This is a genomic window from Hymenobacter sp. BT559, assembly GCF_017571525.1.
GTDB lineage: Bacteria > Bacteroidota > Bacteroidia > Cytophagales > Hymenobacteraceae > Hymenobacter > Hymenobacter ginsengisoli.
The window spans coordinates 1-57053 of record NZ_JAGETY010000017.1 but is presented as its reverse complement, the minus strand read 5'-3'; the positions used below and the strand labels follow the sequence as shown (position 1 = coordinate 57053).

54 protein-coding genes (1 of these 54 running past the window's edge) are annotated in these 57053 nt (G+C 62.6%); 27 read left to right on the top strand and 27 right to left on the bottom strand.

Annotated features, from left to right (window positions below):
- Together J4D99_RS19230 and J4D99_RS19225 are read right to left on the bottom strand one after the other, a co-directional pair.
- Nucleotides 1-571: the start of an efflux RND transporter permease subunit gene (locus J4D99_RS19230; RefSeq protein WP_208133368.1), read on the bottom strand. Its footprint begins 1778 nt before the window's first position; only the first 571 of its 2349 coding nucleotides appear in the window; it begins with the start codon at nt 569-571; its stop codon lies beyond the left edge, outside the window.
- A 353-nt stretch (nt 572-924) separates the two neighbouring features.
- Nucleotides 925-1530 (bottom strand): potassium channel family protein, encoded by a 606-nt coding sequence (locus J4D99_RS19225; RefSeq protein WP_208133367.1) that lies wholly within the window; start codon nt 1528-1530, stop codon nt 925-927.
- 1208 nt (nt 1531-2738) lie between these two features.
- Here J4D99_RS19225 and J4D99_RS19220 point away from each other — a divergent pair.
- The 6 genes from J4D99_RS19220 (at nt 2739) to J4D99_RS19195 (ending at nt 9062) form a co-directional block, all read left to right on the top strand.
- Nucleotides 2739-3971: a zinc dependent phospholipase C family protein gene (locus tag J4D99_RS19220; protein ID WP_208133366.1), complete on the top strand. Its 1233-nt coding sequence runs from the start codon at nt 2739-2741 to the stop codon at nt 3969-3971.
- Nucleotides 3972-4240: 269 nt separating this feature from the next.
- Nucleotides 4241-4960 (top strand): tetratricopeptide repeat protein, encoded by a 720-nt coding sequence (locus J4D99_RS19215; protein WP_208133365.1) that lies wholly within the window; start codon nt 4241-4243, stop codon nt 4958-4960.
- A gap of 10 nt (nt 4961-4970) precedes the next feature.
- Nucleotides 4971-6146, top strand: a complete 1176-nt coding sequence (locus J4D99_RS19210; RefSeq protein ID WP_208133364.1) for a cytochrome-c peroxidase — start codon at nt 4971-4973, stop codon at nt 6144-6146.
- Between the two features lie 198 nt (nt 6147-6344).
- Nucleotides 6345-6638 (top strand): hypothetical protein, encoded by a 294-nt coding sequence (locus tag J4D99_RS19205; RefSeq protein ID WP_208133363.1) that lies wholly within the window; start codon nt 6345-6347, stop codon nt 6636-6638.
- Nucleotides 6639-6674: 36 nt separating this feature from the next.
- Nucleotides 6675-8600, top strand: a complete 1926-nt coding sequence (locus J4D99_RS22265; protein WP_208133362.1) for a T9SS type B sorting domain-containing protein — start codon at nt 6675-6677, stop codon at nt 8598-8600.
- Between the two features lie 66 nt (nt 8601-8666).
- Nucleotides 8667-9062, top strand: coding sequence for a hypothetical protein (locus J4D99_RS19195; RefSeq protein WP_208133361.1), 396 nt, complete (start codon nt 8667-8669; stop codon nt 9060-9062).
- Between the two features lie 156 nt (nt 9063-9218).
- Here J4D99_RS19195 and J4D99_RS19190 read toward each other — a convergent pair whose 3' ends face one another.
- The 15 genes from J4D99_RS19190 to J4D99_RS19125 all read right to left on the bottom strand — a co-directional run bounded on the left by J4D99_RS19190 (nt 9219) and on the right by J4D99_RS19125 (nt 23897).
- Nucleotides 9219-9701, bottom strand: a complete 483-nt coding sequence (locus tag J4D99_RS19190) for a hypothetical protein (protein ID WP_208133360.1) — start codon at nt 9699-9701, stop codon at nt 9219-9221.
- A gap of 1018 nt (nt 9702-10719) precedes the next feature.
- Nucleotides 10720-11919: a FecR family protein gene (locus J4D99_RS19185; protein WP_208133359.1), complete on the bottom strand. Its 1200-nt coding sequence runs from the start codon at nt 11917-11919 to the stop codon at nt 10720-10722.
- A 45-nt stretch (nt 11920-11964) separates the two neighbouring features.
- Nucleotides 11965-12663: an RNA polymerase sigma-70 factor gene (locus J4D99_RS19180; protein WP_208133358.1), complete on the bottom strand. Its 699-nt coding sequence runs from the start codon at nt 12661-12663 to the stop codon at nt 11965-11967.
- Nucleotides 12664-12770: 107 nt separating this feature from the next.
- Nucleotides 12771-13475 (bottom strand): potassium channel family protein, encoded by a 705-nt coding sequence (locus J4D99_RS19175; RefSeq protein ID WP_208133357.1) that lies wholly within the window; start codon nt 13473-13475, stop codon nt 12771-12773.
- Nucleotides 13476-13670: 195 nt separating this feature from the next.
- Nucleotides 13671-15005, bottom strand: coding sequence for a DUF3500 domain-containing protein (locus J4D99_RS19170; RefSeq protein WP_208133356.1), 1335 nt, complete (start codon nt 15003-15005; stop codon nt 13671-13673).
- Nucleotides 15006-15286: 281 nt separating this feature from the next.
- Entirely contained in the window at nt 15287-16627 is a 1341-nt protein-coding gene (locus J4D99_RS19165) for a HupE/UreJ family protein (RefSeq protein ID WP_236018751.1), read from the bottom strand.
- Nucleotides 16628-17172: 545 nt separating this feature from the next.
- Nucleotides 17173-18471 carry a DUF3500 domain-containing protein gene (locus J4D99_RS19160; protein WP_208133355.1) on the bottom strand — a complete coding sequence of 433 codons (1299 nt, stop codon included), beginning with the start codon at nt 18469-18471 and terminating at the stop codon, nt 17173-17175.
- A 101-nt stretch (nt 18472-18572) separates the two neighbouring features.
- The gene (locus tag J4D99_RS19155) at nt 18573-19814 is read right to left on the bottom strand and encodes a dipeptidase (RefSeq protein ID WP_208133354.1); all 1242 of its coding nucleotides are present in this window, start codon (nt 19812-19814) and stop codon (nt 18573-18575) included.
- Between the two features lie 227 nt (nt 19815-20041).
- Nucleotides 20042-20692 carry an NAD(P)-dependent oxidoreductase gene (locus tag J4D99_RS19150; protein WP_208133353.1) on the bottom strand — a complete coding sequence of 217 codons (651 nt, stop codon included), beginning with the start codon at nt 20690-20692 and terminating at the stop codon, nt 20042-20044.
- 101 nt (nt 20693-20793) lie between these two features.
- Nucleotides 20794-21222 carry an Rrf2 family transcriptional regulator gene (locus J4D99_RS19145; protein ID WP_220235762.1) on the bottom strand — a complete coding sequence of 143 codons (429 nt, stop codon included), beginning with the start codon at nt 21220-21222 and terminating at the stop codon, nt 20794-20796.
- 143 nt (nt 21223-21365) lie between these two features.
- On the bottom strand, nt 21366-22037 hold the full coding sequence (locus J4D99_RS21895) for a HupE/UreJ family protein (RefSeq protein WP_236018750.1): 672 nt from the start codon (nt 22035-22037) through the stop codon (nt 21366-21368).
- Nucleotides 22038-22444: 407 nt separating this feature from the next.
- The gene (locus tag J4D99_RS21890; RefSeq protein ID WP_236018749.1) at nt 22445-22693 is read right to left on the bottom strand and encodes a hypothetical protein; all 249 of its coding nucleotides are present in this window, start codon (nt 22691-22693) and stop codon (nt 22445-22447) included.
- 265 nt (nt 22694-22958) lie between these two features.
- Nucleotides 22959-23096, bottom strand: coding sequence for a hypothetical protein (locus J4D99_RS19135; RefSeq protein ID WP_208133351.1), 138 nt, complete (start codon nt 23094-23096; stop codon nt 22959-22961).
- A complete protein-coding gene (locus J4D99_RS19130; protein ID WP_208133350.1) occupies nt 23096-23344 on the bottom strand; it encodes a hypothetical protein in 249 nt (82 codons plus the stop codon). The genes J4D99_RS19135 and J4D99_RS19130 overlap by 1 nt, the downstream gene beginning before the upstream one ends.
- A 28-nt stretch (nt 23345-23372) precedes the next feature.
- The gene (locus J4D99_RS19125; protein WP_236018748.1) at nt 23373-23897 is read right to left on the bottom strand and encodes a hypothetical protein; all 525 of its coding nucleotides are present in this window, start codon (nt 23895-23897) and stop codon (nt 23373-23375) included.
- A 188-nt stretch (nt 23898-24085) separates the two neighbouring features.
- Between J4D99_RS19125 and J4D99_RS19120 the strand changes: the two genes are divergently transcribed.
- The gene (locus J4D99_RS19120) at nt 24086-24409 is read left to right on the top strand and encodes a helix-turn-helix transcriptional regulator (RefSeq protein ID WP_208133349.1); all 324 of its coding nucleotides are present in this window, start codon (nt 24086-24088) and stop codon (nt 24407-24409) included.
- A 4-nt stretch (nt 24410-24413) separates the two neighbouring features.
- A complete protein-coding gene (locus J4D99_RS19115) occupies nt 24414-25691 on the top strand; it encodes a type II toxin-antitoxin system HipA family toxin (protein WP_236018747.1) in 1278 nt (425 codons plus the stop codon).
- A gap of 155 nt (nt 25692-25846) precedes the next feature.
- On the opposite strand, the gene J4D99_RS19110 is transcribed toward J4D99_RS19115, so the two are convergent.
- The 3 genes from J4D99_RS19110 to J4D99_RS19100 form a co-directional block, all read right to left on the bottom strand.
- Nucleotides 25847-26140, bottom strand: coding sequence for a hypothetical protein (locus J4D99_RS19110; protein WP_208133348.1), 294 nt, complete (start codon nt 26138-26140; stop codon nt 25847-25849).
- A 258-nt stretch (nt 26141-26398) separates the two neighbouring features.
- Complete coding sequence (locus tag J4D99_RS19105; protein ID WP_208133347.1) at nt 26399-26689, bottom strand: hypothetical protein; 291 nt, start codon at nt 26687-26689, stop codon at nt 26399-26401.
- A 75-nt stretch (nt 26690-26764) separates the two neighbouring features.
- Nucleotides 26765-27775 (bottom strand): ArdC family protein, encoded by a 1011-nt coding sequence (locus J4D99_RS19100; protein ID WP_208133346.1) that lies wholly within the window; start codon nt 27773-27775, stop codon nt 26765-26767.
- A 352-nt stretch (nt 27776-28127) separates the two neighbouring features.
- On the opposite strand from J4D99_RS19100, the gene J4D99_RS19095 reads away from it, so the two are divergent.
- The 3 genes from J4D99_RS19095 (at nt 28128) to J4D99_RS19085 (ending at nt 30663) form a co-directional block, all read left to right on the top strand.
- Entirely contained in the window at nt 28128-28595 is a 468-nt protein-coding gene (locus J4D99_RS19095; RefSeq protein WP_208133345.1) for a LexA family protein, read from the top strand.
- Nucleotides 28596-28597: 2 nt separating this feature from the next.
- Entirely contained in the window at nt 28598-29896 is a 1299-nt protein-coding gene (locus J4D99_RS19090; protein WP_208133344.1) for a Y-family DNA polymerase, read from the top strand.
- Between the two features lie 80 nt (nt 29897-29976).
- Nucleotides 29977-30663, top strand: coding sequence for a hypothetical protein (locus tag J4D99_RS19085; protein ID WP_208133343.1), 687 nt, complete (start codon nt 29977-29979; stop codon nt 30661-30663).
- Nucleotides 30664-30949: 286 nt separating this feature from the next.
- Here the strand turns inward: J4D99_RS19085 and J4D99_RS19080 are convergent, their stop codons facing one another.
- Entirely contained in the window at nt 30950-33940 is a 2991-nt protein-coding gene (locus J4D99_RS19080) for a toprim domain-containing protein (RefSeq protein ID WP_208133342.1), read from the bottom strand.
- Nucleotides 33941-34020: 80 nt separating this feature from the next.
- Nucleotides 34021-34353, bottom strand: a complete 333-nt coding sequence (locus J4D99_RS19075) for a hypothetical protein (RefSeq protein ID WP_208133341.1) — start codon at nt 34351-34353, stop codon at nt 34021-34023.
- 297 nt (nt 34354-34650) lie between these two features.
- On the opposite strand from J4D99_RS19075, the gene J4D99_RS19070 reads away from it, so the two are divergent.
- The 13 genes from J4D99_RS19070 to J4D99_RS19010 all read left to right on the top strand — a co-directional run bounded on the left by J4D99_RS19070 (nt 34651) and on the right by J4D99_RS19010 (nt 46087).
- Entirely contained in the window at nt 34651-35328 is a 678-nt protein-coding gene (locus J4D99_RS19070) for a hypothetical protein (protein WP_208133340.1), read from the top strand.
- Between the two features lie 64 nt (nt 35329-35392).
- Nucleotides 35393-35815 carry a hypothetical protein gene (locus tag J4D99_RS19065; RefSeq protein ID WP_208133339.1) on the top strand — a complete coding sequence of 141 codons (423 nt, stop codon included), beginning with the start codon at nt 35393-35395 and terminating at the stop codon, nt 35813-35815.
- 14 nt (nt 35816-35829) lie between these two features.
- Entirely contained in the window at nt 35830-36162 is a 333-nt protein-coding gene (locus J4D99_RS19060; RefSeq protein ID WP_208133338.1) for a hypothetical protein, read from the top strand.
- The gene (locus tag J4D99_RS19055) at nt 36146-38758 is read left to right on the top strand and encodes a VirB4 family type IV secretion system protein (protein WP_208133337.1); all 2613 of its coding nucleotides are present in this window, start codon (nt 36146-36148) and stop codon (nt 38756-38758) included. The genes J4D99_RS19060 and J4D99_RS19055 overlap by 17 nt, the downstream gene beginning before the upstream one ends.
- A gap of 14 nt (nt 38759-38772) precedes the next feature.
- Nucleotides 38773-39879, top strand: a complete 1107-nt coding sequence (locus J4D99_RS19050) for a hypothetical protein (RefSeq protein ID WP_208133336.1) — start codon at nt 38773-38775, stop codon at nt 39877-39879.
- A 31-nt stretch (nt 39880-39910) separates the two neighbouring features.
- The gene (locus J4D99_RS19045; protein ID WP_208133335.1) at nt 39911-40546 is read left to right on the top strand and encodes a hypothetical protein; all 636 of its coding nucleotides are present in this window, start codon (nt 39911-39913) and stop codon (nt 40544-40546) included.
- A gap of 83 nt (nt 40547-40629) precedes the next feature.
- On the top strand, nt 40630-41406 hold the full coding sequence (locus tag J4D99_RS19040; RefSeq protein WP_208133334.1) for a conjugal transfer protein TraK: 777 nt from the start codon (nt 40630-40632) through the stop codon (nt 41404-41406).
- A 35-nt stretch (nt 41407-41441) separates the two neighbouring features.
- Nucleotides 41442-42350, top strand: coding sequence for a DUF4138 domain-containing protein (locus tag J4D99_RS19035; protein ID WP_208133333.1), 909 nt, complete (start codon nt 41442-41444; stop codon nt 42348-42350).
- Between the two features lie 31 nt (nt 42351-42381).
- On the top strand, nt 42382-43797 hold the full coding sequence (gene traM, locus J4D99_RS19030) for a conjugative transposon protein TraM (RefSeq protein WP_208133332.1): 1416 nt from the start codon (nt 42382-42384) through the stop codon (nt 43795-43797).
- A gap of 27 nt (nt 43798-43824) precedes the next feature.
- On the top strand, nt 43825-44712 hold the full coding sequence (locus J4D99_RS19025) for a hypothetical protein (protein ID WP_208133331.1): 888 nt from the start codon (nt 43825-43827) through the stop codon (nt 44710-44712).
- A gap of 27 nt (nt 44713-44739) precedes the next feature.
- Nucleotides 44740-45279: a conjugal transfer protein TraO gene (locus J4D99_RS19020; RefSeq protein ID WP_208133330.1), complete on the top strand. Its 540-nt coding sequence runs from the start codon at nt 44740-44742 to the stop codon at nt 45277-45279.
- Between the two features lie 25 nt (nt 45280-45304).
- Complete coding sequence (locus tag J4D99_RS19015; RefSeq protein ID WP_208133329.1) at nt 45305-45691, top strand: hypothetical protein; 387 nt, start codon at nt 45305-45307, stop codon at nt 45689-45691.
- A 27-nt stretch (nt 45692-45718) separates the two neighbouring features.
- Nucleotides 45719-46087, top strand: a complete 369-nt coding sequence (locus J4D99_RS19010) for a hypothetical protein (protein WP_208133328.1) — start codon at nt 45719-45721, stop codon at nt 46085-46087.
- Between the two features lie 58 nt (nt 46088-46145).
- On the opposite strand, the gene J4D99_RS19005 is transcribed toward J4D99_RS19010, so the two are convergent.
- A complete protein-coding gene (locus J4D99_RS19005; RefSeq protein ID WP_208133327.1) occupies nt 46146-46376 on the bottom strand; it encodes a hypothetical protein in 231 nt (76 codons plus the stop codon).
- A 1046-nt stretch (nt 46377-47422) separates the two neighbouring features.
- Between J4D99_RS19005 and J4D99_RS19000 the strand changes: the two genes are divergently transcribed.
- Nucleotides 47423-48178: a type IV toxin-antitoxin system AbiEi family antitoxin domain-containing protein gene (locus J4D99_RS19000; RefSeq protein ID WP_208133326.1), complete on the top strand. Its 756-nt coding sequence runs from the start codon at nt 47423-47425 to the stop codon at nt 48176-48178.
- On the opposite strand, the gene J4D99_RS18995 is transcribed toward J4D99_RS19000, so the two are convergent.
- The 4 genes from J4D99_RS18995 to J4D99_RS18980 form a co-directional block, all read right to left on the bottom strand.
- Complete coding sequence (locus J4D99_RS18995) at nt 48175-49068, bottom strand: nucleotidyl transferase AbiEii/AbiGii toxin family protein (protein WP_208133325.1); 894 nt, start codon at nt 49066-49068, stop codon at nt 48175-48177. The genes J4D99_RS19000 and J4D99_RS18995 overlap by 4 nt on opposite strands.
- Before the next feature lie 97 nt (nt 49069-49165).
- On the bottom strand, nt 49166-51523 hold the full coding sequence (locus J4D99_RS18990; protein ID WP_208133324.1) for an ABC transporter permease: 2358 nt from the start codon (nt 51521-51523) through the stop codon (nt 49166-49168).
- Between the two features lie 21 nt (nt 51524-51544).
- Nucleotides 51545-52228 (bottom strand): ABC transporter ATP-binding protein, encoded by a 684-nt coding sequence (locus J4D99_RS18985; protein WP_208133323.1) that lies wholly within the window; start codon nt 52226-52228, stop codon nt 51545-51547.
- A 153-nt stretch (nt 52229-52381) separates the two neighbouring features.
- Nucleotides 52382-53641, bottom strand: a complete 1260-nt coding sequence (locus J4D99_RS18980) for an efflux RND transporter periplasmic adaptor subunit (protein ID WP_208133322.1) — start codon at nt 53639-53641, stop codon at nt 52382-52384.
- A 302-nt stretch (nt 53642-53943) separates the two neighbouring features.
- Between J4D99_RS18980 and J4D99_RS18975 the strand changes: the two genes are divergently transcribed.
- Nucleotides 53944-55317 carry a sigma-54-dependent transcriptional regulator gene (locus J4D99_RS18975; protein WP_208133321.1) on the top strand — a complete coding sequence of 458 codons (1374 nt, stop codon included), beginning with the start codon at nt 53944-53946 and terminating at the stop codon, nt 55315-55317.
- Entirely contained in the window at nt 55307-56665 is a 1359-nt protein-coding gene (locus J4D99_RS18970; protein ID WP_208133320.1) for a sensor histidine kinase, read from the top strand. Before J4D99_RS18975 ends, J4D99_RS18970 begins: the two co-directional genes overlap by 11 nt.
- Nucleotides 56666-57053 lie beyond the last annotated feature (388 nt).

Below are 57053 nucleotides of genomic sequence, written 5' to 3'. Positions count from 1 at the left end.
GGTCGGCCCGGCCCGTAATCTGCCGGAGCACGGCTTGCAGCCGCGCCGAATTGACGTAGGCCGGGTCGAGGGTCAGGGCCAATAAGGTGGCGCCCGTGCGTGGGTTGAGTACCTGCCCTTGGTAGAGCGGCTCCTGCCGCACCAGGGCCAGCAGGCTGTCGAGGCGGGCTTGCGTAGCTGGCAAGGGTTCAAACAGCGGGCGGGCTGTGAATCGCTCCTGCACCGAATCTTTCTGGATAGCCGGCAGCGTGGGCAGGGCTAGTACCCGCGTGACGCCGGGCACCAGGGTTAGGCCTTGGCTAAAGCGTTGAAGCGCTCGAAAGCCCGCTAGCTGGTACACCCGGGAGTCGGCTAGCCCCACCACGAGCACGTTACCGTCTTGGCCAAACATCTGCTGGAACTGCTGAAAGTAGAGCAGGTCAGGGTCCGTGGGGCTGACTACGTTGGTTAAGTTGTACGTAATCTCAGCCTTGCGGGCGTGCCAACCGAAGATGCCAGTGAGCAGCAGCAGCAAGCTCACCAATAACCGCCGTTGTCGTAGAATGCTAAAGGCGAGGGTTTTGGCCGGCATAAACAGCTTCGTCTGAGAAAACGGCCCCGGGCATAAAGAAGCCCGGGGCCAGGCTCACGGTGGTGGCCGTGAGGCCCGTCGTTTGCCAGTAGTGGCCATGCCACAACTCGCGGTGTTGCGGGTAAGAGTCAGGAAGTAGCCGTTACCCCCATGCGCCCCTCAGAATTTAGGTTATTTTTACCCCAGATGGCAGCCAGGACAACTAATACCTGCGGGCGGCTGGGAAAAGGTGTGGCTAGCAGCACTGGGCTGGGCCGGTGAGCGCAGCCGCAAAAACTGCCATTTAGGGAATTGAATCCAGCGATGGCTAACCTACTAATTTAGGCAGCGAGCTGGGAGTCTCAGGAAGTAGACTAGGGACGGTGTTTTGCTTTGGAGCTGTGCTGGCTGACCAACCGGGCAAGCAAAATGGCGAGGTAGAGCTGTCCCATGACGCCTTCCAGGTTGGCCAGGCTGCGGGCCAGTGGATGCACGGGCAGAATATCTCCGTAGCCGGTGGAAGTGAGAGTAGTGAGGCTGAAATACACCAGCTCGCCGGTTTGCAAGGAAACGTTGGTTCCATCAGTGAATGCGCCGGGGAAGGCCCAGTTAATGGCGTCGAAGGCCCCCACGAACAGCAGGGCCAAGTTCAGGTAAACCACCACGGCTCCCAGCAGTTGATGGCGACTAATCCGCTTGGCCCGGAACACCACCCGGGCTACGGCCACGGTGATGCCCAAGGTAGTCCCCGTGTGCAGCAAAATGCCCAAGCGGGGGTCCGGACCCGCATACAGCATCCACAAGATAGGAACCAGGCAGACCAGAATGAGCACCCGTGCCCGGCTGTGCAAGGGCAGCGCGAAGAAAGAAATGAGCAGCAGCAGTAGCTGCAGACCATCCATCATCGCAAAGTTCAGCATGTGGGCACTGAGTAGGGGGCCCGCCACAAACAGCACCAACACTTGCCCCACAAGTAACATACTTAGGGCAGGCTCGCGAACCTGGTTTTGCCAGCGCTCAAGGTTTCCAGAAAGCTTGGTAGTAGTGGGTGAATTCATAAATTTTCGTATGCGCGCAGGGCCTACCCTAATTAAATGCGGGCGGATTGGTCCGTGAAAGCGGAGGTGGAACAGGGCAACGGACACTAGCGATTAAGAACCAATAATCCAAGAATGTCTGTGCCAGAAAACACTGCGCCAAAGTTGAAAAATAGTCCCCGAGAACCTTGCAGGCCTACGCCATAACTCACGGCCAGGTTAGCGCGGGTGGGCTTGTTGATGTTTAGGTGCAAGCCCACGCCGGCCGCCGGAGCCATCGTGTCGAACCGCTAGCTGCGGGACTCCGAGGCACTTTGGGCATTCACGCAAACGACCCTGCCCAGCAGACCATTGCGGGTGATGCCGTCGCGGTATTCGGCTTCCGTGTAGAGGAAGCCTTGGCCCCGGAAGCGCCCCTGAATGAAGTACCGGCCGGTGTTATTATACGTGTCCTACCCCGTGCCGGGCAAGTTGAGGCAAGGGGCTTGCCCACTAAAAACGCCGCCGTCGTAGGACCACTAGGCCAGCGACGCCGCCACGCTCGACATATCGGCCCCGAGCCGCCGAAAGGTGGTGCTGCTCGCTACCAGCGCCATGCGTCCAGTGGCCAAGGAACAATTGACGGCGGGCAGCAGCCTCTTATACCGATGACCGGGTGCTATAGTAGCTGCAGCTAGTAAAGAAGCTGCGCCGAGCCCAAAGAGCTATCTAAATTCTCTTCGATTCATTTCCGAATTAATCGCCATCGCTAGGGGAAGAAAAAAGGGTGAAATTGTAGAGAACTGCCAATGCGTATCGGATAAAACTCGACATGAGGCCGCCTGCGGGCCGGAATTAAAGGGAAGAAATGCGAAGCGGCCGTTACCTCCACATGCTTCCTTTAAAATTTAGCTTTTTTTAGTGCTAGTTGAATTTTCAGCTTTCCGGCAATTGGCTGCCCTGCTCAGCAGGCTCCGGCTAGTCGTTCAGGCAAACCGGGCCCGCTAGCCTGCTGAATAAAATAAGGCCCCGCGTGGGGGTAAGGGCTGGGTTAGGCATCTGGAAGGTGGCAGAGGCGCTGATTTAATTTTTCAGTATCCGTTCCGACTGCTGCCCCACTGATTTCTCCTGGCGCCGCGGGGTTTGCTCACGTGGGCCCCGGCTAATGGCCTATGCGTATAGTATTGCTTTCGTACTTGCTGCTGTTCGGGCATTCGGCGGCCGCTTTCTCGGCGCTCACCCATCAGGCAGTCGTAGACTCGTGCTGGACCCGAAACCTGGTGCCGGTGCTGGAAAGACACTACGCCGGTGCTACCCCGGCTCAGCTGCGCGAGGCCCGCAGTTACGCCTACGGCGGGGCCCTGCTCCAAGACCTGGGCTACTACCCGGGCAATGGCGCGCTGTTTTCAGACCTGACCCACTACGTGCGTACCGGCGACTTCGTGCGGGCCTTGCTTGAAGAAGCCCGTGACCGCAACGAGCTAGCCTTTGCGCTCGGGGCCCTAGCCCACTACGCGGCCGATGGCGTGGGCCACCCGGTAGGTACCAACGCCGTGACCGACTTAGTATTTCCGGAACTGTACCCCCGGCTTGGTACCCCGATTACCTATGCCCAGGCACCGCATCAACACGCCCAGGTCGAGTTTGCCTTCGACGTGGCGCAGGTACAGGCAGGCTACTATCGGTCAGAAGACTTTCACGAAGCTATCGGGCTGCGGGTGAGCCGGTCGGTGCTGGAACGCGCCTTCCAGCGTACCTACGAGCTGCGGCTGGGCCAGGTACTGCCGCACGTGGGACCCGGGCTGGCTGCTTTTCGGTTTGTCTCGGCCGAGCTGTTGCCGGCGGCCGTGCGCGCCAGCGAGTACGTACCGGCGGGTCAGTTGCGCCAGTTGCCGGCTCCCGAGCGCCAGCGCTACTACGAGCGCATCAATACCGGGCATTTTCGCCGGCGCAGGGGCCCCCGCCCCGACCACCTGAGCCTGGGCATGCACGTGCTCGTATGGCTACGGCCTGCCCTGCCCCGCCTCGGGGTAGCGCCGCTGCTAGCCTTCCGCCCGCTGCCGCCGGCTGCCTTTGCTACTATGCAGGCCAGCTTCGGCGAAGCGCTGGTGCGCTACCAGGCCATGCTGGCCCACCTGGCCACCCCGCTGCCTAACCTGAACCTGGATACTGGCCAGCCGACGCGGGCCGGGGTCTATGCGCTGGCCGACCGTACGTACGCCGGGTGGGTGCAGCGGCTGGCCCGCACGCGGCACCTCGAGCTAGCCACCGCTGTGCAAGAGAATCTCCGGCTTTTTTATACCGCTGGGCCGCCGCCTGGTCAGGACAAGCCAGTAGTGCCTAGCCGGCAAACGCGTCTGGCGTTGGCTCAACTAATCGCGTGGCCATTGGAAAGACCAAACTAAGGTGGCAATGTCGCTCAATTAGTGATTTGATAATGAATAAATTATTATAAAAGTCGGCATCTTTTTTACTGAAAATCGGCTGAGCGTAGGGGTGGAGCCAGTTTCGCGCATCTACCTATTAAATGGGCGAATTGCTAGTCCAGCGGCGGTAACCACTCCCAGTGGAGTAGGAGAGAGTCAGCGCTTGTCAATAGCCTACTAAGCTGCTTTCCTGATGCTCCAAAAATCAAGCTAACTGATACGTCACTTTTTCAAACGTCGGCTTTTGCATGCACCTCGTTCGCGCAAGTTTTGTCGTCAGTCTACTGCTGGGAAACGTGCCCCTGGGGTGTTGGGCCCAGGGCCAGCCGGCGGTATTTGCCACCAGCTACGCCGCCGAGGCCAGGGCAGACTACGCTGAGGCGATTGCCGCGCTGCAAGCCGGGTACACCGGTACCTATGAACAAAATGTCCGGCTTGGCTGGCTGTTTCTCTTAGCGAAAGACTACCCCTCCTCGATAGCCCATTATCAGCGAGCCGTTAGGCAGCGGCCCGCCGCCCTGGAAGCCCGCTTTGGGTTGCTCAAGCCGCTCAGCGCGCTAGGGCAGGTGGAGGAGATGTTTCGAGTATACGCCGCTATTCTTCACCTGGACCCGCAGAATACGCAGGCCAACTACTGGACCGGCGTGCTTTACCTGAACCGCCAGGCCTTTGGCGCGGCGGCCCGCCACTTCGAGCGCGTAGTCAGTCTCTATCCCTTCGACTACGATGCCAACCTGGCGCTGGCGCAGACTTATCTCCACCTGCATAAGCCACTGGTAGCGAAGGCCCTTTTTAACCAGGTGCTGCTCATCCGGCCGGGCGATGCGGCTGCCATCGAAGGTCTGCGCCAGCTGGATGCGCCTCTAAACCCTAGCCGGCCCGCTTTGCCGCTAGCCTATACTACCCCGGCAACGCCAAAGCATTTTTTGCTTGCTAATTCCTTGTTTATCAATTTCTGTACCCGATAATAATTTGCTAATGCCTGCTTCTGCTACTGCCCAACTTACCTCTGTCCTGGCCTCGGCGGCGCTGCTGATTGCGGTGGTGGCCTGCCAGAAGCAAAATACCCTACCCACCCCATCGAGCACCCAGACGGTGCAGGGGCTGGCAGCCCTGCCTTTGACGGCTGCGTCCCCCGCCGACAACCCGACGAATCCCGCCAAGGTAGACCTGGGCCGCGCCCTGTACTGGGACCCCATTCTCTCGGGGGGGCGCGATGTGAGCTGCGCGACCTGCCACCACCCGGCCACCGGCTACGCCGATGGGCTTGACCTGGCCATCGGTGAAAATGGCCAGGGCCTCGGGGCCACGCGCCGCTTTCGAACGCCGAATACAATTCCCTTCGGCCAGCGCAATAGCTCGACCGTGCTCAATTCAGCCTTTAACGGCTTGACTACCAACGGCGCCGTCGACCCCGTCCTAGCCCCCATGTTCTGGGATAGCCGGGCCCAGTCGCTCGAAACCCAGGCGCTCCGGCCGTTGATTACCCTAGAGGAGATGCGCGGCCACCAGTATGCCGAAGGCGCCGCCCCCGACTCGGTAGTGGCGCGGCTGCGCGCTATTCCGGCCTACGCGGCGCTGTTCAAGACGGCCTTTGCCGAGGCTACCCCCCTCACGGCGGCCAACATTGGCAAAGCCCTGGCTTGCTTCGAGCGCACCCTGATAGCGACCGATTCGCCCTTTGACCAGTATATGCGTGGCAACAACTCGGCCCTGACGGCGCAGCAGGTGCAGGGCCTCCAGGCCTTTGTGCAAAGCGGCTGCGCCAAGTGCCACAGTGGCCCCATGCTCAGCGACTACCAGCTGCACGTGATGGGCGTGGCCGACAACAGCAAGAACGCCACCTCGGATGCCGGGGCCAACGGCACCTACGCCTTCCGCACCCCGAGCCTGCGCAACGTGGCCCTCACGGCGCCCTACATGCACAGCGGCACCCTGCGCACGCTAAACGACGTGCTCAATTTTTACGACAATGACCGCAATACGGCCAACCCACACGTGAGCACCGGCCAGCGCGACCCCCAGTTTCCAGGCCGGGTAACGAATGAGCAGGCCATCATTGCTTTTCTCAATTCGCTGACGGCGACTAGCTACGATAAAACCGTGCCGGCCACGGTGCCCAGCGGCCTGGCCGTGGGTGGTAACATTCACTAGGGCTCCTATTAGCAATAGAGCTGATAGAAAGCGTGTTGCCTAAGCAAAGCAGGGGCAGGTAAAATAAAAGCAGCCTTGGCGTAGGGGTAGCCCCGCTTCCCGGTGTCTTCTACCTGAGCCGCTCCTATGAACAGCCGGACTACCGAAGGGGAGATGCTACTGCACTAGGACTGGATTAACTGCTTACGCACGCTTGTTATGCGCATCGCCTACTTCTCCGATTATCAGCTGCCGGTTCAGGCCGGAAGGTGGCGCATCCTGCCGGGGTCAGCCGTTGACCGCCGCGCTGGCCAAGCGCAGGACTGGCAGGATGAACTCACGCGGCACCAGGTTATCTACGAGGAACTGCTGGCTAATTCCGAATGGGCTAGCAACTCGGTGCCGCCCACCCCGGCGCCCCGCCAGCGCGCCCTTTCGGCGCGCGACCTCACGCGTGACCTAGCAGGGTGGAGTCCGCCGCAGCCGGGCGGGTGGCGGGCAGCCAAGCGTTAATCTTTTCCAGAATACCAGCCTTATTTCGTTTAATTCGTGTACAACCTAGCCTCCGTTCTGGTCGCGCGCGTGCAACCATGGGCGCTGCTCAGCCTCTGGCTGGTGCTGCTGGCGGCAAGTCCTGCTAGAGCCACCCATATCGTGGGTGGCGAGCTCGACCTACAGTACAAAACCGGCAGCACCTACACGCTCACGCTCACGCTGTATTTCGACGCCATCAATGGCAACGCGGCGGCGCTCGACCAATCCATCGTGGCTGGCATTTTCGATAAGGCCACCAACCGGGAGTTGCAGAGCGTGACCCTGCCGCTCACCAGCAACACCTTCGTGAGCTACACCAACCCAGCTTGTGCCGTAGGCTCGCTCAGCACGCGCAAGCTGCTGTACGTGAAGGATATCACCCTCGATGCGGCCACCTACGCCAGCGCCAGCGGCTACTACGTGGCCGTGGAGCGCTGCTGCCGCAACCTGGCCATCAGCAACATCGTGAACCCCGGCGGGGCGGCCCAAACCTTCTACCTGGAGTTTCCGGCTGTGGTGCGCAACGGGGCGTCATTTATCGACTCGACGCCGCGCATCTTCCCGGCGCTGGGCGACTATGCCTGCCTGGGCAACCTGTTTTACTATGACTTCGGGGGCCAAGACCCCGACGGCGACTCGCTGGCCTACGACCTGGTGACGCCGCTCAACGGCCACTCCACGGCCGCCAACCCGGCCCCGCTGCCCGCCGCCGCCCCCTATTCTACCGTAACCTGGACCACCGGCCTGGGCACCACCAACCAAATACCCGGCTCGCCGCCCCTGGCCATCGACACGCACACCGGGCGCCTCACGGTGCGGCCCAGCCGGCTGGGCTTGTTCGTGTTTGGGGTGCGCTGCTCAGAGTACCGCAAGGGCGTGAAAATCGGCGAAACGCGGCGCGACTTCCAGCTCTACGTGCTCAACTGCCCCAGCAACAACCCGCCCGTGGTAACGGTGCAGGCCAATGGCCGCGCCTACCGCGCCGGGCGCGACACGGTGCGCATCTTGCCGGGCGGCTCGCGCTGCCTCACCCTACGCTACACCGACCCCGACCCCAACTCGGTGCTCACGCTCACGGCCGCGCCCGTCAATTTTTCCGACCCGGCCACGGCCCCGAGCTTTACCACTACCACCAGCGGTACGGTGCGCGCCAGCGGCCAGCCCGATACGCTCACGGCCACGCTCTGCTTCCCGACCTGCGCCGACTCGAAGGGTAAAGTGTACTACCTCAACGTGCTGGTGGCCGACAATGGCTGCGCCCTGCCCAAGCGCGACACGGTGCGGGTAGCTTTCCTGGCCACGCCGCCCCCGAGCAGCGTGCCGGTGCTCACCACCAGTTTTCCACCCGAAGTGGCCGGCACTACCACCACCGTGCGGGTAGCACTCAATCAGCCCTACACCGCCACGCTGCTCGGCACCGACACCGCGCCCAATCCGCTAGCTCTCACGGCCGCCGGCGAAGGCTTCGACCTGGCCAGCGTGGGCATGAATTTTCAGGCTCAGAACGGTACCGGCCGCGCCACCGCCACCTTTGCCTGGACGCCCACCTGCGGCGCGGCCACGGCCAACCCCGATGGCCTACTGGTGCACTTTGCCCTCACCCAAAGCGGCACCATCTGCACGCCGCACATTATTACGCGCACTATCCGCTTCGTGGTGGCGCGGCCTGCCGACTCGCTGGCTTTCCGCCCGCCCAACATCATCACGCCCAATGGCGACGGCCTGAATGAAGCCTTTACGCTCGACCAGGCACTACCCCCCAATTTCTGCGCTAGTCAGTTTGCGGGCGTCAGCATTTTCTCGCGCTGGGGCCGGCTCATATACCAGTCGCCTACGCGCAGCTTCCGCTGGGATGGTGGTGGCGTCGGCGGCATCTACTACTACCTCGTGACCTTCACCGATGGGCGGCGCTTCAAAGGCTGGGTAGAGGTAATGCCTTGATTAGCAGTTTTCTCATTCACCTTTCTCATTTCTTTTTTCAATTCACCCCTTTTCAACATTTTTTGTATGAAACGTTTCTCTTCCCGCAGCGCGGCCATCGCCACGCTAACCTTTTTCAGCTTGAGCGCTAGTACCCTGCTCACCGGCTGTTTTGAAAAAGACGGCAAAAAAGGCAGCTGCAGCCCCACCGGCGGCACCTGCAGCACCGCCGCCACTGTCGTTGACCTGAGCTCGACTACCGGCTGCGGCCTGGCCCTGCAGCTGGCTGATGGCACCTACGTAGTGCCCACTGGCTCGACCTGGACCAACTTCCACGCCACGACCGGCGAGAAAGTGCTGGTAGGCTACACTATCAAGAAAAATGATGGCGACGCCGACGATGTGAACACCTGCAGCGCTGGGCCGCTGGTTGAGCTAGGCTGCATTAGCGTGAACACCACCACTACGACCGGCGCTAATTAGCCGGCTGGGCCGCAGCTAGCCTATAGGGCTGGCTAAGCAGGTGTATCTACTAAACGAGCGTCCTGGAGTACTCCGGGGCGCTCGTTTAGCTAGCTGCCGCTAGGGTTAGCCACTGGCGCGTGGGTGGGTCCGTCTGACAGATGCTGCCGCGCACGCTCAAAACCGCACCCCTAGCTGCACCCCCGGCCACAGGCGCAGCAACGACTCGTTGTCGGCCTGATTTACCCATAGCCACTGGTCCCGGCCAAAGTCCCAGCGTTGGGTTTGCGGGTCACGGCGGTAGGCTGTAGCCAGGTTAAGGGTGGGGCCCCCTACAAGCTGCCAGCGCCCGCCCTGCTTAAGCTGCCACCCTACCTGGGGTCGGAGCTGGGTAAGATTGCTGGGGATGTTTTCTCTATCACCGCTAACAAACCATTGCACCAGGTCAAGGCTGGGGGTGAAGCGACCACGCAGCCGGCCGGCCGTACCCAGTCCGACCCCCCAGGCGGCCCCACCCGACTGGCGCCCAAAGGGACCCGCCGCTACCCCCAGCACTAAGTAGATACGCGGGATACCCACCTTTAGGGCTGCGTTGAGGGGTAGACTTTCGCTGCCCCACCCCTCGCCGTGCAAGTAGCTGGGATGTAGCAGGCTGGCCAAAGCAAAAGGCCTAGCTGCAGGGTCGGTTCCCCGCGACGGACTACCAACGGGGCTAGGCCCTAGGGCTACCGCTACCGGCACTACTCCGCCCGATGCTGGCACTACCGAAGGCATGCTGCGCAAGAAGGGGAGCAAATCGACCGGCCCCCTGAGTTGGCTAGGTGCAGGTAGCAAGTGGTGAGCAGCGGCTGGTGAGTTGGCCAAGGCCTCCCCTGGCTCAGTACGTTGAATGTTTGTAGTGAGGCGGGTGTGCGCCGTACTGCCGCGTAGTAAAGAAGTCGCTATCGTTCCGGGGTTCGGCTTGGCAGTAGCCTGCTTAGCAAAAGTTGTTGATTTATTTACCAGCACCTCAGCCCTCGGGCGGTCCGCTAAGCCTATTCGAACTGCAAGGGCAGATGGCATTTTATGCCCCCTGGCAAGCGGCTCCCTGACCGATGATTTAGAGCTAGCCCTGGGTGCCGTAGCTGATTTTGCCGCGCCGGAAACTAGTGGCTCCCTTAGCGCCGCCAGCGCTGCCAGGCGACTGGTGGGGTTTCGGCGAGTAGCGGTCGAGTTGGCCGCTACGGCCTTCCTATATTCACTAGTGGCAACGGCGGGCGACTGGCCTGCATGGGTAGGAGGCGATGGGGTAGAGCGGCCATTTACCGAGGTGACGCCCACGGGAGCGGCTACCCGGGCGGGCCACAGCACCAGCTGCCCGTCCAGCAACCCATACGACAGGTGCTCGGCGGCTAGCACTTCCTGCAGCACGACCCCCAACGGGCGGGCTGGCCCCGGTCGCAGAGTGCAGACGTGCGCTACTGGCACTAGCGAACTGCTATAACTTAAGGGTAAGTGGCCTTGCCGCGCTAACTCGGTTAGGACGGCGCCCAGTGAACGGGTACCGGGGGTAGGCCGTACCAAGCGCGTCAGCGCCGGATTAGCGGCTTGGCCCCAGGTCAGGCCGCCAACCAGTAAGCACAACGCTACTACCAGCATTATCCGCAAACATTGACCAGAACGGTTGGGCGTAGCGGGTTTACTCACGGCTAAGGGTAGGGGTGGCCGACGCTGCCGGATTCGGAGAGGCGGAAACGGGACTGGCACAGCCTACGCCTTGCAGCTGGTAGCTGCCGTTGCCAGTCAGGGTAAGGCGGCTGGCCGTAGCGGCGGCCAGCACGGCCAGCACCTGCGCCGGCTGCTGCTGTACGAAGGTGCCGGTGAAACGACAGTGCCCCAGGTCCGGGGTGCTCACCTGCACGCTGGTGCCAAACGTAGCTCGCAACGTGCGCACTACCTGGGTCACGGGCGTATCATCGAAGCGCAGCGTATCATTTTGCCAGGCCCGGAAGTTGGGGTCGGCGCTGGCCCGGCGCTGGAGGCGGGCGGCTTCACGGCCGGGCGCATCGGTAGCGTGCAGCGCGGCGCGGGTGCCAGCCGGCAGCTGCACACTGTCGGGGGCCGAGAGATGGGTGAGCCACACTTGGCCGTGGGTCACGCTTACTTCCACCGAGTCTTCGGCCGCGTAGGCGCGCACGTTGAAGGCCGTGCCCGTTACCCGCACGCGGGCCGTCGTGGTGTTCACGATAAACGGGCGGGCGAGATTTGGCAGCACCTCAAAATAGGCTTCGCCCGTCAGCTGCACGGCCCGCAGGCCCTGGGCCGGCGCCCGCCCTACCCCAGCGTAGCGCAGCCGCGAATGCGCGTTGAGCCATACCGTGCTGCCATCGGGCAGCCGTATCAATTGGCGGTTAGCCGCGCTAACGTAAGTCAGCGTAAGTTCCTGAGGCTTGATTAACCAGCCCCTAGCCAGCGCATAGCTCACCCCTAACAGCAGTACCAGCCCGGCAGCTAGTTGCCAGCGCCGGACTGCCGCACGCCGCGCCAGGGGCCACAGCGGGCGAACGGCGGGCTCGTCGGAACGGGTGGGCGCAAGCGCTGGGGCGGCAACCGGCAGCGGGGTAGCTGAAGTGGTAGTGGGTGCTGCCGCGCCCATGAGTGGGCGGAAGCGCTGCCAGGCGGCCTCCACATCGGCTGGCGAGAACAGCACGGGCCCAGTCGCAACCTCGCCGGCCCGCTCCCAGGCGCGGGTCACGGTGGTCAGAATTTGCAGGTGGCTGGGGTCAGCCTCTACCCAGGCGCGCAGGTCCGCCCGCTCGCTCGCCGTGGCGTCGGCGGCCAGGTGGCGGGCCAGCAGCGCCCAGGGAGCATCGGCCGGGTCAGGGTAGCGTTGCGTCATAAAAGCTTTGGGGCAGCTAAGTTGCCAGGATGAGGATAGGATACGTCAGGGCCCCGCTACCCCCACGCGGACTTGCAAAATAACTGGCGCATTCGTAGTCAGGTGCTGGGTAGGGCCGCCGGAAGCAGCTGGCGGAAGTAATGCGGCCGGCTTTACTACCCCCATATAAAGCAGCAGCCAGTACAGGTTTTTTAACACGCCGGCCAACTCGCGGCGCAGAATGCGCAGGGCCTTGCCCATCTGGTTTTCCACCGTTTTAGGTGAAATCTCGAGGGCTTCCGCTATCTGCTGGTAGCTCATCTCTTCGTAGCGGCTCAGCTCGAATACCACCCGGCACTGCGGCGGCAGGTGGGCCAGGGCTGCCTGCACGGCCTCGGCGGTTTCGGCCGCGTACAGGCCTGCTAGGGCATCGGGGGCCACCGGGGCGGTGGGAGGGGGAGCATCGTCCCAGGCCACCTGGCGCAGACTGCGCTGCTGGTAGCGTACCGCCGCGTTCAGGGCCATCCGGGTGAGATAGGCCCGGTACGACTCAATGGCCGGCAAGTCGGCCAGGCCCTGCCACAGGCGCAGAAAAACGTCTTGCAAGATGTCTTCTACCACGGCCCGGTCGGGCACTACCCGGTACACCACGGTGCCCAGCGGGGCGTAGAAGGTTTTGAAAAGCTGCTCGATAAAAGCCGCCGGGTCAGTCTGGCGTAGCAGCGTCAGGCGGGCATTCAGCGCGGCGTCATCGGAAATAGCCATTAAAACTTACAGGACTGGTACTTAGGACGTGCGGTGGGCAACACCATTTTTCTGACAATTGTCCCCTGGTTAGGTGTTGCGCTGGCGGCGCACTTTCCAAGGGTTGTTTACCACAGGCTGGCGGCACCCCGGTGGTACTTGCCGGCGCGCTCCTGCCGCTGACTCACCAAGCGGGCGAGCAGAATGGCCAGAAACAGCTGCCCGACAACCGCTTCCAGATTAGCCAGGCTGCGGGCCAGCGGATGCACGGGTAGAATATCGCCGTAGCCGGTGGAGGTAAGCGTGGTCAGGCTGAAGTATAAGAGCTCGCCCGGTTTTAGCGCCGTCTTCGTTAGGGTAGTAAAAGCCCCCGGTAGCTCGTTATTCAAGGCAATGAATGCGCCCATGAATAGCTGGGCCAGGTTCAGGTAGACAACCACTGCCCCTAGCAGCTGGTGGCTGGTTACCCGCTGCGCCCGAAACACGGCTTGTCCCACGGCGATGGTAACACCGAGCGTTGCCACCATGCGCAGCGCGAGCCCGATAGTTAGATTCGAGCCGGCAATTAACACCCACAATGTGGGAGCCAGGCAAATGAGCAGGAGGCTACGCACCTTGCTGCGCTGGGGTAGGGCGAAGTAAGAAATTACCAAAAGCAGCACTTGCAGGCCGCCTACTACTGCATAAGTTACTACGTGCACGCTGGATAGCGGACTCACCACAAACAGCAACAGTACTTGCCCGAGTAGTAACACAGTCAGGGAGGGTTCGCGGACCTGGTTTTGCCAGCGCTCCAGCTTTTCGCTAAGGGAAGTAGCAAGGAGGCTTGGCATAGCAGCGACAGGGAGCAGGGCTAGCTCCCAGCAGGAGGAGTGTGTGAAAGTAGCGGGCTGGGTGTCCAACCCACTATATTAAAGAAGTCCCGACCTACTGGCTGGAGCTTCTTTAAATTGTAAACGGTCTTGCTTTTAGAAAGTTGAGCATAACCAAGAGCAAGAGCCAACGCTGAGCGTACCCACTCAACCGGGTTAATCCACCACGAATTGACGGGTTACGGGAGCTTTGCCATCGACTTGGAGACTGAGGACGTAGGTGCCGGGGGATAGCCCGCTGGCAGGCACTTGCACGGCATCGCCCTGGAACGCTTTGCTGGCGATAGTCTGCCCTAAGGCGTTGCGCAGGGTGTAGGTGGCGGCGGTGGCCGGCGTGGCCAGCAGTACCCGCATGGTGTTGCCGGTGGCTGTGGGGTTGGGATACATCGAAAACACTGCCGCAGCGGTAGCCGCCTTGGTACCGAGCACGGTGGTATAGGTGCCGTAGAAATTTCCGCCGTAGTCACGGGCATGGTCGCGCCACACGGTGTGATAGTGAATCTGGCTCTGGTACACAATGCCGCCTTGGCAGGCAAACTCAATCCAGACGTTGGGTCCGTCGATGCGGGCGTAGTCGCCGGTGGTAGTAAACAAGCCCGTGCCGGAATAGGAAATATAGGTATTGGCCAGCTGGTTCTGGTAAACGCTCATCAGGCTAGCCGCCGTGGCATCATCCGAGTCATTGACCCACGGGCGCATTGCTGCCAGTACCAGCGCTTGCTGCGCGGCCGAAAGCTGGCTGCACGGAATACCGACTTTGGTAGTCGGAAACTGGCCATTGCCATTGGGGCCGAGCACCACGTCGTTGAACGTCTGGGTAAGCTTGGCCGTAGCCTGCTGAGCAGTAGTCAGGCTGCTTACCATGGCCAGCATGCCCGCGGCCTCGCTGCTCAGCGGGGAGTACGTGCCAATAGGCAGTACGTTCGTATTAGTTGTGGGAAAAGTCAGCGGCTCAACCCCTTCAAACTTGGGCGTGGCCCCGGTCACAGTGCCGTTGCCATAGGTGATATTGGTGCCCAGGTGGTGACCGCCAAACTGGAGCTGCCACGTGCCAGTAGTAGAGGGCGTGCCCAGGAAAGCCAGGTAGTACAGGCCGCTGCCGTAGGCTGCGCCACCACCGTTGGCGTTCAGATTGTCGTCGGCCGCCCGAATTTGCTGAATCTCGTCGAAACCCTCATTAGGAGTAGTGCCGGTGGCCGCCTGCACCACGGCTAAGGCCGCAGTTTGCTGAGCCGTCGTCAGGTCGCCGAGTTTGAGGCCGATGCGAGCAACAAAGGTGGTAGGCAGATTCGACCATTTGGTGACATTGGTTGAATTGTAAGCCTGGAGCAGCGTGGCTTGCTGGCTCGCGCTGAGCGTAGCAATAAATGCATTGGCCGCCGTCACGACGGCGGCTACGTCTTGGGTTTGGGTGGCCGATTTAATGCCTTTCGAGCCTTTCACCGAAGTGGGCCTCTCCTGCGGGCTAGCCACGAAGGAGGCTTTTACCAACGCATTTTGCCTAAAAGCCATCAGAGCGAGCAGCGCCGTAGCGAATGCTAAGCAAGTAAAACTCTTCATTTTAGAAAAGGCGAACAGTTGAGAAAGAAATAAAGCCTCGATTAATCTGCTGTATTACAAATAAATATGAAAATTAGCAACGCCAATTTTCAGCCGAAGTTGTCATTTCTTTACTGTAAATAGCCCATTCAGGAGAACTAATCGACGGTTCGACTTTTCTGTTAAAATCAAAGGCTCAACAACTACTTTGCCGGGCAGCCAAGGGTCCTTGCTTAACCCATCTTAGCCCTTTGGTTCTGGGCAGCGCTGGTGCGCATACGCCAGTAGCTCACCAGTGCCGTGAGAGCCAGCGCCCCGAGTAGCCAGGGCGCGTAGGGTACTACCCGGCTGATGAGCAGCGTAAAGGGATTAGCCTGGCCCAGCAAGCGCTCGGCTAGCCAGGCTATGGAGGCCACACCAGCCAATACTGCTCCTCCTATCCGCACCACGGGGTAGGCGGCGGTGCGGGCAAGCAGCAGCAGCCAGGGCATGGTGAGGGCAATCACGAAGAGCTGCATCAGCTCGATACCGAGGTTGAAGCCCAGAATACTCAGGGCCATCGGACCGGCCTCCAAGTGTAGATTGGCTAGGGTACTGGCGAAGGCCAGCCCGTGCACCAGCCCAAAGCCGGCGGCCACCCACGCCTCGCGGCCCGGAAACAGCGGGCGCACGGCGTGCACCGCCGACACCAGGATGGACACCGCAATGAGTACCTCTACCGGCTGGCCGGGCAGCCGTACCCAGCCCAGCGCGCCCAGCAGCAGCGTGAGCGAGTGTCCCAGCGTGAAGGCCGTGACGATGAATAATAGGCGCCGCAGGCTGTAGCCTACCCCACCAAACCGGCCCCAGCGCCGGGCCTTGGTGAGCAGCAGGGGCGCGGGCAGCAGCAGTGCCAGCAAAAACAGCAGGTGGTCGATGCCCTCGGCAATGTGCCGAATGCCGAGCTGCACCATTGCCCGAAAACCCGTCCAGACGGTGCCGGCGGCCAGGTTGACGGCCAGTGGCGAAATAATGTTGTTGCGCACGTCTAGCGCAATAACGCCCACCTGGGCCGGCTCGGCATCATCGGCTACCTGGCCAGCGGCCCAGTCCTGCCGTACCGCCACCAGAATTTTGTGCGTCACCACCTGGTGGATAACCGCGTCGTAGCGTAGCACGAATTGCCGCACGTCGGCCCCAGCCGGGGGCAGCAGCCGCATCTGGGCGGTGAGCTCGCGGTAGGGGCCAGTTATCGGGTTTTGGGTTTCCTGCACCCCTAACTCACCTACCGTCACGGCCCAGAAGCGCCCGTCGGGGCTTTGCAGGCGCATATGCTGCGCCAGGTAGCGGCGTAGCTCTGGGCCGAGGCGCGCTACCAGATGAGCCGAGGAGTCGCCCACGGCGTGGCCAAACGCGGGCTGCAGCTCGCTGAGTGGAATCTGCACCGCGGCGTTTATGCGGTGGGCGTGCATCGTGAGCAGCACCACCGAATTAGGCATGGGGTGGGCCACGGCCTGAAAAAAGAGCCCCAGGCTGAGCAGCAGTACCAGCAGGAGCCACCCTAGCCGGCGGGGACAACAAATTGGGGAAGTCATCAAAACAGTTGGAGTCCGTTAATTGCCGCAGTAGTCCTTGATTTTGTCACGCAACAACCGAGTGCGGGAGGGTAGGCGAGAGCACGACACCGTTCTGGCGGGAGTACTCAATCCAGCCAGAGGGCCCGCCGAGGCGCCCGTAGTCGTTGCGATTATTCAAGCTGGGGTTGCCCGAAAATGCCACGTAGGTGTTGTTCAGCGCAGGGCTTTACTTGGGGTGTTGTCACACAAATAGGGCAAACCCTCCGACTCAGGAACCAAGCAGCCTGACAGTTGGTGATAAAACGCGACTGTGCCATAAGAGGAGTGCGGGGTGATAATTCTACCCATCCCTTAAAACTTATCGAAGGCAGGTGGCGAAACCGAACGGTTACGCTATCGCTCATGTAATTTTATTAGGTAATTATTTTTTTATCAAGATTTTAAAACTCAAAGGCATGTGCCTATGCCTTTGAGTCGGAGGGTTTGCCCTATTTGTGTAACAACACCCTACTTGTCACGGGTAGAAATATTGTTGCCTTTACTTGATAAGCAGGCTGACCCGGCTAGCGGACAGTGTAGAAATTGCCCCCGTAGTCGCGCAGGTGGTCACGCCAAATACTGTGGTAGTGAATTTGATTACGGTAGAGGATACCATTCTGACACACGAACTCAATCCATACCCGGGGGCCATCGAGCCGCACGTAGTCGGCATGAGAGGTGAGTTGGCCGGTGCCGGCGTAGGCCACGTAGGTGCTGGCCAGCTGCTTTTTATAGTCGGCCAGCAGGGCGGTGGCCGTCGCATCGTCCGCATCCTGCACCCAGGGGGCCATCGCGGCCACTACCAACTGCTGCTGCTTCGCCGAGAGCGCGCTCACCGGCACCCCCACTTTCTGCTTCGGAAACTGGCCATCCTGGCCTGGCCCGAGCAGCACGTCGTCGAAGCTCTGCGTCAGTTTAGCGTGCGTCTGCTGGGTAGGCGTGAGACTGGCCAGCAGGGCCCGCATGGCGGAGGCCTCGTCCGCCATGGGCTCGCAAACGGTGCCCGTGGGCAAGACCTTGTTGTCGGTGGTCGTAAAGCGCAGCGGCTCGGTCCCCTCAAACTTGGGGGTGGCCCCCGTTACCTGGCCGTTGTGGAAGGTAATGTTGGTGCCCAGGTGGTGGCCGCCGAATTGCAGCATCCAGGTGCCGGTGCTGCTGGGTTGCCCTAGGAACGCGATGAAATAGATGCCGGAGCTATACTCAAAGATGGGCCGACGCCCGCCGGGAAAGCCCCGCCGGCCCGGTCCGCCGCCGGGGGGGCGGCTACCAGGGGGTGGGCCACCCGGCCCCGGCGTCTGGCCACTGGGTGCTGACCCGGGAGGGCCCGCACTCAGCGGGCCGACCGTGGGCGAGCCCGCCGGGCCACCACTTGGAGAACCGCCGGGGGGCGGCCCTTGGGGCAGGACGCTCAGGTTGTCGTCAGCGGCCCGGATTTGCTCGATCTCATTGAATCCGTTCCCGGCTACAGTACCCGTCGCGGCGCGCACGACGGCTAAAGCAGCAGTAACCTGAGCGGGACTGAGGTGACGTAACTGCAAGCCCACGCGCGGGGCGAGGCCCACCGGCAAGTTCGACCACTTGGTGACATTGGAATCGGCGTAGGCTACCAGCGCCACCTGGCGCTGCTCGGCCGAGAGCGTCGCCAAAAAGGCGTTGGCCGCCGCCACGACATCGGCTTTCGTGGCGAGTGAACTACTGCGGTGGGCCAGGACCGGCGCGGCGGCTGGCAGCTTGGAGTGGCCGGGAGCCAGCTTAAAAGCGGCGAAGCCAAACAGGCCCGCCGCCAGCAGTAAGCCGCGGCGCAGGGGGGGGTGATCGGACATGACGATGGAGGGAGAAAAAGTGAAAAAGCATGGTGTAATGGCGACTAGTAGGCGGCACTTCAGAAAGCACTAACGACGTAATTCGCCAGCTAGCACCAGCATTAGCCGTGGCCGGCGGTGGCGGCGTCAAACACGCGACAGAAGTTACCCCCACCAATTTTGCCAATCTCATCTTGGGTAAAACCGGTTTGCAGCAGGGCGTCCACCACGGCATAGTAGAACCCTCCTTGCTGGCCCGTCCAGGCCTCGTTGGTGCGCTCGCCCACCCGGGCGCCCCCTGGCCGACCACTAGGCCCGCCAGGACCACCAGCTCCAGTGGGTGGGGCGGGGGAGCGATTGCCAGCTTGCGTGCCGGGCGGGGGCGCCGCTGGCCCTGGTGGCGGGCCGAAACCGCCCCCTGGTCGATAAGGAGGAGTGAGCTTGGTATCAGTGCCTAGGCACACGTGGTCGATGCCGACGACCTCCACCAGGGCGCGGATGTTCTGGGCGTAGGCTAGGGGGGTGTCGGCCAGGTGAGTCCACACGCCGATGACGCCGCCCGCGCCGGCCACCACCTTGGCTTGCTCCCTGCTGAGGAGCCGGGGCCGCATCATACGGGCCAGGTCCGGGTTCTGTCCCAGCCGGGTATCGAGGCCGGTGTGCGAAACGAGTACGGGCTTCGTCGTCACTTTCAGAGCTGCCGCCACTGTTTCCGCGTTGGCATGGGCCAAATCGACGAGAATGCCCAAGTGATTGCACTCCTTAATTACATTAGCTCCCAGCGCTGTAAGGCCGCCCCACTGCGGTGGGTTGGTGAACACGTCGCCCAGCGGCGGGGTAGCGTCGTGGTCGTGCAGAAGCCCCAGGTGGCGCAGGCCCCGGCCATACGCTTCGCTTAGGCGTTCCAGCTGGCCTTCCAAAAAGTGTCCCCCCTCGACCGACTGAATCACGGTGGGCTGGTGCTGGCGGTGAGCAGCCTGCAGGTCGGCCAGGTTCAGGGCGCGCCGCAGCTTATTGAGCTCGAGCTGCTGGTCTAACGCGGCCAGGCCGCTCAGAAAGCGCTCGTAGGCTTGGCCTTCTTTCGTGAGCGCCTGGTAGTCCACGGCAAACGTCAGGCAGATGGCCGAAAGGCCCGACTTCTTTAGCTCGCCCGCCAGGTCAAGGGTGGGGCCGGGCCCGTCGGCCGAGGCCAGGGGCACGTCCACGTGGTTGTGGGTATCGATACCGATGGTAGCAGCCACGATAGCGGCCACGCGCGGGTCCGGCGCGGCAGCGCGGGTCCAGGTAGGCAACAGCGATGTGCTGGCGCCAGCAGCTAGGGTGCCTAGGAAGCGTCGGCGCGACCAAGCGGAAGCGTAAGGCATCGGAGATGTGGGAAGTAAGTAAAAAGCAAACCAGTTACTGCGTACTAAATTGAGAACCTAGGGGCTGAAGCTAGCTTCCCTCACGCTGCGTCGCGCAACCCACTCGACCAAGCCGGAGAAATTATCGTTATAGACCACTAATTCGGCGCAACAGGAGGTAGTGCCTTGCTAATCAGGCTACTCACCGGGATAGCGCTGCCGACAGTGCCGCTTCAGGTAGAACCCGCCTAGTAAGCGGCGGTGAAGCGCTGGCGCCTAAACTGGTGTTTCTCCACCTCATCGAGCACCGCCACGGCTAGGTCCTCGACTGAGAGGACGCTGCGGCCCTGGGTGCTGAATACGGGGCTGTCGGTGCCGAGACGGTAGTGGCCAGTGCGGCCGGTGTCAATGCCCTGGTGCATTTCGAGGGCGGGGCTGAAGACCGTCCAGTCCAGCTTTTGGTTTTGCTGTACCAGGTTGAAGTAGTCACGGGCGGCCGTCGCACCCGCTTTGTACTCGGCTGGAAAATCGGTACTGTCTACTATTTGGTGACCGTCGATGAAGAGGCTGCCGCCGCCGCCGATAACCAGCAAGCGCGGCACGCCCGCCTGCTCGGTCGCCTGCTCAATGGCCTTCGAGCCCGCGATAAAGGCCGTGTACAGGTCGGGGTGTCCCCACCCGGCATTATAGGCGCTCAGCACCAGGTCGTGACCGGTGAGCTGCTGGGCAAGCTGAGCGGGCTGGTTCACGTCACCCGTGACCACGGTTAGTAGGTCGTTGGTCGTCGTCAGCTTAGCCGGGTCGCGTACGATGGCCGTCACGTGGTGACCGCGAGTCAGGGCTTCGTGGAGCAGCGCGGCCCCAACAAAGCCAGTGGCCCCTAACAAGGCAATTTTCATGGGTTAAGGAAGAAAAGTGCGCCTGACGGCGAGATGATAACCCAAAGGTAACGGGAAGTTTTTTATTGTAACTAATATTGTTACAATATGCCATAAAAAAATCAACCTGCTGGTTCACGCACGCGTTCGACCACTTGGGCCAGGGTGGTGCCGGCCAGCTCCCGTTCCAGCGCCAGCTGGGCGCGATGCAGCGTGCCATCAAGCGCCGCCTGAATGTTACGTCCTACTAGGCACTGCGGGTTAGGATTCTCGTGCATACTGAACAGACGCTCGTCGGTCGTTTCGACAGCCCGGTACACGTCGAGCAGGGTGATGGCGGCCGGGTCGCGGCGCAGGTGGGTGCCGCCGGCCGCCGCTCGCACCTCGACCAGCCCCGCTTGCTTAAGCTGCCCCAGGATTCGCCGAATCACCACCGGATTGGTATTGACGCTGCCCGCCATGCGGTCGGAAGTCAACAGTTCGCCGGGCGGGTTAGTGGCCAGCAAAGTCAGCACGTGCACCCCAACGGAAAATCGACTACTGCTCTGCATATGCTTAATCTCCTTGCCCCAAAGGTAGGCCCCGTGTGGCGGGGTGCTGGTGTTCCTCATCCGTAACACGGCCTTTCGCTTTTACAGTTTCCGCGCTGGTACTGCCTCTCACCTGCCAAATTAGTTAAGTTCTTCGTGCGTTATTAGGCGCCGGGGAGCGGCCTTGGCGGGCGCTGCTGCCAAGTGAGCAGTAGCGCCAGGGCCGCCAGCAGCCCCAGCCCGTAGGGCGCGTAGGTGGCAACTTGTGCGGCGGTCTGCCCCAGCTCGTTGGCTTGGCCACTTATACGCTCCACTACCCAGCCAGTGGCGGCCAGGGCGGCCAAGATGGCTCCCCCCACTCGCACCCGGGGGTAGGCTGGTGTGCGAGCTAGCAGCAGCAACCACGGCAGCGTGAGAAAGATGACGAAGAGTTGCATCAGCTCGATACCCAGGTTGAAGCCCAGCAAGCTCAGGGCCAGCGGGCCGGCCTCCAGGTGCAGGCCCGCGAGGGTGCTGGCAAAGGTCAGCCCGTGCACCAGCCCGAAGCCGCCGGCCACCCACGCCTCGCGGCCCGGAAACAACGGCCGCCACGCGTTCGCGGCCGACACCAGGATGGACACCGCAATCAGGATTTCGACCGGTTGGCTCGGCAGCCGCACCCTGCCCAGCGCACCGAGCAGCAAGGTCAAGGAATGGCCCAGCGTGAACGCGGTGACAATCAGCAGCAAGTGGTGCAGGCCGTAGCGCACCCCGCCGAAGCCTCCCCAGCGCCGCCCGGCCGCCAGCAGCGGGGCCGGCAGCAGTGGGGCCGGCAGCAGCACCAGTAAAAACAACAAGTGGTCGGTGCCTTCGGTAATGTGCCGATACCGAGCTGCACCATCGCCCGAAAACCCGTCCAGACGCTGCCCGTGGCCAGGTTCGCGGGCAGGGGCGGAATGACATTATTGCGAATGTCGAGTGCAATAACGCCCACCTGGGCCGGCTCGGCATCGGCGGCTACCCGTCCGGTAACCCAATCCTGGTGCACGGCCACCAGAATCTTGTGCGTCACGACCTGATGGAGCACGGCATCGTAGCGCAGCAGAAACTGCCGTACGTCGGTTCCGGCCGGGGGTACAAGGTCACTTGCGCCGTCAGCTCCCGGTAAGGACCAGTAAGCGGATTCTGGGTTTCATGCATGCCCAGTATACCCACCGTCACGGCCCAATAGCGTCCGTCGGGCTCTGCAGCTTGATATGCTGCGTCAGGTAGGCGAGGCGCGCAGTTCGGGGCCCAGCCGTGGCACCAGCTGAGTCGCGGAGTCGCCCACGGCCTGACCAAAGGCCGGCTGCAGCTCGCCGAGCGGAACCTGCACGGCTGCCTCGATGCGGTGGGCGTGCACCGTGAGAAGCACCACCGAGCTGGGCATGGGGTGGGCCAGGGCCGGTTGAGCTACCAGCGCGAGCATAAGCAGCGCCAACCAGCGGCCCGGAGGGCAAAACAGCGTAGGCATAGTGGAAAAATCAGCTGGGTGGGCCGGGAGGAGCGGGCAACAATTAGCCTATGGCGTAAATTACTAAATGGGGGCCGTTACGTAGCTACCTTGCCAGATACCCGCCCGCTCGGCCAAGCGTCAGCGGTGACTACCCGTGGTAGCGGTGGTTAGGGAAGCCCGGCGGAACCAGGTTAAGTAGCAAGTCAATAGCAGGTGCGAAGTATAAGGCCCTCTTATGGCAGCAAACCCCAAAACTGCTTACAGTAATTTTATCCCCTCGCTGCTATAAGAAGGCCAAGTACACGGCGGGCATAATCCGGATAACTGTTTCATCGGGCAGAGTATAGGGGACGGCCCGCGCAAAGCCTTCCGGGTACCACGGATTTGGGAAGCCCAGAATGTTGTCCTCATTTAGGGGCATTACGTCCACCACCAGGCCGCCCACCCGCCAGCGGCAGATGATTTCGCCGTCTGGTCGTTGACAAAGCCTAGCGCGCGCAACTCTTCCTCCAGGGCATAGTAGGCTATGCGGGGTACCACTTCAATGAGGCAGTCCACGTCATTCGTAAAGCGGGACTCGGGCGCTTTCGGAACCGTAGTAGTCAGGCCGGCCGTACTACCGCCGACGAAAACCACCCGGCTCACCAGAGTTCCCAGGGCGCGGGCCACGGCTGGCAGGGCCGCCAGATTAACCTGATTAGACCTGCTTCAGGCGGGTAAGCTCGCTTAGCAACTCCCCTGCCAGCCGCCGCTCGCGCGGGCGGCCTACCCGCACCGCATCCGCAAGGGCCAGCAACTCATAGAGCTGGGCATCTTCCCGGGCGGCCTGCGGCACCTTGGGATAGAGCGGGGTAATGGCCGCCCCCCACTCGTCGCCTTCCGCATCGGGCCAGACGTAGGCTTGTTCTCCCCTAATCTGCGCGTGCAAGGGAGGCGCGCTGTGGGCCGTGGGCAGGCCCCGGACCTGGGCCCCCGGCTGGGTAGGAAACACCACCGGCAGGCCATACAGGACAAATTCGGTGAACGTGCGGCGAGCTACCAGGTGCCCGGTGCTATCCAGGAGACGCGCGTACTGGCACCGCTTTATCCCAAAGGATATTTCGGTCGGGCTCAGAAATAAAGAGCGGGCCAAATCCTTACTGAACCAGATAGCATCTTCCAGCAGCATAATCTTAAAAAGGATGACGACATCCTGGGGCCGCATTCCGTTGTGATGGCGCATGAGCAGCTGTTGATTTAGGTTTGCAAATTGCAAATTGAAAATTAATTTATTAAGTTTAATTTTTAACCAAGGCCAACTTTACCTGCTTGGCTCAGCATCTCCAAGCCGGGAGCCACTTGATGGCCAGAAAGTATAATGTGCAATAAATTGACCATAATTCCGTATAATTGCTCTTTATATTGCGCATTATGCCGAAAGACCCCGTCGTCCTACTTCCCCGCCTGCAGCTGCTGCTGACGCAAACCGGCGAGAATATCCGCCTGGCCCGCCTGCGCCGCAAGCTCAGCGCGGCGCGCGTGGCGGAGCGCGCCGCCATCAGCCGCAACACCCTGCACGCCATTGAGCAGGGGAGTGCCACGGTGAGCATGGGCGGGTACCTGCAGGTACTGTTCGTGCTGGGCCTGGAAAAGACCATACTGGAGCTGGCGGCCGACGATACCCTGGGCCGGAAGCTGCAGGACGCCGCGCTGACGGTCAGCGCCCGGGCGCCCAAACAATCGGCTGCCGGGTAGTCCCATGGCCAAGACCGTTGAACGCCGCCAGCTGTACGTGTACGCCGACTGGCAGGGGCTGCCCGCCGGACCACTGCTAATGGGTACCCTCTCGGCCGTGCCGGTGCGGGGCAAGGAAGTGTTTTCCTTCACCTACGAGGCGCAGTGGCTGGCCCTGCCGCAGGCCCAGACGCTGGACCCAGCGCTGCAGCTGTTTACCGGACCTCAATACCTGCCCGAAGACCAGTCCAACTTCGGCCTGTTCCTGGACTCCTCGCCCGACCGCTGGGGGCGGCTGCTCATGCGCCGGCGCGAGGCGGCCCTGGCCCGGCAGGAAGCGCGCCGCGAGCGGCCGCTGCTCGAATCGGATTACCTGCTAGGTGTCTTTGACGGCCACCGCATGGGCGGTTTGCGCTTTAAAACCGACCCGCAGGGCCCCTTCCTCAACGACAACCGGGCCATGGCGGCCCCGCCGTGGACGTCGCTGCGGGAGCTGGAACACGCCAGCCTGCAGCTGGAGCGGGTGGATGCGCCCCAGGACCCGGACTATTTCAAGTGGCTGTTTATGCTGGTCGCGCCCGGCTCCTCGCTGGGCGGGGCGCGGCCTAAGGCCAGCGTGGTGGACGAGCACGGCCAGCTCTGGATTGCCAAGTTTCCCAGCGGCCAGGACGAGCACGACGTGGGCGCCTGGGAAGCGGTGGTGAACGAGTTGGCGCAGGCCGCTGGCCTGCAGGTGGCCGGCGGCCGCGCCCAGCGCTTCAACAGCCGCCACCACACCTACCTCTCCCAGCGCTTTGACCGCACGGCCACCGGCGAGCGGCGGCACTTTGCCTCGGCCATGACCCTGCTGGGCTACCAGGATGGCACCGACCACCAGGACGGCGCTAGCTACCTGGACCTAGTGGGCCTGCTCGTGCAGCAGGGCACCCACGTGGCCGGGGACCTGACGGAGCTCTGGCGGCGCATCGTGTTCAATATCTGCATCTCCAACACCGACGACCACCTGCGCAACCACGGCTTTCTGCTCACGCCCCAGGGCTGGCGCCTCTCGCCCGCGTTTGACCTGAATCCTATCCGCTACGGGCAGGGCCTTAAGCTCAACATCTCCCAAACCGATAATGCCCTGGACCTCAACCTGGCCCGGCAGGTAGCGCCTTACTTTCGCCTGTCGGCCGCGCAGGCCGAGGCCGTGCTCACGCAGGTGGTCGCCGCCGTGCGGCAGTGGCCGGAGGTAGCCAGCCGCTATAAGCTGTCGCGGACCGAGCAGGAAATGCTGGCCGGGGCCTTTGAGGCCGCGCGGTAACCCCTGGCTGGCAAGCCCTGCTTCCAGTCGGGGCCGCGCAAGCAGCCGGAAGTGGCCACTAAAGCCGGACTTCTTCGCTCAAGCGCCGGCCAGGCCCAGCACGAGTAGCGCGGCGCACCTTCGAATGCACCGCCAGTATGAATATGTGACCTGCGTTACGCCGGGGAAGTACTTTCTGAATGGCTAGCCTCGGCCCGCACAACGGCAAACAGCTCCTCCTCCGACACGTGCAGCACCCGCGCCAACTGCTGCAACTCGCCGATGGTGCAGGTGCCCGGGCTGCGCTTGCGCGTGTCGTAGGTGCGGGCCGACACGCCCCAGGCCTCCACGAGGCGCTTGCGGGTGCCGGCGACTTCCAGCAACTCCGCCAGCGTGGCCGGGTGGTGCACCCGGGGCGGGCTGGTCAAGGGCTCGGTGAAGGCAACGGTCGGAGCGGGCGCTTTCGGCATCACAAAAAAGGCAAAAAAGGCACAGAATAAAGGCCCTAATGTAAGTAGGTTCTTCCCTACCCCCGCCAGCCCGCGCAAATCGGCCGTGTGGGTGTGGGCCAGTACCTACCGGCGTAGGCTTCAAGTCAGTGTTTTTCTGCCGCGGTGGCGGGTTGTTGCCTAAGGGCCAAACAGGCCTGCTGAGGCGGGAACAGCTCCAGTGGCGGGCCTGCTTGTGAATGCTGATTCATAGCTGGGGGATAAGAGGGGCAACAGGATTCAGAGCAACAGCAGCGCGAACTGCCCGCCGTGGTCTTCGCGGGTGGCGCGCACGGCTTCGCGGGCAAGGGGTCGCAGCGCCTTCACCAGGGCCTCGAGCACCTGAAAGTCCTCCCGCGTGGCCACGCCCAGCGACAGGCGCCCGGCCACTTCCAGCGTGAGGCCTTCCCTGCTCAACCCGTAGCCGCGCTGCTGCATGTCGGCTTCCACGTCGGTGAGGGCCGCGGCGACGCGGGCGCGGTACTGATTCCAATCGGCATCCCCAAAAACGGGGGCTTCGGCGGCATTCATACTGGGGCGGTGGGGTGAGAAATGGAAAAGGCGGGCAAGCGGGCCGCGGTGGAAACCTGCGGCCCGCTTCCACCATCAGGCCGCGGCCAGCCAGCTGAGCTCCGCGGCGGCATACTGCCGGCCGACCTCATCCAACTCGGGTACCAGTTCCAGCACGGGGGTGGGAGCGGGGACCGGCACCGCCGGCTCGCCTTCCTCGGCTACCCCCAGAATCAGCTTGGCGGCGCGCTGGGCCTTGCTGGCGGCCTGCAATACCAGCTTCTTATCGTTTTTGAGCCGCTCCAGCCACGTCTGGAGGTAGGCCACGGCATTTTCTTCGGTATGCTCAGTGTCAAGGCCGGCCGCGGCGCACAGAAACGAGGCGCCCATCTCCGCCGTCAGCTCTTCGCGGGCGTAGCTGGCCGAAAGCTTGCCTTCGCCCGCGGTCAGGTCCGGGCGGTCGAGCCGGGAGGCGTGGCCGGTGCTGTGGGTCAGCTCGTGAAACAGGGTTGCGTAGTAGCCTTCGCCCGTGGTGAAGGTTTCCCGCTCAGGCATGTTGACCAGGTCCAGCGCCGGGGAATAATAGGCGCGCTGGTGCAGGTGCGCAATGGCGGGGCGTCCTTCCCAGTTGCGTACAATGGCTTCGGCTGCCTCGATGGGCGTGTGCGCGTGGCGCTCTACGGCGGGCAGGTTGAACTGGATGCCTTCAATATCCTCCACCGAAAACACGGTATAATACTTCAGGAAGGGCAGCTTTTCCTCCTTGCCGGTTTGCTCGTTCTCGCGCACCGACACATTGTAGTATACTACTGGGTGGCCCTTGGCGCCCTTGCGCACGTTGCCGCCCAGGGCCAGCGCCTGCTTGAAGGTCAGGAAAAAAGGCAGTGCCCCGCTGAAGTGCAGCAGGAAGGCGTTGATGCCTGAGTAAGCAGCACCAGTCGCATAGTTGCGGGGCAAGCCATATACCGCGCTCCACGGCTTGCGCCACGGAATCACGCCGCCTTCCAGGGCGGTCACAATTCGGTCGGTTACCAGCTGGTACACATCGGGGCGGGGCGTGGAAGCAGCGGCGGCTTGGCGGGTGGCGGGCTTGCGGGTCTTTTTCATAATAAAGCGCTGTTTGTGTGGGCGTTTGCTATACCTGTTAAACGAGAATAACAGTCCCGTAGTTTACTTTTTGCTCTATTTTTTATATCTTTTTGCTCTTTTTATTCAGCCTTCTTTCCCCACTGCCCCTTTGCTGATTGGCTCGACATAAGCACGCCTGTTAACTGGTTAGCATTCGGGCTGAGGAGTTGAAAAGCTCCTTTTAAAGCGCGGGGACTGGCGGGTTAGCGACGGGCATGACCAGCCCCTCAGGCCCGTTGCAGCTTCCTCATTAACTATTAATTTTAGTTTTTTTGCTACTAATTTTAGTAGTAGCACGTATTATTGTGGACCTGCCCACTCTGTACTACCCATGCGTAACGTCGAATTAATCCCCGTCCAGGACTCCCAGACGCCTTTTTTACTCCCGCTCTTCAGCTGCTCGGTATCCGCCGGCTTCCCATCGCCGGCCTCGGATTACACCGATGAACTCTTCGACCTCAACCGCCTGCTGCTGCGGCATCCCGACGCGACCTACCTGGTGCGGGTGAGCGGGGAGAGCATGAAAAATGCCGAGATTCACGAGGGCGACCTGCTGGCCGTGGACAAGCAGATGGAGGCTGACCATAACCACATCGTCGTGGCCGTGGTCGAGGGTGAGTGCACGGTCAAGCGCCTGGTCTGCGAGCACGGCACCTGGTGGCTCAAGCCGGAGAATCCCGCCTACCAGCCCTGGGAAATCCACGACGCCGGCGACGTGAAGATTTGGGGAGTGGTCACCCACGTGCTGCACGAGCTGATTCCCGGCAAACTGGCGACGCTGCTGCGCACCCGCGACTAGCCATGTATGCCTTAGTCGACGCCAACAATTTCTACGTATCCTGCGAGCGGGTTTTTCAGCCTCGACTCGACGGCCGGCCCGTAGTTATTTTGAGCAATAATGACGGGTGTTTGATATCCCGCTCGGCCGAAGCCAAGGCCCTGGGCCTACAGATGGGCGACCCGTACTTTCAGGTCAAGCCCCTACTGGAGCAGCACAACGTGGCCGTATTCTCCAGCAACTACGCGCTGTATGGCGACATGTCGCGCCGGGTGATGTGGTACTTGAGCCAGGTGGCGCCAGCGGTGGAAGTGTACTCCATCGACGAGGCTTTTCTCGACCTGCACGGCCTGGAGCCTTTCGTGGTGGACAGCCTCGACACCTTTGCCCGCAGCGTGCGCGCCAACGTGCTGGCCCGCACCGGCATTCCTACCTGCGTGGGCATTGCGCCCACCAAAACGCTGGCCAAGCTGGCCAATCGGCTGGCCAAGAAAAGTCCTGCTATGGGTGGGGTGTGCTACCTCGACACGGCCGAGCGCCGGCGCTGGGCCCTGGAGCAGGTGGCGGTGGAAGACGTGTGGGGCATCGGCCGGCAGTACGCCCAGAAGCTTTACGCCGCCGGCATCACCACCGCGGCCGGGCTGGCGGGCTGCTCTGCGGCTTTCGCCCGCAAGCACCTGGGCGGGGTAGTGGGCGCCCGCCTGGTGCGGGAGCTGCAGGGCTTCCCCTGCCAGGGCCTGGCCCCGAGCGAAGACGGCACGCTCGCCCGGCGCAGCCTGTGCTGCTCGCGCACCTTCGGGCAGCCCCTGACGGACTTTCCGGATGTGACGGGCGCCGTCAGCGCGTTTGCCTCGCGGGCCGCCGAGAAGCTGCGCCGGCAGGGCGACGCGGCTCATCTGCTCACCGTTTTTCTGAGCAAAAGCCGCTACGGGCTGGAAGCACCACCCTACTCTGTCTCCGCCGTGCTGACGCTGCCGGTGGCCACCAACGACACCATGGAGCTGGTGCGGTTTGCCCGGGCGGCGCTCAAACGCCTCTGGCAGCCAGGCAACCACTACACCAAAGCGGGCGTCATACTCGATGGCTTGGAGCCGGAGGGGCAAACCCAGCTTACGCTGTTTGAAGCCAAGCCGGTTTCCGAAAAGCGGGCCAAGCTCATGGCCGAGCTCGATGCGCTGAATCGCCGCTTTGGCAAGGGCACCGTGAAGCTAGCCTCGCTGGTGCTGCCACCGGGCCAAGTGCGCGCACCCTGGGAAGGTCAGGCACAGTGGCGCACGCCGCAGTACACCACCCGGCTGGAAGATTTGCTCCTGGTAGGGTAGGCGCTGTCTTTTTCTGAACTGCACAGCAGGCACCAACGGCTATTTTAGGTGTGAAAACCAGTCTTTCATCCACCACTGCTATGGGCAAACGCTATCAGGAACGTCCCAAGGACCCGCTACGGGTCCGCGATATGCTCTCGGACCTTACTTCAGCCCGCCCGGGGCTGGCCAGGCTTCGGGGGCAGGGCAAGGAATATGACGCGCTCATCGACGAACTCCAGACCATGAGTTGGCCGTTTCCCGCCAGCAAAGTGCTGCAGGAAAAGCTGGGCCTCACTGCCGGGAAGCTGCGCAAGCTGCCGGATACGCTCTACTGGGACTTCCTGACGGCCATCGAGGAGAATCCCGACGTGCTGCAGTTCACGCAGGTAGTGCACTTGTTTTGCGCGCCCGGCTTCCGCGACTACCGGACTTTTCAGTGCCGGTTGGCCGTTACGCCGCGCGTGGGCGACACCATCTACCTGCCGTTTCTGGCCGGCGTCACCGGTAGCGGACGCTATTACGTGGATAGTATTGAACACGAGTACGAGGAGGAGAAGGTATGCATCACGGTGCATCTCAAATCCGGCATCTACAACCAGCACCTGGCCTACCTGCAGGACCAGGCACTCTTTGAGGGCAAGCTCACCTATGGAATGATGATGGAGTTGCGGGACTATGGCATTAAAGACTACCTGCGCACGCAGTACGGTCCGCCACTTCCCGCGCCACCGGTGTTCACGCCAGCCCCAGCGCCTGCCAGCAAACGCCGGGGGCGCAAATTCTAAAATCTCCCGAACCCTTCTGCCGACCAGGGCCCTGAGCCGCCCAATAAGGGGCTGCCTCCAGGGATAAAAAACGGCCGCCCCAGCAGGTAGCCGCTCCCCAGTCACTTAGGCAACCCTTGGGGTTGCCCGGGTTACCGGACTTCCCGCCATGGAAACCGATTTGTAAGCGCCAGGCAACCTGTGCATTCGGGTCGCAGCCCGGACCCGCGCTAAGCACCTGCCAATACGCTGCGCCCCTAGCCAGAGCAAGTAGGCAAGTGGCGGAATGACCCAATGCCCGGCCACCTTACCGCTCCAGCTGCTGAGCGGGTTGCCTGGCCTCCGGACTATGGCCGGCCGCTTCGTGCCGCTCGGCCCGGTCGCTGCCGTGCTCCGTGACCTGGGTGCCGCGCTGCCCGGCTAGGGCATCGAGGGTCTGGCTGACGCGGGCAATATCGGGCTGGTCGGTGCGGTACGACACCTCCATTTCAGAGTGGCGAATGCCCTGCTCGTCGGTGGTGCTCTGTACGGAGCCGGCTCTGGCCCCGCTGTTGGTGAGAGCGTCCTTTACGGCTTCAGCCTGCCCCCGCGCCCCGGGCGCTGGCGCCATTTCGTCTACTTTGATAAGGACCTGCTTCTCGGCGCCCGGCGCTGCTAAAACGGCTTCGGGGCTACTGCGCTCGGCGGCGAGGGTAGGGCTGAACCCGGCCTGCCCCCGCGCGGTGATTTTCCAGCCCTCGGCCGTCCGTTCGAGCTGCGTCGGAATCACCACGGCCACGTAGGCATCGCCGGCTTTGGGTTGACTGGTCAGGTCGTAGGCCGGCCGCAGTACCTGATGGTAGCCACTCATCAGCTGGGGTTCGGCCCCGGGCGCGGGCAGCAACACAGCCTTGTTTGGATTTTGCGCATCAACCTGAATCTGGTACAGGCTGTAATGGGCCGCCTGGCTGCTGGTGTCGCGGCTGTTAATCGTCCCATCCGACATGGGCACCGTGTTCAGATAGATGGGCGCGGGAGCCGCCAGGTGACGCGGCCGGGGCTGCTCAGTAGCTGGTGAGGCCGGTTGCGCTTCAGGACCGGGCGCAACAGCGGCGGCAGGCTGACGCTCGGGCTGGCCCTCAGCCGCTGGCTTGGCGACGCTAGCCAGGCTGCGGTCGCGGTTGTGCGGCTGAATGGGGGCAGCTTCCGCGGCTACCTGACGCGTGGCGTGGTCGGCTTCGGACTCGGCGACGCGCACGCCGGCAAACTTCTCCAGTCCCGCCTCGGCCCGCGCATTCGTGTTGGTCACCAGGACGTGGATAAGGGCAATGTCGGGCTGGTCGTTGCGGTAGGTCATGTCGAACTCAGCGCGCCGGATACCCTGCTCATCCACGGTGCTGCGGATTTCGCTGGTTTGCAGGGAATACCCGGATTTATCGAGCACCTCTTTCCACGCCTCGGCCCGGCCGGTGGTATTCGGGGCTACCTCGTCAATCTTCCACGTGGCCGTTTTCTTCGCAGCGGCACCAGCCTGCCCGGTGGCATAGCTGGCCCGGTCGCGCAGGTCGGCTAGCTCGGCCTCATCGACCTTGCGGCCGGTGGGAGGGGGGTTGTCATTGATGTACTCTTTCAACAGCACTAACCCGGCATCCCGGGCGTGCACAAACTGCGCGGTGTGCTCGGCCGCCTCCTGCTCCGTCTGGTAGGAGCGGAACGGACGGGCTTCCGAGTCGGCCACGGCCGCACCCACCACGCCCTGGGTGACCTGCCGGTCATCTTCCTGGCGCCGGGCATCGGGGCTGGCCTCATGCTGGGCCTGCGCCTGCTGTCGCTCCTGCTCCCGGAGCTCCCGCTGCTGGCGCTGGGCATCGGCCAGGCGCTGCTGGCGCTCCGACTCGCGCTGCTGCTCCTCGCGCTGGGCCGCGGCCCGGATTTGCTCGGCGCTGAGGCCCTGGCGGGTGTAGTCCAACTCCCGGTTGAAGTCCTTGGCCAGCGGGTAGTCCACGCGCAGAAAGCTTTGCTGCTGGCGCTCTGGCTCGGGGCGCAGCTGCTCGCGCTGGCGGTACAGTTCCTGCGCAATGACTTCGAGCTGGGCGGTATCGGCGCGGGCCACCGTCAGGCGCACGATGGTGGCGCGGTCGGTGCTGCGCTGCACTTCTACCGCTAAGGCGGGGCCGTTTTCCTGGGTGCTGTTCATGCGGGCCACCCGCTCGCTGAGCTGCTGCACCTGCTGCGCCCCCTGCTCGGCAGTATCGTGCTGGAAGCTCACTTTCAAACTCACGTGGTACTTGTCGGACGTGGCGTGCCACTCCACGGGGCGGGTAGCTTCCTTGTAGGCTGCCTGCTCACCGACCGGCACGAAGGGCCGGGCCGGCTGCAGCTCGTTGAGGTAGTTGATGTTGAACTGCCGGCCCCCGGCGTCGAGGTCGTTGGCCAGCACCACTTCCTGGGGCGCCTGCTTATCAATCACCCGCTGAATCAGGGCCACCTGCGCCTCGGTGGGCGTACCGCTGGTGGCAATATAAAGCGTGTTTTTGGCGTCCTGCCCGTGCCTGAGCTGAAAGTGGGACAACGAGTCAATGGCCGACTCACTCACCACCACGCGCTCCACCGGCGTGTCCCTGCCGTCAGTAGGGTGGGACACCCAGATGCCGTTTTTGGGCAGCGGCAGCAGGCTTTTGTAGTGCGCGTTCTTCTGCTCGACACTGGCCAGACCCTGCTCATTGTAGAGGGGAAAAGCCGTGTTCTTATGGTCGTTCTGCTGCGCGGTAAAGATGCGCCCCTGAAACGCCGGGCTGTCGAGCGTGGCGTCGGTGATGCCGCGTCCGTGCAGGTAGCTGCGGTCGGTCAGCTCCTTTTTCACGCCCAGCACCTCGGAAATCAGCCGGGTTTTGCGCGCTTCTTCGGCTTGCTTTACCTGCTCGGGGTCGCCCGCAGGCAGGCTGCTCAGCCGCACCGGGTCGGGTGGGCTGGCGTACTGAGTCGCATACAGGCGGGCGGGGGCCGGCGCGCCGTCGAGGTACTCGCGCAGCTGCTGGCGCACCTGGCCCAGGCTGAGGCCCTGGCCGTCGCCGCCTCTAGTCTTGGCAAAGTCGATGATGGAGCCCGCATCGCGGTCGTCGCCGGTATTCAGGTACACCTGGTGGTCGCCCTTGCGGGTAATGATGACGTGCTCGTCGTCCCGGACCAGGTGGTGCCAGTCGCCGCGGCGGCTTTCCTTCCTGATTTCGTAGCCCTGGCGCTGGGCGTAGTCAACCAAATCAATATCTCGCTTGAAGCGGTCAAGCTCGGTGGGGTCGTTTTCCCGGGGTGCATTCATAAGGTAGGCTGGGGGAGAGGAGCCGGACAGCTCCGTCTCCTGCAGTACCCGACCGGGCCCGCCGGATGGCTATCCGGGTATTAGGTAGTAGGAGGCGTGCCGGCCCGCTGGGCGGCGGCATCCAGGAAAGCCAGCTGCTCGCGAAACTGCGCCAGCTGCCCGGCGCTGCCGAACACGTACTGGTTGGCGCCGCTGCCGATGTCGATGCGCACCATGTCGGTGGGCACGCCCAACGCCCGTAGCACGCGCTGCACCAGCCGGGGCTCGTCACGCTTGAGCTTGCCGTTTTTCAGGTTCACGACGTTGGTGTAGGTCAGGCCATGCTGGGTGCAAAAAGGGGTTAAATCACCTTGGGCGATGGCCTTGAGGCGGTACTGGACGTAGCGCAGGCACTCGCCGTAGGGCGCGGACAAGCTTAAATCAGGAAACCCCAGTGAGGGGGAAACGGGATCGGATGGTACCATGCGAAGTGGCGGACGGCGGAGGGCAGTGAGGATAAAATAGCAGATAACTTCCCCAAAGGACGCATACCGGGCTTACAAGCCGCACCGCCATCGAGGAAAAACGCAAATCTTCCGCCAAGTCCTCACTACCAGTCTACTCTACCGAAGCCGCTGCCTCGCTGGTCTGCACCTCATACGACCAAGATGTATTTAAGTTTTTACTAACTTTTTGCTAACATAATTTTCGACCTTCCCGTATGGGGCGGTATGCGCTTTGGGTTACTCTTCCTGGTTGTGGCCGCCGTGGTGGCGTTGAGTGGGCTGCTGTGGTGGCGCTTTAAAGGAGCGGGCCGCACCGCAACGGCCGAGCCAGCGGCCGTCGCCACCCGCAATCATCACTCCCTACGCGTCTTTCATTACGGCCCGGTTAAAGCGGCTCAGCCGCCAGGGGCCCCCGGCACAGCCATCGGCCGGCTGCTGGATGGGGAAGAAGCAGTGGAAATAGCGCCGACTGCCTCATCCGCCGGGCAGCAAGCCGAACAGACAGCCTGGATTGAAAAGGCCAATGCGGAGCTGCTATCCCCGGCGCAAGCAGCCGCAGCAGCAACTCCCCAGCCAGCTTCCATCCGGCACACGGCCGGGGCAGTAGGCTCCCTGCTCGATGCCCTGGACCAGGTGCCAGCGCCGGCCCCGCTCCCCAACGAGGAGGTGGCTGAGCCCGCCCCCGAAGTGCCAGATGACGCCGACGAGCCCATTGCGGCCGCCCTCTTCCACAACCCGCTCACCGCGCCGGCGCCCACGGCCAACGACCAGGCCAACCGGGCGGCGGAGATAGCCCTGCGCCAGCAGCGGCGCGCCCGCATGGCCGCCGGCTCCGCCGCGCAGCGCGCAGCGCTGAACGGCCTTTTTCCCGGCGCCACCGGCGTGCCCGCCGGTGGCGCCTGATACATCCGATAACTCACCTGCTTTCGGGGAGATAAGCGCCCTTCTTTCATCCAGTTCCTACTTTATGCTATTCCATTTGCTGTCGCACGGCCGGAGCCGCCTGGCCACCGCCACCACTCACCTCCAGACCCTGGCCCTAGCCGGCCGCAGCTACCAACCCTCCCCCGCGGAAATGCGCGCCGCCGCCGTGCTGACGGCGTTGGCCGCCGGCCCCACCCCGGCCCTGGCGGCCGGCAGTGGAGGGGGCGCCGCGGCGGCCGCGCTGAGCACCGTGCAGGAAACGGTCGTGGGCATCGTGCAGGTCATCTTCGCCATCATCCTCATCATCGGCCTGATTCGGGTGGTGATGAAGTTCGTGCAGGGCAGCCCCGATGCGCTGGGCTCCCTGGGCTGGCTCGTGGGCGGGGTCATTCTCTGGTTTGGCTTCCAGCTCTTCAAAGACGATTTGGTGGGCGCGGTCGGCGGGGGCGCCGGGGGCGTGAAATAAGGTCCGCTCCTCCCATGCGCACCTACAAAAGCATAGAGCGACCGGCCCAGGTCCTGGGTATCAACCTGCAGGACCTGGGTTTGCTGGTCGGCCTGTTCATCGGCTCCGTGCTGCTGCTCGGATTCCTGGGCATGGCGGTCAAAATCCCCCGCCTCGTGTACCTGCTCGTCGTGGGCGCGCAGCTCGCGCTGCTGCTCGGCCTGCGTCAGCTCAGCAAAAAGCAGGCGCCGGGCTTCCTGGTGGCCTGGCTGTCCTACACCTTCCTGCAGCCCCGCCGCCTGGCCGTGGGGCCGCTGCCCTCCCTGTCTTTTCCGTCTTCCCCCGCTGCCCATGACCAAAAAGCCTAAAACCGCCGCCTTCAGCGCCGTGATGCCCGTGCACAGCTTCGAGGCCGACAAAGTCATTTTCAAGGATGGCCGCGTGGGCGTGGGCTTCCTGATTGAGCCCGCCGAAATGGAGAGCTGGACCAGCGACGACTACGACGCCTTCCAAACGGCGCTGGTGGGCGTGCTGCGCCCCTTGCCGGTGGGCACCATCGTGCAGAAAACCGATGTCTACTACGACCGGCCCTACCGCGAGGACAAAACCCAGCAGACCTACTTCGAGCACAAGATGAACAAGCACTTTCTGGAGCGGCTGGTGCTGTTTCAGAAGTCCTACCTGTTCCTCTCGTTCGCGCCGGTGGCCGTCAAGTCGCCCAAGACCAACGCCGTGAATGCCCTGGTGACCCGGGCCGGCGAGGCCGTGCTTAAGAACCCGTTTGCCCAGCTCGTGCACACGCTGGAAGTGGCCGAGGCGGCCGCCGTGGAGTTCGTGCAGGGCATAAAGAACCTGGGCGGCGTCGCCTTCGAGCGACTGGACAGCCGCCAGATTCACCAGCTCTACCTGCAGTACTTCAACCTCAATTTCGACGGGCAGCCCACCCGGCAGGAGCGCGAGTTTGGCAATGCCCTGGGCACGCTCAGCGTCGGCGAGCACCAGGTGAATGTGCTCTCAATGGTGGGTCAGGGCAGCGACGCCTACCCGGCCGTGAAGAACAGCTACGGAGTAACGGCGCCCATGCTCTACCCCCTGACCCACATTTTGCAGTGCCCGCACATCCTGACGCAGGCCCTGCTGGTGCAGGATACCCGGGCCGCCGTCAGCGCCCTCGACACGGACCGCAAGCTGAACGCTTCGCTCTCCTTTCTGGCTACTCAGGACAACGAGCTGCGGGCGGCCGAAGTCGAAGCCTTCACCGCCGAAGTGCGGGCTGAGAACAAGCAAATCGTGGGGCTGCACCTCTCGTGCGTTCTCTGGGACACCAACGACACCAGCCGGCGCGAGAACGTGGAAAAGGCCACCGGGGCTTTTCGCTACATGTTCGGCACGGAAAGCGTGGTGGAAAGCTACCTGGCGCTGCCCGTGTTCTTCGGCCTGCTGCCCGGCAACGCCTGGCAGGTGCCCGACCGCTGGCTGACGAGCACCGCCGACCGGGCCGCGTGCTACCTGCACTGGACGGCCACCTACAAAACCGACCCGGTGGGCGAGTACCTCACCGACCGCTTCCGCAACCTGGTGCAGGTAAACCTGTTCAACACCGCCCTGGACAACCAGAACGCCATCGTTGTGGGTCCCTCCGGCTCGGGCAAGAGCTACACCTTCGGCAACCTGATTGTGCAACGCTTCGAGAAGGGCGCCCGCCAGATTATCATGGACGTGGGCGGCACTTACCGCAACGTGCTGCAGTCGCTCAACGGCGAGGACTTCGACCACACCTACTTCGAGTACGACCCCACCCGGCCCATTGCCTTCAACCCCTTCCTGGTGCCCCGGGATGCTTCGGGCAAGTGGCTTTACAACGATGAGAAAACCAATTTCCACCTGGCCCTGCTCACCGCCCTCTGGAAGGGCGGCAAGGACACGGGCCTGGACAAGTCGGAGCGGACCATCCTAAGCCGCTTTTTGATTGAGTACTACGCCGGCCTGAACGAGAGCGACCGGCTGGGCCAGAAGGACGAGGAGTTTCCCGGAATGGAAAGCTTTTATAAGTTCGTCGAGCAGTTTGACCACGAAATGCAGAAGCCGGTAACCCCGGCTGGCGAAGGGCTGGAGGCCGACCCGCTGGACGGCGCGCGGCGCCAGTACCAGAAGAATCTCAAGTACATCGACATGCACCAGTTCTTCCTGGTGCTGGGTCAGTACATCACCGGCGGCCGCTACGAGCGGGTGCTCAACGCGCGGCGTGACGTGGACTTGTCGGAATACCGGCTTATCTGCTTCGACCTGGCCAAGGTGCAGGCTGACCCCGACCTCTACCCGGTGGTGGCCATGCTCATCACCGAGCTGAGCCTGGACCTGTTCCGCAAATTTCCGGACGCGGTCAAGTACATCGCCCTGGACGAGGCCTGGACCATGCTCTCGGGCGTGCTCTCGGAGTTTATCGAGTCGATGTACCGCACCATTCGGAAAACCAACGGCTCGGTGACCATCATTACGCAGGGCATCACCGAGATAACCAGCAGCAAAATCGGGCCGGCCATCATCAACAACTCAGCCACCAAGATTATCCTGCGCCACGTCAACCCCGACTCGCTCGCCCAGCTGCAGGCCCCCCTCGGCCTGACCGGGCACGAGATGGATTTGATTCGCTCGGTACGCTCCACCGAGCAGCTGCGGGAGTTCTTCGTCAAGCAGGGCGCCAAGGGCAAGGTCTTCGCCCTGGAAGCCTCCCCGCAGCTGGATGCCATTCTCACCTCCAGGCCCGTGGAGCGCAACCACCTCAACAACCTGGTCAGGTTCTACCAGCAGACCAACAGGCGGCCGCGCACCGACAAAAACGGCAATTTCCTGCTGGGCCCGGACGGGGCTCCCCTGTACGACGAAGTAAAAGTGCAGCGGCTGGATTACGCCGTGGACCAGTTTGTGGAAGATAAGCAGGCCCGCCGGGTGTCCGTGCAATGAGCCAGTGCCTGCTCATGGTCGCCTACGGGGTGGACCAGCACTTTCTCGACGCCTGCGACGCGGCCCTGGCCGACGTGCTCACCGCCTGCCGCTTTCTGACGCCCAGCCTGATGGGCATTGCTCTGCTCTACACCATCGGGCGCGGCTTTATCAGCGGCAACGGCCTGGCAATGGACTGGGGGCCCATCATCAAGGCGACCTGGATTTTCTTCCTGCTCTTTTTCTACCAGAGCCTGCTCGACACGCTCAGCGCGGGCATCGCCGGCTTCACCGGCGTGCTGGCCTCGCACCCCTCGGCGGCCGCCGCGCTCAACGACTTCCACGGGGCCGCCGTCAACAGCCAGGCCGGCACCGGCGCCGTGAGCGAGGGCGACGTGGTCACGCAGGCCCCGGACATGCTGGCCGACATCAAGGGCTTCTTCGACTCCTTTTCCATTCAGGGCATCCTCACGCGCCTGTTCACCGGGGCCGTGGTGCTGGTCGTACAGCAGATAATGAAGTTTCTCCAGCAGTTCATCCTGGGGTTCCTCTACATCTGCGGGCCCATCTCGCTGACACTCTCCGTCATCCCGGCCTTCGGGCAGCTGGGCCTGAAGTGGCTGCAGAACTTCCTGGCTGTGCAGCTGTGGAGCCTCACGTTCGTGCTGCTCGACACGCTTTACAGCTTCTACGCCAGCAGCATGAGCGGCGCGGCCACCGGGGGCGCGGCCGGCGATGCCGACCTGTTCACCATTACCTCGGCAGCCTTCATCCTCATGTACGTGATGGTGCCCTACCTCACCTCGCTATTCATCGGCTCCTCGGCCGCGCAGGGCTTCGCCGGTTCCATGGTGGGCATGGTGACCGGCGTGGCCTCGGCCGCCGCGGGGGTGCAGGCCGGCATGGCCGGCCGGGGCCACGGGGTTTCCGGGGCCATTGGCCGCGCTATGGGCGGGGGCGGCAGTGGCAGTGGAGGTAGCAGCAGTGGCGGTGGTTTGGCCCCAGGCGGCAGCAGCGCAGGCAGTGGGGGAGGAACTGAACCATCCGGCAGCTCTGCTTCGGCGGGCCTACCCTCCATCACCATGTCGGAAGCCATGAATCCTTCCTACCGGCAGCGCGCCTCGGGCATCTGGACTTACTGATTTCCTCCGACTTCTTCCCACTTCCTTACTTATGAAAAACCTACCCGGTCTCGGCTGCCTGGCCTTCCTGTTGGTCACCGGCTGCAACTCCGCGCCGACTGCCACGAAGGCGAACTCGCCCGGCGCACCGCCAGCATCTGCTGCTTCCGCTGCTTCGCCTTCCCTGGCCGGGGTGGACATTCGCCCAGCCGTGGAACTGCAGCTGCCCACGTCCGCGCACGGGCAAAGCTACCTGCAGCTGGTCTCCGCCAAGGTGCTGAAGGCAGAGTCCCTTTCCGTGCGGCAGCCGGCCAGCTGGACCGCGTTGCGTCAGGCGAAACCAGTGGTGCCGGGCTACCGCCTATCCTACGAGGCCGTGCTCCGCTGGCAACCCATTACGCAAGGCCCCGATGAGCAGAAAATGTCCGTGCTGACGCTTTACACGCCAAACGGGCGAGATACCGTGGCCAGCATCTACTCCGCGGCCAGCAGCTACCTGCCCGATACTAGCGGGTTCACCTCCTCTCAAATCAAGCCCCAGCAGTCCGTTACCGTACACGGGACGCTCTACGCCTACGCGGGCACCAGCCAGCAGCGGCCGGCCCTCATCGTGTACCCTTACAACCACAAGGGCGACGCTTTCACCAACGAGCTGCGGCACCTGGCCCTGCCTTTCCCCCGGCAGTAGGCACTGCCTTTTGGGCGGTAGGGAAAGAATGCTTCACCCTTCCTCCCCAGACCTTACAACCAGCCTATCACCTCCCTATTTCCATGGATTCCGCCCAAGACTTAAGCACTTCCTTCTCGACCATGCGCAACCTGGCCATGGGCAGCCTGGCCGCCCTGCTGCTCATCGCGCTTGGCTCGGGCCTGCTGGTGTACCGCGCCTACGAGAACAGCGGCCGGCGCGTGTACGTCGTTTCGCAAACCGGCTCGGTGGCCGCTCTCTCGGCCGCGGGCGATGCCCATACGCCCTACGAAGCCCGCAACCTGGTCCGCAACTTCATGCAGACCATGTTCGGCCACGACCAGTACACCTACAAGGCCAATCTGGACGCGGCCCTGCCCCTGATTGAGGGGCGCGGGGGCCGGCGCATCTACGAGGGCTTCACACGCGGGCAGGTGCTGCAGAACTACGAGCGCTACGACGCCCGCAACGTGGTCACGGTGGATAGCGTGCTCGTGGACCTGAGCCGCCGCCCCTGGTCGGGCCAGGTCTACATCAAGCAGCGCATCTTCATCGGGGGCCAGCAGAAGGAGCCCCTGCCGCTGGCCGCCAGGTTTAACCTCGAAGAAACGAACCGCTCGGACCAGAACCCCTACGGGCTGCTGATTACCAACTTCGACTATATCCCCTACAGCCCCGCCGTGTCGCGGGAAGAGGCCGAAGCCCTGGCCGCCCAGGAAGTGGACCGCCAGCGCCGCCTGCAGGAAGCGCAGCGCGGCGCAACCGGTGCAGCTCCCGGCCCGGCGCCCCTCACCGCTCCCGCGCAATCAGTCCCGGCAGCGCCCGCGCCAGCGTCCTCACCCACTCCCCGGCCCCGCTAATCTGCCAAGCTAACCTTCTAAACCCCTTGCTCATCATGCGTAACTTCTCCCTGCCGGCCCTGCTGGTTTACTTCCTGACGTTGCTCACTCCCGCGCCCGTATCGGCGCAAACCACGCTGCCGGCCCGCGTGCAGCGCCCGGCCTCGTCGGCCGTGCAGGCAACCAAAAGCCTGCTGGACGTGGCCGTATCCGATAGCTCCACGACTTACCTCGTGTTCGGGGGTCCGGTATCGCTGGTCGACGTGGGCATGGCCAACAATTTCCTGGTCAAAATCGAGGGCAATGCCGTGTTCGTGCGCGCCCGGCGCAAAAACGCACCGCCGACCCCCCTGCTGATTCGCTACGGCTCCAGGTACTGGATGGGCCGGCTCGTGTTCGTCAACCGCCCGGTGCTCCAGCTCTACGACTTTCAGCGGGACGAATCGCTCGGGGTAGCCGGCACCAGCTCCGCTGGCGCAGCGCCGGAAAATGAGCTGGCGCTGGACAAGGAGGAAGCCAAGAAAACCGCGGTCGAAGGCAAGCTCAGTCAGCTGCGCAAAGCCAGGGAAGAGCACCAGGCCGTGGCCGTAGTTGACAACGACCTGGTGCTTTCATTGGCCAACGTGCGCAACGACAAGGATTTCACCTACCTGCGCTTCAAGGTCATCAACAAGACCAACATCGACTACAACGTCGACTTCACCGATTTCCAGCTGGTGGAAAACGCGCAGCATAAGTTTCTGGCGCGCAAGAAAAACGAGGCCCGCCGGCCGCTGGCCCCCTCGGGTGGGGCACCCAACCAGATTATCGCCGGCCGCACCACGGGCTACCTGACCTACGCCATCCCCTTGTACGCGGCCACCGAGCACGGCTACCTGGAAGTCACCCTGCGGGAGCTGAACGGCGCGCGGGTGCTGGTGCTGCCAGTGCCCTCGCGGGTCATCAACCGCGCCACGACCATTTAATGCCAGGCTCCTCTAACCACTTCTCCAGCCTATGGAACCCCTCACCTCACCCACTGCCGCCGACGAGCGGCCCACCCGCCCGGACTCCGAAACGCCACACTCTGCTTCGCCAAAGCGCACCCCGGCGGAACTGCTGCGCACCAACTGGATGGCCTTCGCCGGCGTGCTGGTTTTGCTCATCGTCGGGGGCCTGTTTATGTGGCTGAAATCGGCCCAGCAGGCCGCCCAGCAGGCGCAGGAGCCCGTGGCCGCTGCCTCGGCCAACATCGAGCCGGAAATTCGGTCCGTGGAAACGGCCCCGCCCACCCCGGCGGCCTCGCCCTCGGCCAACCTGGAAGCCCAGCGCCGCGCGGAGCTGGACGCCAACCAGGCCCCGGCCGCGCCCACCGAGGCCGACGTGGCCGACGTGTTTGCCGTGGACACCACCGGCCGGGCCCTGCGCCAGCGCCGCCGGGCCCAGGCCGCGGCCCTCACGGCCGCCCGGCGGGCGGAAGCGGCGCGGCGGGCAGCGGCCGACGTGGACACCATTGAAACCACGCTGCAGGACCCCGCCACCGGCTCCTACCACGCCCAAACCCTGGTGGTGCCCCGCCATCGCCTCGCGTCGGGGAACGCTGGTAATGATGCTACACGGGGCGACCGCCGGCGGAGAGGACGCTCGGGCAAACGCCTACTGCCGGCCCGGGACACCGACGGCACTCCTTTTGAAACAGACCCCGACGTTAACCAGATGCTGGCCAACTCGCCCCCCGCCACCCGCGAGGCCTACGAGCGCATGACGGGCAAGCGGTACCGGGACCCGCAGCGGACGGCGCAGCTGCTGGCCGACCACGCGAATGCCCCGAGCCCGGGGCCCACCCAGGATGGCTTTAACACCGTCAAAGTGGGCAACTCCTCGCGCTTAATGGCCCAGGGAGGCCCGCGGGAGCAGCTCGTGCCCGATGTGTTTTTTAAGGGCGTCATCAACGGCGAGCAGAAGGTGCGCACCGGCTCGGTCGTGCTGCTGCGCCTGCTGGAAGATGCGGTGGTGAGCGGCGTGACCTTCCCCAAAAACCTGGTATTCGCGGGCGTGGCCAGCGTGGGACCCAACAGCGTGCAGTTCACGGTCAGCCGCCTCGGGCCGACCCGGGTGGAGGCCAGCATCTACGACTTCAACTACCTGCCGGGCATTGCCATTGACCCGGAAAAGCGGGTGGCCAGGGATGCGGCGCTGGCCGGCAATGACCTGCAGCTGCAAACCACCCGCGAGCTGAGCACGGCCATTGACCGCTCGGCCTCGGCCGCCAACTCGGTGACCGGCGTGGCCGGCCGGATTGGGGCCAGCCTGCTCGCACGCCCCCGCACCCACACCAAGCTGCGCGACGTGCTGCTGCCCGACGGCTACCCTATCCTGATTACTACTGCGGCAGCCGGCCAAATGGGCGCGGAGTCCTCCCTTGGCAAGTAATTCTCTTTCACGCTACAGGTTAAGACGATGAAAAAGCTTCTGTTGCCCGCCCTACTGGCCCTGGCCCTGGTGCTGGCCCCCGCCGATAAAGCCGCTGCCCAATTTGTGGTGAATGACCCGCTGCACATGGGCGTCCACATCGGCCAGTTTGCCAAGCAGCTCGGCGAGTGGGCCGAAACCGTGCAGAACTACCAGGTCGTGGCCGATGCCCGGCAGATTGCCGGCGTCACCAAGGACATCACCGGCCAGGTCAAAGACCTCACCTCCCAGGGGCTGGAGCTGCAGCGCCAGATTCAGGCCGACCTGCGCAAGGTGCAAAGCATTCAGGATTTGCGGCTTTCTAACCCACAGGAGCTGTTTACCCGGGCGCTGGCCATGTCGGGCCGGGGCCCGGGCAACCAGTACCTGCCCGTGTTTCCCAAGGCTGCCCGCCTGCGCCAGGCCCTGCAGCTCACCAACCCCAGCCAGGACCTGAACACAGTGTACGACGTGTTTTCGCAGTTCGGGACGGGGGCCACGGCCGGCAACACCCGCCTGACGCCGCAGGAGTACCAGGGCAAGCGCGAAGAAGCCGCCGTCTCCACGTTTGCCTTCGAGGAGCTGGCCACCAAGCGCAAGATTGACACGGCTTTCGGCTACTACAAGATTGCCGACGAAATGACCCAGCAGAGCATCGAGCTCAACGCCACGCTGAAGAATCCGGGCCGCTACGCCATGACGGAAGGCGAGCGGATTGCGGCGCTCAACACCACCAATGACAACCTGATTAAGGCCATGCAGCTGCGCCTCGAAGCCGACCGGCTCCTCAGCGAGGCCTCCCTGCCGAGCCCCTCGCACCAGGCCGCGCAGTCCGTGTACGCGGACTTGCTGCTCAAACAATCCCTGCTGCGCATGGACCGTGCCCGCCCTCATTAACACCCGCCCTTATTAACAATCCTCTATATGAAAAAGCTCTTGCTCGTGGCCCTGTTGCTGGATGGGGCCGGCGCGGCGCCGGCGCTGGCCCAGCGCCACGTAAAACACATGGCCGCCTGGGGCGCCCACGTTGGCCGCAGCGAAACCGGTACCTACTACGAAGCCAGCTACACCTCCCTGCTAACCAACCGGCTGGCTTTGCGCGGGAGCGGGCTGCGCGAAACCGGAACCCTGGCGGGTCGGGGCCAATACGAGCGCTACGCTGGCCGGGTGCTGCTGGCCCCGCAGCTGCTGCGCGTGGGCGAGGTGGCCTACGTGCACCTGCTGCTTGGGGGCGGGGCTGGCTACGAACATACCAACCTAAACGGCACCGGAGAGCAGGCCGCCGGCGCTCAGACGCCGCAGCGCTTTACCTACGGCCCGCAAGCGGGCTTGGAAGCGGATTTCTTCCTGGGCAACCGGCTTTCCCTCGTGGCTACCGCCACCAAGGGCTACCTGTTTAACAATCCGCTTATTGAGCAGTGGCTCGGCCACGCCGGCATAGGCCTGCGGTACCATTTTCGCTAATCCCTCTTTCTGACCGATGAAACGAATGCCCCAACTTGCATCTCTGCTGCTGAGCTGCGCCACGCTCACCACCGCCAGTTGCTCTAAAGAAAACGCCGCTCCCTCCGGCCCGAAGGAATACCAGCTGGAAGACCGGGTTACTTCCACCACCGCCCCGGAGTCCGACTACCTCAGCTACGACAACGAGAGCGGCGGCACTACCGCGCTTAACCACGTGCCATTGCCAGCCACCTACCACTTCAAATATCCCAGGAAGCCAGGAGACCAGCTGAGCTTGCTGGCTAGCCTCGACGGGGGCGAGGCCGCGGCCGAAATCACCGCGTCCATCCTGCTCGACGGCCGGGCAGTGAAGAAGGAGACGAGCCGGAGCGCAAATGCGCCGGCGGTCCCGGTGTACGTGATTGGGCAGTAGGAAAGAAATCAGTCGCTTACTTCCCATATGGACATCCCTTCGGCTGCCGCCGGCTTTCCGGACCCGGCCCTCGTCGTTAACTACCCCACGGCCCTGCGCTTCGTCCGCTACCGGCTCAACCGGCTGGCCCACGGGCAGATGAAGCCCTGGGCAGCCGCGCACCGCTTTAACTACGCCCGGCTGGTGGAAATCAAAAAGGACGACCGGCAGCGGCACGTGCCCCTGATGCAGCGCCTTTTCGTTGCGTTCGGCTACTCCGTGGCGGTCATTCGCCTGGTAGCGCCGGGCGGGACGAAAAGCCACTTCTTCTGGTTTGCGACCGCCGAAGCGCACGCGCTGTTCCGCCAGGAGCTGCGCGCTTACGATGAGCTGGTCATGCAGGCCAGTCAATTCTAGGGGTTATTTCTGCTGTTGTTCCAGTAAAAAGGCCGCCCAGCAATCTGGGCGGCCTTTGTTAGTAGGAGTTCTGCTGCGCGGGCTTGGTTAGCTCCCGTTGCAGGCACTCGCGCAGAAGCTGATAGAATTCCGGGCAAATCCGGATGGTGGGCTCCTCAGCAGTGCAGTACAGCAGCGTCGGGTCCACCAGGGCAATGGCCCGGGACCAGTCAGACTCGGAGGCTTTGGTGGAAAGAGATAGGAGGGGGGTGAATTCTTCTTGGATGAGCCGGATCACCAGCGCTTGCACGATAGGGCATAGACTGGAAAACCGGCAATATGGACTCGCGGGCATAGTAGTTAACTTGAGCGGAGTGAATACGAAACGCCGGGGCGCTCCGGGGCCGGGCGGCGGAAGACCCCATAGCCAAATCACTGCCGGCAGGATGCGGGCAGCAGGGCCCTCACGGGCAAGTGAGAAGGCTACGAAAAAAGGTGTTTAGCGCTCAGCGCCTACGTATAAGGCAGGGCGTTGCCGGATGGGCAGGGACCGGCGGGTAACTGCGCTCGGCTTGGGCCGGTCCGTTAAGGACACCGAAGTCAGGAGGCAGTTAGTAAAGCGCAGGTGTTGCGAGGCGAGCATGCTCAGAAGCCAGGTGAGGGCACAAAGCTAAGGATTTGCAGCGAACTTATATAGCTGTTTTAGGCCTGGAAGTAAGGTTTTGGGCTCGCTGGGGCATTATAGCAAGTGTCGGCTTCCACGCCGGGAGTTCGCTGAGGCCAGGCCCCGGGCAACCCGTAACTAACCGGGCAACTATGCCGGCCTATTTGCGGCCTTCGTGCAGCTGCTGCACGGCGCTGGCAATGCACCGCTAGAAGCCTGGCCAGTCCGAGCAGGCACTACCTAACCGTGCGCAATGGCAAATCCGATGCCCCTGCATACCCACGAGCAGGACGTTCGTAACCTGATTACCGTCACCGCGCCGGTGTGGAGCATGCGATAAAGCTTTATGATCAAGTACTTAACCAAGTATTATAGCCCCTATAATCAGTTTAAATGTGACCTTAGCAGGTACTAGTACCTGCTAAGGTACGAAATAAATCCGAACTTGTCGCAATAAAAACTTCTTTTTTATCTTATTTGTGCTTGACTTTATCAAAAATAGCGTGTAACTTTGCCTGAGTGCTTAAGGTACTAGTACCTTAAGCACAGCGAATACTTTCCAAATGGCCAATAAAACGCGCTTTCAAATTGCGAAGAAGGATATTGTCGCCTTTTTCAGCCAGCGGGAACAGCGGGTATATCGGGAAAGGGAATTAGAGCAGCTGTTAGCCCAACAGCGGCAGGGCTGGCGCTTGGCAGCCGGCACTCGGGTGCAGGATTTTCTCGACCTGATGCTGGATTCCACCCCCTTGCGGCCGGTAGTTATCCAGGCAAGTGGTCAGCCCAAAACCTATTACACCTGGGGCGAAGTGACCGCCTTTGAATTGGGCAGTCATTTGGTGCCACGCGCTTACCTCTCGCACTATACCGCGCTTTATCTACATGGGCTAACCGAACAGATTCCCAAGCAGATTTTTGTCAATCAGGAGCAGAGTGCCCGGCAGCCGGCTTCGCTCCCTGCCCTAACCCAGACCGAATTGACAGCGGCCTATGCCCGTCCCGCGAAGCTCACGCTACCCAGCGCGCACTACGGCGACTATGCCTTTGTGCAGTTGCATGGCAAATTCACGGGGCAACTCGGTGTCGTTACACAGGACCACTTTGCGGCGGGCCGGGTAAGCCTGACAGGGCTGGAGCGGACACTGCTGGATGTGACGGTGCGGCCTGAATATGCCGGGGGCATCTACCAGGTGCAGGAGGCCTACCGACTGGCCGCGGGCCGTGTTTCTATTAATCGCCTACTCGGGCTGCTTACCAAGCTCAACTACCGATACCCGTATCACCAAGCGGTGGGACTCTACCTGGAGCGGGCAGGAGCCTACAAAGCCTCGCAGCTGCAACTCGTGCGCAAGTTTCAGCCCGCAACCCTGGACTTCTACCTGGCGCACGAATTAGTCAATCCGGCGTACGATGCCCAGTGGCAGGTGTATTATCCGGCCCATTTTTAAGCAGTAGCCGCCGGTCCGGCCGCCGACGGCTCCAGCAGGTGGCTGAAGTGCGTAACGACATAGTCGAAGTACGCATCAAAGCCCAGCAGATGAGTGCCGGCCGTCACGTTTGCTTCCACTGACTTATAATCGGCGCGGTGCAGGTCGCGGTAAGCGGCGATAGTAGCCAGGTAGGCCTCCGGTACGCGCTTGGCGCCGAATACCTGCCGCAGTGCCTCCAGGGCGGCGTCACTGGTGGAGTCAATGGTAAACTCATGGGTGAGCGTATAGATGTCGTAGAAATCCCGCGCCCGCCCGACTGACTTATGTCCGCCCACAATCTCGCCGTAAGCGGGCATCTGCTGGCAGATGGCTCGTAGCTTCTCAAAGACGACGAGCTGGGGCGGGTACACATAGTACGTGTACCCGTTAAGGGTTTTCTCGACCTTCAGCTCGCAGTATTCGAAGGGGCTGATGTCGACCGTGAACTTGCGGTTCTGCTGCGCGTCAAAGGTGAGCGAGTTACGCCGCAGGCCGGCCAAGTCGTCCGCATGCTGACGAGCCTGTGCTAGCGGAGTCAGCTTGAACTCCAGCAGGTAGCCGCCCCAGAACGATTTAAGGTGCTCGGCGAGCTTGCTGGGTCGCTGCTGCCAGCGCACGTCGAAAGCGTGCAGGCCCTCTTCGGCAAACACCGTCACCAGCGACCGTTCAATAGTGGCAAACGTTGCCTCCAAATCCTCAAAATCGTCGGCCATGGAAAAATCGAGGTCGGCCGAGCCCCGGTTACCCACTTCGTAGGCAATGCTGATGGCGTTGCCGCCTTTGAGCACGAGCTTTTCCATGAGCTCATCGTCGGCCACCAGGGCTATGATGACTAAACGCTTAATTTTATCGAGCAGCGATAATTCCATGCCTTAAAAGTACGCATTGCCAGGTAGGCTCCGAAACGAAAGCGCGGAGTAGAAAAGGCAGCGAAGTAGAGAATTAAGTTTAGGTATCAATAAGTGTTCACTCTGCCCGCAGACTAAGCACGGGGTTACGGCGGGCGGCCCGCCAGGCCTGCACGCTTACGGTGAGCCAGGCAATGAGCAGGGCTCCCATACCGGCTGCGGCGAAGTACCACCACTGCCAGGCCACGCGGTAGGCGAAGCCTTCCAGCCACCGCTGTAGGAGCAGGTAACTCAGCGGCAGCGCCAGTACGATGGCCACGACGACCAGCCAGGTCAGGCTGCTGGTCAATAGCCAGACAATGCCCAGCTCGCTTGCACCCAAAGCTTTACGGATGCCGATTTCCTTGCGCCGCCGCTCGGTCGTGAAGGCCGCCAGGCCCAGCAGGCCCAGGGCGGAAATAAGGATGGCCAGCCCGGCAAAGTAGCGGGCGAGCACGGCGACCCGCCGCTCGGCTACGTACTGGGCCTGGTAGTCGGTATCCAGAAACGAGTAGTCGAGCGTAAAGCCGGGGTTGTAGGCGGCGTACAGTTGCTGCAGCCGCGCAATCGTGGCCTGCTCCGTGCCCGGCTGCAGCTTCACCAGCACCGTATTTATCGAGGGGTCGAGCTGGAGCAGCAGGGGCTTGATTTTTTCGTGCAGGGACTCGTAGTGGAAGTCGCGGACCACGCCCACGATGCGGCGCCCGCTGAGCTGTTGGCCCACGGGGTCCGGCATGCCCAGGCCGGCCACCAGGGTCTGGTTGACGAGGATGGCGGCGCTGTCGGCGCGGAATTGCGGCGCAAAGCTGCGACCGGCTACCAAGTGCATGCCCATCGTTTCAACTAGGTCATAGTTGACCAGCATCGTCGCTACGGGCAGGCGCTTACCCTGCCAGCTCATCTCTTCCACATGACGCCCCCCTAAGAAGCCGCCCAAGACGCTGGACGCCTGCACGACACCGGGCAATTTCTTCACCTCGCTCAGAAAGGCCGCCTGCTGGCTCGCCGCCTTGCCGCCCGTATCAAAGCGGAGCACGTGGGCTTTGTCGTAGCCCAGCGGTTGGCGCTGCACAAACGCCAGCTGCGCGTTGACGACCACCACGGCCACGATGAACAGCACCGAGAGCGTGAATTGCAGCACGACCAAGCCCTGCCGCGTCCACACATCGCCGGCCTTGGTCGGCAGCTTGCCTTTCAGCACGGCCGCCGGCTGGAACCCCGACAGGTAGAACGCGGGGTAGCTGCCCGCCAGCAGCCCCGTACCCAGCGCCAGGGCCAGGCCGGCCCCCACCAGCGGCCACTCCCAGCGCAAGGCCAGCGGCTTGCCCGTCAGCTCGCTGAACTGCGGGAGCACGAGCTGTACCAGCCCCACGGCCACGACCAGGGCCAGCAAGGCCATCACCACGGATTCAGTCAGGTACTGCCCCACCAGCGCGGCGCGGCTCGCCCCCAGGGCCTTGCGAATGCCCACTTCCTTGACCCGCCGCGAGGCTTTGGCAGTGAACAGGTTCATGAAATTAATACTAGCAATCACCAGAATGAGCCCGGCAATCAGGGCCAGCAGCCGCACGTAGGCAATGCGCCCCCCGGTGGCGACCCCGTTTTCGTAGGAGCCGTGCAGGTACCCCGCCGAGAACGGCCGCACGAACAGCGTGCGCCCCTGGGCCTGGGCCTGCGCGCTTTTGGTTTTCAGCAAACCCGCCAGCTTGGCTTGGAACTGCGCGGGGTCGGCCCCCTCCTTCAAGGCCAGGTAGGTGTTGAAGGGGCCTTCGTCATCCCACTTGATGGCCTCGTTCATGTGCATCAGGTCCTTGAACGCGGCAAACGGCAGCACGCAGTCAAACTGCTCCGACGAGTTGCGGGGCACCCCGGCAAACACCCCGGCCACCAGGCAGGTCTGTTTTAGGTCGGCCATTTGCCATTCCACGGCTTTGCCCAAGCTGTTCTGCGGCGACTGAAAGAGCTTAGTGGCCAGGGCCTCGGAGAGCACAATGGCGTTTTTATCCCGCAGCACCGTGGCGGGGGTGCCCACCAGCAGGGGGTAGGAAAACAGCTGGAAGAAGGCCGGGTCCGCGCACTTGACGACAGTATTCAGGTGCTGGCCGCCCGCCGCCAGCGTGAACCCGGGGAAGAATGGGACCGGTGTGGTCGTGGCTACCAATTCAATCTCCGGCATTTCCCGCCGCAGGGCCTCAGCCAGCAGCGGGTTGGTACCACCTTGGGTCTCGATGCCGGCGGCCGTGCGGCGGTTTTCCATTACCTGGTAGAGCCGGCCGTCGAGGGCGTGGTAGCGGTCGAAGCTGCGCTCGTCGCTACTCCACAAGTAGATGAGCAATGCGCAGGCTAGGCCCGTCGAGAGGCCAATCAGGTTGATGAAGAACGTGCTTTTGAACCGCTTAAAGTTGCGGTAAATGAGCAGCAAGGGGTAGGGAAGCATTGCCGAAGGAGGAGCAAGCGGTTAGAATTGGCTGCGGCTGTTTTCGAGCACCACCTGCCCGTCTAGCAGGCGGACGACGCGCCGGGCATACCGCGCGTCGTGCTCGGAGTGCGTGACCATGAGCACGGTGGTACCCGCCTCATTCAGTTCAGTCAGCAGCCCCAACACATCGTGGCCGCTGGCCGAGTCGAGGTTGCCGGTGGGCTCGTCGGCCAGCAGTAGCGGCGGGGCGTTGACCACGGCGCGGGCCACGGCCACGCGCTGCTGCTGCCCGCCCGAGAGTTGCAGCGGAAAGTGGTTGCGCCGGTGCAGCAGCTGCATTTTCTCCAGCACCTGTTCCACCCGTTGCCGCCGCTCGGCGGCTCCCACACCGAGGTAGCGCAGGGGCAGCTCCACGTTCTCAAACACCGTCAACTCGTCAATCAGGTTGAAGCTCTGAAATACGAAGCCCAGGCTGCGCTTGCGCAGTTCGGCCCGTTGGCGCTCGGAGTAGCGGCTGGTTTCGGTGCCCAGCAGTTGCAGGCTGCCGCCGTCGGGCTCGTCGAGCAGGCCCAGCAGGTTGAGCAGCGTCGATTTGCCGCAGCCCGAGGGGCCCATGATGGCCACAAACTCGCCTTGTTCCACCGTCAGCGAGACGTGGTTCAGCGCCTTGGTTTGCACTTCCTCGGTGCGGTACACCTTTTCCAGGTTTTCGGTCTTAATCATGAGGTTCATCTTTTTATGGATACTGTTGGCGAATTCATTTTTAAGCCATTAGCCCAGACCCGTCAGGTCGCTTTCGAGCGATTGATGCCTCCAGCAATTGCTTAAAAATGAATTCGCCAACAGTATCTTATGGTCAAATAGTTACTAGGCTACCTAGGGCTGGCTATTGTCTAGCACCAGCTCCTGTTGGTCGGCGTAGCCTTCGTAGCTGGACGTTACAACTTGGTCACCAGGATGCAGGCCCCCCAGCACTTCATAATAATCGGGGTTCTGCCGCCCTAGCCGGATGGCTACCCGCAGGGCCCGGGTGCCATCGGCCGTCAGCTTAAAGGCCCAGTTGCCCACGGTTTGCTGGTAAAAGCCGCCTTTGGGCAGCAGCACCGCCGGGGCTTTCGCGCTCAGCGCCAGCCGGATGGGTAGGGTCTGGCCCCGCCGCAGGCCCGGTGGCGGGGTACCGGTAAAGGCCAGGTCGATTTGCAGGCCTTTGGCCACTTGGGCAAAGATTTTGGTCACGCGCAGGGCATACGCCTGGCCATCCACCACCACTTCGCCTACCTGACCAGCTCCGATGCGGGCAATATAAAACTCGTCCACCGCGGCGTGCAGCTTCACGCCCGTCAGCGCATCAATCTGCCCCAGGCGCTGGCCCCGGGTTTTGGCCTCGCCCACTTCCGCGGCCAGCGAGCTGAGTTGCCCCCCGACCGGGGCCCGCAGCAGCAGGTCGTCCATCTTGCGCCGCATCAGGGCCAGGTTGCTGGTCATGCGTTGCACCGACTCCTGCATGGTGCCCAACTGCTGCTGCATGGCTATTGAGTCCTGGCGCAGGGTCTGCTGCGTGAGCTGCCGCCGGCGCATTTGGTAGCGGTAGGCGTTCTGGCTCTGCAAGTAGTCTTGCCGCGCAATCACCTTTTGGTCGTAGAGCACCTGGTTGGTGTCAAACACCCGCCGAGCCTCAGCCAGTTGGAAGTCGATGTCCGCTAGCTGGTTTTGGCGCAGAATGCGGTTTTGCAGCAGCTGGGTGCGGGTATTGCGCAGGTTGTTCATCAGGTCATACACGGCTGTTTCGCGGTTTACCATTTCCAGCTGCAGGTCGGGGTTAGTCAGCCGGAGCAGGGGCTGGCCCGCCGTTAGGGTCGTGCCTTCTTCCACCAGCACCTGCTGCACCGTACCGGCCTCCACTGCGTCCAGGTACACGGTGCGCAGGGGCTGCACCACCCCATCAATGGCCGTAAATTCCTGAAAGTTGCCCCGCGTAACGGGGCTGATGGTCAGCCGGCTGGCCGCCACGTGCAGCCGCTGGCCCGGCCTAGGCCAGTAGAGGCCGGCCGCGCCCGTGCCCGCCAGCAGCAGGGCCCCTAGCCACCACCAGCGAGTAACAAACGACCACTTTTTCTTCGGTATCAGGACATCCATTCGGTTCGGTGCAGGCAGTAGCCGCAAAAAGCTATGGACCGGAGGTGCCAAGAACGGTGCCTTAGGCACAAATCCTTGCTAATCAGCGGTCTGAGTTTACCACCTGGTTGCCAACTGCTGCCGAGCGTCCGGTTTTGATACAGTTGACCGTTCGGTTCTGATACAATTTGAATCTATCGACGCGCAGCAAACGGCCTGGCCGACTGAGAACGAGTATCTTCTGAGGCTTGCACGGTTTGTGTGGCATAGGTTAGGGCCGATGACTACTAGCCCCGACTTTTGCGTTTTACCAAGCCTTTTTCATGATTCTCAAGCACGCCCGCATCCTAGTGGTAGACGACGAGCCCGATGTGCTGTTCGCCCTCAAGCTGCTGCTCAAAACCGAGGTGCGGGAAGTGGTGACGGAGCGCAACCCGGAGCTGCTGCTCTCCCTGCTCCGCCAGCAACACTTCGATGTCGTGCTGCTGGATATGAACTACCGCAATGGCCAGGCGACCGGCAACGAGGGCTTCTACTGGCTGGGCCGCATCCGGGAGCACGACCCCACCACGGCCGTTATTCTGCTAACGGCTTATGGCGACGTGCGCACGGCGGTGCGCGCCCTAAAAGCCGGTGCTACCGATTTCCTGCTTAAGCCTTGGCACAACGAACAACTGCTGCAAACGCTGGCCGCCGCCTTGCTAGCCAAACCCGGCAGCAAAAGCGGGGATAGTCCAAAAAAGCTGCCTGGGCCGGCCGTTACTACTGCTCTACTGGGAGAGTCAGCCGCCATGCAAGACGTGCGCGCTATACTTGAAAAGGTCGCCCCGACCGAGGCCAATGTGCTGCTGCTCGGTGAGAACGGTACCGGCAAAGAATTGGTCGCCAAGTCCCTACACGAACAGTCGCGCCGCGCCGCCCGTCCCTTTGTAGCCGCCGACGTAGCCGCGCTCAGCGAGGGGTTGTTTGAAAGCGAGCTGTTCGGGCACACCAAGGGCGCGTTTACGGATGCCCAGGCCAGCCGCGTGGGCCGGTTCGAGGCGGCCACCGGCGGCACTTTGTTTCTGGATGAGATTGGTAACATAGCCCTGCCACAGCAAGCCAAGCTGCTCACGGCCCTGCAAAACCGCCAGGTGGTGCCCGTCGGGAGCAACGCCCCCGTACCAGTGGATATCCGGCTATTGTCGGCCACTAACGCCCCGTTGCACGCCTTGGTAGCCCGCGGTAGCTTTCGCCAGGATTTGATGTACCGCCTTAACACGGTCGAAATCACGCTGCCGCCCCTGCGCGAACGCGACGACGACGTGCACCTGCTGGCCCAGCACTTCGCGCAGGTGTACGCGGCCCGCAACAGGCAACCCGTGCCAGAATTCAGTGCCGCTGCCCTGCGCAAGCTCCGGGAGTATACCTGGCCCGGCAACGTACGGGAGTTGCAACACGCTGTGGAGCGGGCCGTTATCCTAGGGGCCGGCCCCGTGCTGCTTCCGGCCGATTTCTCGTTTCGAAACCCCGAATCAACGGCTGCTTCCGCACCAGCTGCGACCTTGGCTGAGCAGCCGCTGCCGTTGCTGGAAGTAGAAAAAGCCACCATCCAGCAGGCCATTGCGCGCCACCAGGGCAACCTCACCAAAGCGGCCAAGGAACTGGGTCTCACCCGAACTGCTCTCTACCGCCGGCTCGACAAGCATGATATTTAATAGCCTGGATGCTCGCCTGCTGGGACGATTAGTACTGCTAGTAGCGGCGCTGGCCGGGGGTGGGTATGCCGCGCTGCACCACGCCTACGGACTAGCCTTTGGGGCCCTGGTGCTGTTGCTACTCCTGGTTCTAGACCTGGCCCGCTACCTGACGCGTGGCCAGCAGGCCTTGGCCGACTTTACCCTGGCCCTCCAGTATCGCGACTTTTCGCGGCAGTACCCGGCGCAGTCCGTCCCGGCGTCGTTGCGGCACTTGCACGAAGCCTTCAACCAAGTCAACGACACGTTTCGGGCGTTGCGGGCCGAGCAGGAAGGGCAGTTTCAGTACCTGCAAACTATCCTGGCGCTGCTCGATACCGGCATCGTGTCCTACGATGCGGCGGGCACCGTGGCCTGGGTGAACGAAGCATTTAAACAGACGCTGCACCTGCCGTACCTGAAAAACATCCGGGCGCTGCAATCCCGGCAGCCGATCCTCTACGAGGCCATCTGCCAGGCAGTGCCCGGCCAGCCCGTAGTGGTGAAGCTGACGGTGGACCTCCAAACAGTGCAGCTACTCGTATCGGCTACTCAGTTCAAGCTACGAGGCGAAGCATTTACCCTCCTGGCCTTTAAAAACGTGAGCCAGGCCCTGGCTGATACTGAAACGGCCGCCTGGCAGCAGCTGCTCCGGGTGATGACGCACGAAATCATGAACTCGGTCGCCCCCATTGCTTCGCTGGCGGATTCGTTGGGCCGCCACGTGCAGGCGGCCCGGCCCTCGGATTCGGTGGCGGCCGAGTTGCTCGACGACGTGGGGACCGGCATCCGCATCATTCAGCAGCGCAGCGAAGGGCTACTGCGCTTCGCCCAAGTTTACCGGGACTTTAGCACCCTGGCCGCGCCGCAGCGCACGACCCTTTATGTGCAGGAATTGCTCCAGGCCACCCGGCAGCTCCTAGCGGAGCAACTGGCCGCGCAAGGCATTGAGCTCACCCTTAGCGTCCGGCCTGCGCACCTCACCCTGCACGCCGACGCTCACCTGCTGGAGCAAGTGCTCATCAATCTGGTGCTCAATGCGGCGCAGGCGCTCGTGCAAATCCCCGACCCTCGCCTTAGCCTGCTGGCCTGGTCTGATGAACAGGAGCGGGTGGTTATGGAGGTGAAAGACAACGGGAGCGGTATTCCCGCCGACGTACTGGACAGCATCTTTATTCCTTTTTTCACCACCCGCCCCAACGGCTCCGGGATTGGGCTGAGCCTGGCCAAGCAAATCATGCAACTCCATCAGGGCAGCATTCAGGTCCATTCCGTAGTGGGGGCAGGCAGTGCGTTCCAATTGTGGTTTCCTGGCCCGGCTGCGTCTTAAGGGGTCTAATAGAAACCGGCCTGAAAAGGAGATTGTCAGCTTCCATTCAAAACAGGCTAGGGTTAGCCGGAGACTGATAAGTCAAGCAACGCTCAAAGCGGTACACTTTGCTTCGGCATCACTTCGCTGGAAATTCTAAACTTGTATTCACCGACCGGCCTAGCTACCACTACCTGATAGGTGGTCGCTGAAGTCCTTATTATTAGTAGCAGCCAGTTTGTATGGGCAACAACGTAAGCTGCTCCGATTTTTCCCTGCAAGCTTTAAAAGCTGGGCGGGCCACCTCCGCTCTTTGGCCCTAGTTTAGGTATCATGAACTGTGTTAAAAGTTAGAGGGTGAGCGCAAGCTTTGAGCTAAAATCGGCCTGGTAGGGTACGCCCGATTTAA

Coding starts and splice junctions, on each gene's coding strand:
- J4D99_RS19225 (WP_208133367.1), bottom strand. CDS start 1,530: ATGTTACTTGTGGGGCAAGTGTTGGTGCTGTTTGTGGCGGGCCCCCTA.
- J4D99_RS19220 (WP_208133366.1), top strand. CDS start 2,739: ATGCGTATAGTATTGCTTTCGTACTTGCTGCTGTTCGGGCATTCGGCG.
- J4D99_RS19215 (WP_208133365.1), top strand. CDS start 4,241: ATGCACCTCGTTCGCGCAAGTTTTGTCGTCAGTCTACTGCTGGGAAAC.
- J4D99_RS19210 (WP_208133364.1), top strand. CDS start 4,971: ATGCCTGCTTCTGCTACTGCCCAACTTACCTCTGTCCTGGCCTCGGCG.
- J4D99_RS19205 (WP_208133363.1), top strand. CDS start 6,345: ATGCGCATCGCCTACTTCTCCGATTATCAGCTGCCGGTTCAGGCCGGA.
- J4D99_RS19195 (WP_208133361.1), top strand. CDS start 8,667: ATGAAACGTTTCTCTTCCCGCAGCGCGGCCATCGCCACGCTAACCTTT.
- J4D99_RS19185 (WP_208133359.1), bottom strand. CDS start 11,919: ATGACGCAACGCTACCCTGACCCGGCCGATGCTCCCTGGGCGCTGCTG.
- J4D99_RS19180 (WP_208133358.1), bottom strand. CDS start 12,663: ATGGCTATTTCCGATGACGCCGCGCTGAATGCCCGCCTGACGCTGCTA.
- J4D99_RS19175 (WP_208133357.1), bottom strand. CDS start 13,475: ATGCCAAGCCTCCTTGCTACTTCCCTTAGCGAAAAGCTGGAGCGCTGG.
- J4D99_RS19165 (WP_236018751.1), bottom strand. CDS start 16,627: ATGACTTCCCCAATTTGTTGTCCCCGCCGGCTAGGGTGGCTCCTGCTG.
- J4D99_RS19160 (WP_208133355.1), bottom strand. CDS start 18,471: ATGTCCGATCACCCCCCCCTGCGCCGCGGCTTACTGCTGGCGGCGGGC.
- J4D99_RS19155 (WP_208133354.1), bottom strand. CDS start 19,814: ATGCCTTACGCTTCCGCTTGGTCGCGCCGACGCTTCCTAGGCACCCTA.
- J4D99_RS19150 (WP_208133353.1), bottom strand. CDS start 20,692: ATGAAAATTGCCTTGTTAGGGGCCACTGGCTTTGTTGGGGCCGCGCTG.
- J4D99_RS19145 (WP_220235762.1), bottom strand. CDS start 21,222: ATGCAGAGCAGTAGTCGATTTTCCGTTGGGGTGCACGTGCTGACTTTG.
- J4D99_RS21890 (WP_236018749.1), bottom strand. CDS start 22,693: ATGCCTACGCTGTTTTGCCCTCCGGGCCGCTGGTTGGCGCTGCTTATG.
- J4D99_RS19135 (WP_208133351.1), bottom strand. CDS start 23,096: ATGCCCCTAAATGAGGACAACATTCTGGGCTTCCCAAATCCGTGGTAC.
- J4D99_RS19125 (WP_236018748.1), bottom strand. CDS start 23,897: ATGCGCCATCACAACGGAATGCGGCCCCAGGATGTCGTCATCCTTTTT.
- J4D99_RS19120 (WP_208133349.1), top strand. CDS start 24,086: ATGCCGAAAGACCCCGTCGTCCTACTTCCCCGCCTGCAGCTGCTGCTG.
- J4D99_RS19115 (WP_236018747.1), top strand. CDS start 24,414: ATGGCCAAGACCGTTGAACGCCGCCAGCTGTACGTGTACGCCGACTGG.
- J4D99_RS19110 (WP_208133348.1), bottom strand. CDS start 26,140: ATGCCGAAAGCGCCCGCTCCGACCGTTGCCTTCACCGAGCCCTTGACC.
- J4D99_RS19105 (WP_208133347.1), bottom strand. CDS start 26,689: ATGAATGCCGCCGAAGCCCCCGTTTTTGGGGATGCCGATTGGAATCAG.
- J4D99_RS19100 (WP_208133346.1), bottom strand. CDS start 27,775: ATGAAAAAGACCCGCAAGCCCGCCACCCGCCAAGCCGCCGCTGCTTCC.
- J4D99_RS19095 (WP_208133345.1), top strand. CDS start 28,128: ATGCGTAACGTCGAATTAATCCCCGTCCAGGACTCCCAGACGCCTTTT.
- J4D99_RS19090 (WP_208133344.1), top strand. CDS start 28,598: ATGTATGCCTTAGTCGACGCCAACAATTTCTACGTATCCTGCGAGCGG.
- J4D99_RS19085 (WP_208133343.1), top strand. CDS start 29,977: ATGGGCAAACGCTATCAGGAACGTCCCAAGGACCCGCTACGGGTCCGC.
- J4D99_RS19080 (WP_208133342.1), bottom strand. CDS start 33,940: ATGAATGCACCCCGGGAAAACGACCCCACCGAGCTTGACCGCTTCAAG.
- J4D99_RS19070 (WP_208133340.1), top strand. CDS start 34,651: ATGCGCTTTGGGTTACTCTTCCTGGTTGTGGCCGCCGTGGTGGCGTTG.
- J4D99_RS19065 (WP_208133339.1), top strand. CDS start 35,393: ATGCTATTCCATTTGCTGTCGCACGGCCGGAGCCGCCTGGCCACCGCC.
- J4D99_RS19060 (WP_208133338.1), top strand. CDS start 35,830: ATGCGCACCTACAAAAGCATAGAGCGACCGGCCCAGGTCCTGGGTATC.
- J4D99_RS19055 (WP_208133337.1), top strand. CDS start 36,146: ATGACCAAAAAGCCTAAAACCGCCGCCTTCAGCGCCGTGATGCCCGTG.
- J4D99_RS19050 (WP_208133336.1), top strand. CDS start 38,773: ATGGTCGCCTACGGGGTGGACCAGCACTTTCTCGACGCCTGCGACGCG.
- J4D99_RS19045 (WP_208133335.1), top strand. CDS start 39,911: ATGAAAAACCTACCCGGTCTCGGCTGCCTGGCCTTCCTGTTGGTCACC.
- J4D99_RS19040 (WP_208133334.1), top strand. CDS start 40,630: ATGGATTCCGCCCAAGACTTAAGCACTTCCTTCTCGACCATGCGCAAC.
- J4D99_RS19035 (WP_208133333.1), top strand. CDS start 41,442: ATGCGTAACTTCTCCCTGCCGGCCCTGCTGGTTTACTTCCTGACGTTG.
- traM (WP_208133332.1), top strand. CDS start 42,382: ATGGAACCCCTCACCTCACCCACTGCCGCCGACGAGCGGCCCACCCGC.
- J4D99_RS19025 (WP_208133331.1), top strand. CDS start 43,825: ATGAAAAAGCTTCTGTTGCCCGCCCTACTGGCCCTGGCCCTGGTGCTG.
- J4D99_RS19020 (WP_208133330.1), top strand. CDS start 44,740: ATGAAAAAGCTCTTGCTCGTGGCCCTGTTGCTGGATGGGGCCGGCGCG.
- J4D99_RS19015 (WP_208133329.1), top strand. CDS start 45,305: ATGCCCCAACTTGCATCTCTGCTGCTGAGCTGCGCCACGCTCACCACC.
- J4D99_RS19010 (WP_208133328.1), top strand. CDS start 45,719: ATGGACATCCCTTCGGCTGCCGCCGGCTTTCCGGACCCGGCCCTCGTC.
- J4D99_RS18995 (WP_208133325.1), bottom strand. CDS start 49,068: ATGGAATTATCGCTGCTCGATAAAATTAAGCGTTTAGTCATCATAGCC.
- J4D99_RS18990 (WP_208133324.1), bottom strand. CDS start 51,523: ATGCTTCCCTACCCCTTGCTGCTCATTTACCGCAACTTTAAGCGGTTC.
- J4D99_RS18985 (WP_208133323.1), bottom strand. CDS start 52,228: ATGATTAAGACCGAAAACCTGGAAAAGGTGTACCGCACCGAGGAAGTG.
- J4D99_RS18980 (WP_208133322.1), bottom strand. CDS start 53,641: ATGGATGTCCTGATACCGAAGAAAAAGTGGTCGTTTGTTACTCGCTGG.
- J4D99_RS18975 (WP_208133321.1), top strand. CDS start 53,944: ATGATTCTCAAGCACGCCCGCATCCTAGTGGTAGACGACGAGCCCGAT.
- J4D99_RS18970 (WP_208133320.1), top strand. CDS start 55,307: ATGATATTTAATAGCCTGGATGCTCGCCTGCTGGGACGATTAGTACTG.